General features: G+C 62.5%; 52 protein-coding genes and 2 tRNA genes. 38 read left to right on the top strand and 16 right to left on the bottom strand.

The window, feature by feature from the left end; all coding sequences use genetic code 11:
• Positions 1-206: 206 nt before the first annotated feature.
• Positions 207-1,574: an NAD-dependent succinate-semialdehyde dehydrogenase gene (locus ACVOMH_RS14970; RefSeq protein WP_481552466.1), complete on the top strand. Its 1,368-nt coding sequence runs from the start codon at positions 207-209 to the stop codon at positions 1,572-1,574.
• Between the two features lie 57 nt (positions 1,575-1,631).
• Here the strand turns inward: ACVOMH_RS14970 and ACVOMH_RS14965 are convergent, their stop codons facing one another.
• The 6 genes from ACVOMH_RS14965 to ACVOMH_RS14940 all read right to left on the bottom strand — a co-directional run bounded on the left by ACVOMH_RS14965 (position 1,632) and on the right by ACVOMH_RS14940 (position 6,862).
• Positions 1,632-2,648, bottom strand: a complete 1,017-nt coding sequence (locus ACVOMH_RS14965; RefSeq protein WP_054657129.1) for a magnesium and cobalt transport protein CorA — start codon at positions 2,646-2,648, stop codon at positions 1,632-1,634.
• Positions 2,649-2,653: 5 nt separating this feature from the next.
• Positions 2,654-3,847 (bottom strand): lipoprotein N-acyltransferase Lnb domain-containing protein, encoded by a 1,194-nt coding sequence (locus tag ACVOMH_RS14960; protein WP_481552469.1) that lies wholly within the window; start codon positions 3,845-3,847, stop codon positions 2,654-2,656.
• Between the two features lie 35 nt (positions 3,848-3,882).
• Positions 3,883-4,761 (bottom strand): HlyC/CorC family transporter, encoded by an 879-nt coding sequence (locus ACVOMH_RS14955; RefSeq protein WP_054657131.1) that lies wholly within the window; start codon positions 4,759-4,761, stop codon positions 3,883-3,885.
• A 71-nt stretch (positions 4,762-4,832) separates the two neighbouring features.
• On the bottom strand, positions 4,833-5,387 hold the full coding sequence (locus tag ACVOMH_RS14950) for a hypothetical protein (RefSeq protein WP_481552465.1): 555 nt from the start codon (positions 5,385-5,387) through the stop codon (positions 4,833-4,835).
• 6 nt (positions 5,388-5,393) lie between these two features.
• Complete coding sequence (ybeY, locus tag ACVOMH_RS14945; protein ID WP_481524346.1) at positions 5,394-5,879, bottom strand: rRNA maturation RNase YbeY; 486 nt, start codon at positions 5,877-5,879, stop codon at positions 5,394-5,396.
• Positions 5,876-6,862 (bottom strand): PhoH family protein, encoded by a 987-nt coding sequence (locus ACVOMH_RS14940; protein ID WP_057506224.1) that lies wholly within the window; start codon positions 6,860-6,862, stop codon positions 5,876-5,878. The genes ybeY and ACVOMH_RS14940 overlap by 4 nt, the downstream gene beginning before the upstream one ends.
• A 557-nt stretch (positions 6,863-7,419) precedes the next feature.
• On the opposite strand from ACVOMH_RS14940, the gene ACVOMH_RS14935 reads away from it, so the two are divergent.
• The 3 genes from ACVOMH_RS14935 to ACVOMH_RS14925 are packed head-to-tail and all read left to right on the top strand — an operon-like array spanning position 7,420 to position 10,501.
• Positions 7,420-8,394 carry an HlyD family secretion protein gene (locus tag ACVOMH_RS14935; RefSeq protein WP_481552464.1) on the top strand — a complete coding sequence of 325 codons (975 nt, stop codon included), beginning with the start codon at positions 7,420-7,422 and terminating at the stop codon, positions 8,392-8,394.
• Positions 8,395-8,444: 50 nt separating this feature from the next.
• The gene (locus ACVOMH_RS14930) at positions 8,445-9,386 is read left to right on the top strand and encodes an ABC transporter ATP-binding protein (protein WP_481552468.1); all 942 of its coding nucleotides are present in this window, start codon (positions 8,445-8,447) and stop codon (positions 9,384-9,386) included.
• Positions 9,383-10,501 (top strand): ABC transporter permease, encoded by a 1,119-nt coding sequence (locus tag ACVOMH_RS14925; protein WP_481552463.1) that lies wholly within the window; start codon positions 9,383-9,385, stop codon positions 10,499-10,501. The genes ACVOMH_RS14930 and ACVOMH_RS14925 overlap by 4 nt, the downstream gene beginning before the upstream one ends.
• 150 nt (positions 10,502-10,651) lie before the next feature.
• Here ACVOMH_RS14925 and miaB read toward each other — a convergent pair whose 3' ends face one another.
• Positions 10,652-12,100, bottom strand: coding sequence for a tRNA (N6-isopentenyl adenosine(37)-C2)-methylthiotransferase MiaB (gene miaB / locus ACVOMH_RS14920; protein WP_481552462.1), 1,449 nt, complete (start codon positions 12,098-12,100; stop codon positions 10,652-10,654).
• Positions 12,101-12,244: 144 nt separating this feature from the next.
• On the opposite strand from miaB, the gene ACVOMH_RS14915 reads away from it, so the two are divergent.
• The 6 genes from ACVOMH_RS14915 (at position 12,245) to ACVOMH_RS14890 (ending at position 17,258) form a co-directional block, all read left to right on the top strand.
• Positions 12,245-13,165, top strand: coding sequence for a lytic transglycosylase domain-containing protein (locus tag ACVOMH_RS14915; protein WP_481552461.1), 921 nt, complete (start codon positions 12,245-12,247; stop codon positions 13,163-13,165).
• A gap of 172 nt (positions 13,166-13,337) precedes the next feature.
• A complete protein-coding gene (gene petA, locus ACVOMH_RS14910) occupies positions 13,338-13,958 on the top strand; it encodes a ubiquinol-cytochrome c reductase iron-sulfur subunit (RefSeq protein WP_054656760.1) in 621 nt (206 codons plus the stop codon).
• 2 nt (positions 13,959-13,960) lie between these two features.
• Positions 13,961-15,223 carry a cytochrome b gene (locus ACVOMH_RS14905; protein WP_481524341.1) on the top strand — a complete coding sequence of 421 codons (1,263 nt, stop codon included), beginning with the start codon at positions 13,961-13,963 and terminating at the stop codon, positions 15,221-15,223.
• Positions 15,216-15,959, top strand: a complete 744-nt coding sequence (locus ACVOMH_RS14900) for a cytochrome c1 (RefSeq protein WP_057506227.1) — start codon at positions 15,216-15,218, stop codon at positions 15,957-15,959. Before ACVOMH_RS14905 ends, ACVOMH_RS14900 begins: the two co-directional genes overlap by 8 nt.
• Positions 15,960-16,113: 154 nt before the next feature.
• Positions 16,114-16,749 carry a glutathione S-transferase N-terminal domain-containing protein gene (locus tag ACVOMH_RS14895; RefSeq protein WP_054656762.1) on the top strand — a complete coding sequence of 212 codons (636 nt, stop codon included), beginning with the start codon at positions 16,114-16,116 and terminating at the stop codon, positions 16,747-16,749.
• Between the two features lie 80 nt (positions 16,750-16,829).
• Positions 16,830-17,258, top strand: a complete 429-nt coding sequence (locus tag ACVOMH_RS14890) for a ClpXP protease specificity-enhancing factor (RefSeq protein ID WP_481524339.1) — start codon at positions 16,830-16,832, stop codon at positions 17,256-17,258.
• A 188-nt stretch (positions 17,259-17,446) separates the two neighbouring features.
• Here the strand turns inward: ACVOMH_RS14890 and ACVOMH_RS14885 are convergent, their stop codons facing one another.
• The 4 genes from ACVOMH_RS14885 to ACVOMH_RS14870 all read right to left on the bottom strand — a co-directional run bounded on the left by ACVOMH_RS14885 (position 17,447) and on the right by ACVOMH_RS14870 (position 20,008).
• On the bottom strand, positions 17,447-17,797 hold the full coding sequence (locus tag ACVOMH_RS14885) for a DUF3301 domain-containing protein (RefSeq protein WP_481524338.1): 351 nt from the start codon (positions 17,795-17,797) through the stop codon (positions 17,447-17,449).
• Between the two features lie 52 nt (positions 17,798-17,849).
• The gene (locus ACVOMH_RS14880; RefSeq protein ID WP_481552467.1) at positions 17,850-18,764 is read right to left on the bottom strand and encodes a DUF2272 domain-containing protein; all 915 of its coding nucleotides are present in this window, start codon (positions 18,762-18,764) and stop codon (positions 17,850-17,852) included.
• 117 nt (positions 18,765-18,881) lie between these two features.
• Positions 18,882-19,739 (bottom strand): carboxylating nicotinate-nucleotide diphosphorylase, encoded by an 858-nt coding sequence (gene nadC / locus ACVOMH_RS14875; protein WP_481552460.1) that lies wholly within the window; start codon positions 19,737-19,739, stop codon positions 18,882-18,884.
• On the bottom strand, positions 19,739-20,008 hold the full coding sequence (locus tag ACVOMH_RS14870) for a Trm112 family protein (protein ID WP_481552459.1): 270 nt from the start codon (positions 20,006-20,008) through the stop codon (positions 19,739-19,741). The genes nadC and ACVOMH_RS14870 overlap by 1 nt, the downstream gene beginning before the upstream one ends.
• A 59-nt stretch (positions 20,009-20,067) precedes the next feature.
• On the opposite strand from ACVOMH_RS14870, the gene purE reads away from it, so the two are divergent.
• Positions 20,068-20,571, top strand: a complete 504-nt coding sequence (purE, locus tag ACVOMH_RS14865; RefSeq protein WP_481552458.1) for a 5-(carboxyamino)imidazole ribonucleotide mutase — start codon at positions 20,068-20,070, stop codon at positions 20,569-20,571.
• Complete coding sequence (locus tag ACVOMH_RS14860; protein WP_481552457.1) at positions 20,568-21,710, top strand: 5-(carboxyamino)imidazole ribonucleotide synthase; 1,143 nt, start codon at positions 20,568-20,570, stop codon at positions 21,708-21,710. Before purE ends, ACVOMH_RS14860 begins: the two co-directional genes overlap by 4 nt.
• Positions 21,711-21,987: 277 nt before the next feature.
• On the opposite strand, the gene ACVOMH_RS14855 is transcribed toward ACVOMH_RS14860, so the two are convergent.
• Entirely contained in the window at positions 21,988-22,566 is a 579-nt protein-coding gene (locus ACVOMH_RS14855) for a superoxide dismutase (protein ID WP_481552456.1), read from the bottom strand.
• 122 nt (positions 22,567-22,688) lie between these two features.
• Between ACVOMH_RS14855 and grxD the strand changes: the two genes are divergently transcribed.
• The 5 genes from grxD (at position 22,689) to ppnN (ending at position 29,316) form a co-directional block, all read left to right on the top strand.
• Positions 22,689-23,009, top strand: a complete 321-nt coding sequence (grxD, locus tag ACVOMH_RS14850; RefSeq protein WP_481524332.1) for a Grx4 family monothiol glutaredoxin — start codon at positions 22,689-22,691, stop codon at positions 23,007-23,009.
• Positions 23,010-23,020: 11 nt separating this feature from the next.
• Positions 23,021-23,749, top strand: coding sequence for an SDR family NAD(P)-dependent oxidoreductase (locus tag ACVOMH_RS14845; RefSeq protein ID WP_481552455.1), 729 nt, complete (start codon positions 23,021-23,023; stop codon positions 23,747-23,749).
• Positions 23,746-24,339, top strand: a complete 594-nt coding sequence (locus tag ACVOMH_RS14840; protein WP_481552454.1) for a YhgN family NAAT transporter — start codon at positions 23,746-23,748, stop codon at positions 24,337-24,339. Before ACVOMH_RS14845 ends, ACVOMH_RS14840 begins: the two co-directional genes overlap by 4 nt.
• Before the next feature lie 222 nt (positions 24,340-24,561).
• On the top strand, positions 24,562-27,816 hold the full coding sequence (locus tag ACVOMH_RS14835) for a TonB-dependent receptor (protein ID WP_083468343.1): 3,255 nt from the start codon (positions 24,562-24,564) through the stop codon (positions 27,814-27,816).
• A gap of 111 nt (positions 27,817-27,927) precedes the next feature.
• The gene (gene ppnN, locus ACVOMH_RS14830; protein ID WP_481524330.1) at positions 27,928-29,316 is read left to right on the top strand and encodes a nucleotide 5'-monophosphate nucleosidase PpnN; all 1,389 of its coding nucleotides are present in this window, start codon (positions 27,928-27,930) and stop codon (positions 29,314-29,316) included.
• Between the two features lie 3 nt (positions 29,317-29,319).
• Here ppnN and ACVOMH_RS14825 read toward each other — a convergent pair whose 3' ends face one another.
• Entirely contained in the window at positions 29,320-30,345 is a 1,026-nt protein-coding gene (locus ACVOMH_RS14825) for a sensor histidine kinase (RefSeq protein WP_481524329.1), read from the bottom strand.
• Between the two features lie 109 nt (positions 30,346-30,454).
• Here ACVOMH_RS14825 and ACVOMH_RS14820 point away from each other — a divergent pair, with 109 nt between their 5' ends.
• The 6 genes from ACVOMH_RS14820 to ACVOMH_RS14795 are packed head-to-tail and all read left to right on the top strand — an operon-like array spanning position 30,455 to position 37,057.
• On the top strand, positions 30,455-31,045 hold the full coding sequence (locus tag ACVOMH_RS14820; protein ID WP_083468344.1) for a GspH/FimT family pseudopilin: 591 nt from the start codon (positions 30,455-30,457) through the stop codon (positions 31,043-31,045).
• A gap of 3 nt (positions 31,046-31,048) precedes the next feature.
• The gene (pilV, locus tag ACVOMH_RS14815) at positions 31,049-31,501 is read left to right on the top strand and encodes a type IV pilus modification protein PilV (RefSeq protein ID WP_083468345.1); all 453 of its coding nucleotides are present in this window, start codon (positions 31,049-31,051) and stop codon (positions 31,499-31,501) included.
• Entirely contained in the window at positions 31,498-32,517 is a 1,020-nt protein-coding gene (locus tag ACVOMH_RS14810) for a PilW family protein (protein ID WP_481552453.1), read from the top strand. Before pilV ends, ACVOMH_RS14810 begins: the two co-directional genes overlap by 4 nt.
• A gap of 20 nt (positions 32,518-32,537) precedes the next feature.
• Complete coding sequence (locus tag ACVOMH_RS14805) at positions 32,538-33,065, top strand: pilus assembly PilX family protein (RefSeq protein WP_481552452.1); 528 nt, start codon at positions 32,538-32,540, stop codon at positions 33,063-33,065.
• A gap of 12 nt (positions 33,066-33,077) precedes the next feature.
• A complete protein-coding gene (locus ACVOMH_RS14800) occupies positions 33,078-36,635 on the top strand; it encodes a pilus assembly protein (protein WP_481552451.1) in 3,558 nt (1,185 codons plus the stop codon).
• A gap of 8 nt (positions 36,636-36,643) precedes the next feature.
• Positions 36,644-37,057 carry a type IV pilin protein gene (locus ACVOMH_RS14795; RefSeq protein WP_481552450.1) on the top strand — a complete coding sequence of 138 codons (414 nt, stop codon included), beginning with the start codon at positions 36,644-36,646 and terminating at the stop codon, positions 37,055-37,057.
• A 95-nt stretch (positions 37,058-37,152) separates the two neighbouring features.
• Here the strand turns inward: ACVOMH_RS14795 and ACVOMH_RS14790 are convergent.
• Positions 37,153-37,229: transfer RNA gene (locus ACVOMH_RS14790), tRNA-Asn, on the bottom strand.
• Between the two features lie 66 nt (positions 37,230-37,295).
• Positions 37,296-37,853 carry a GspH/FimT family pseudopilin gene (locus ACVOMH_RS14785; protein ID WP_481552449.1) on the bottom strand — a complete coding sequence of 186 codons (558 nt, stop codon included), beginning with the start codon at positions 37,851-37,853 and terminating at the stop codon, positions 37,296-37,298.
• A gap of 162 nt (positions 37,854-38,015) precedes the next feature.
• Here ACVOMH_RS14785 and uvrB point away from each other — a divergent pair, with 162 nt between their 5' ends.
• Positions 38,016-40,031, top strand: coding sequence for an excinuclease ABC subunit UvrB (gene uvrB / locus ACVOMH_RS14780; protein WP_481524323.1), 2,016 nt, complete (start codon positions 38,016-38,018; stop codon positions 40,029-40,031).
• Between the two features lie 97 nt (positions 40,032-40,128).
• Positions 40,129-40,203: transfer RNA gene (locus ACVOMH_RS14775), tRNA-Val, on the top strand.
• Here ACVOMH_RS14775 and ACVOMH_RS14770 read toward each other — a convergent pair.
• A complete protein-coding gene (locus tag ACVOMH_RS14770) occupies positions 40,204-40,566 on the bottom strand; it encodes a hypothetical protein (protein ID WP_481524322.1) in 363 nt (120 codons plus the stop codon).
• 301 nt (positions 40,567-40,867) lie between these two features.
• Here ACVOMH_RS14770 and ACVOMH_RS14765 point away from each other — a divergent pair, with 301 nt between their 5' ends.
• The 13 genes from ACVOMH_RS14765 to ACVOMH_RS14705 all read left to right on the top strand — a co-directional run bounded on the left by ACVOMH_RS14765 (position 40,868) and on the right by ACVOMH_RS14705 (position 54,530).
• A complete protein-coding gene (locus ACVOMH_RS14765) occupies positions 40,868-42,541 on the top strand; it encodes a type IV secretory system conjugative DNA transfer family protein (protein ID WP_481552448.1) in 1,674 nt (557 codons plus the stop codon).
• A gap of 454 nt (positions 42,542-42,995) precedes the next feature.
• A complete protein-coding gene (locus ACVOMH_RS14760; RefSeq protein ID WP_054656793.1) occupies positions 42,996-43,397 on the top strand; it encodes a TcpQ domain-containing protein in 402 nt (133 codons plus the stop codon).
• Between the two features lie 86 nt (positions 43,398-43,483).
• Entirely contained in the window at positions 43,484-44,503 is a 1,020-nt protein-coding gene (locus ACVOMH_RS14755; RefSeq protein WP_054656782.1) for a VirB8 family type IV secretion system protein, read from the top strand.
• Positions 44,500-45,276 carry a TrbG/VirB9 family P-type conjugative transfer protein gene (locus ACVOMH_RS14750; RefSeq protein WP_481552447.1) on the top strand — a complete coding sequence of 259 codons (777 nt, stop codon included), beginning with the start codon at positions 44,500-44,502 and terminating at the stop codon, positions 45,274-45,276. The genes ACVOMH_RS14755 and ACVOMH_RS14750 overlap by 4 nt, the downstream gene beginning before the upstream one ends.
• Positions 45,273-46,523, top strand: a complete 1,251-nt coding sequence (locus tag ACVOMH_RS14745) for a TrbI/VirB10 family protein (protein WP_054656784.1) — start codon at positions 45,273-45,275, stop codon at positions 46,521-46,523. Before ACVOMH_RS14750 ends, ACVOMH_RS14745 begins: the two co-directional genes overlap by 4 nt.
• A gap of 15 nt (positions 46,524-46,538) precedes the next feature.
• Positions 46,539-47,597 carry a P-type DNA transfer ATPase VirB11 gene (gene virB11, locus ACVOMH_RS14740; RefSeq protein WP_054656785.1) on the top strand — a complete coding sequence of 353 codons (1,059 nt, stop codon included), beginning with the start codon at positions 46,539-46,541 and terminating at the stop codon, positions 47,595-47,597.
• 88 nt (positions 47,598-47,685) lie between these two features.
• Positions 47,686-48,618: a lytic transglycosylase domain-containing protein gene (locus ACVOMH_RS14735; RefSeq protein ID WP_481552446.1), complete on the top strand. Its 933-nt coding sequence runs from the start codon at positions 47,686-47,688 to the stop codon at positions 48,616-48,618.
• 73 nt (positions 48,619-48,691) lie between these two features.
• Complete coding sequence (locus ACVOMH_RS14730) at positions 48,692-49,084, top strand: TrbC/VirB2 family protein (RefSeq protein WP_054656787.1); 393 nt, start codon at positions 48,692-48,694, stop codon at positions 49,082-49,084.
• Positions 49,077-49,397 (top strand): VirB3 family type IV secretion system protein, encoded by a 321-nt coding sequence (locus tag ACVOMH_RS14725; RefSeq protein WP_083468347.1) that lies wholly within the window; start codon positions 49,077-49,079, stop codon positions 49,395-49,397. The genes ACVOMH_RS14730 and ACVOMH_RS14725 overlap by 8 nt, the downstream gene beginning before the upstream one ends.
• 81 nt (positions 49,398-49,478) lie before the next feature.
• Complete coding sequence (locus ACVOMH_RS14720) at positions 49,479-51,926, top strand: VirB4 family type IV secretion/conjugal transfer ATPase (RefSeq protein ID WP_481552445.1); 2,448 nt, start codon at positions 49,479-49,481, stop codon at positions 51,924-51,926.
• Positions 51,927-51,982: 56 nt separating this feature from the next.
• Positions 51,983-52,777 (top strand): hypothetical protein, encoded by a 795-nt coding sequence (locus ACVOMH_RS14715; RefSeq protein WP_481552444.1) that lies wholly within the window; start codon positions 51,983-51,985, stop codon positions 52,775-52,777.
• 79 nt (positions 52,778-52,856) lie between these two features.
• Entirely contained in the window at positions 52,857-54,014 is a 1,158-nt protein-coding gene (locus tag ACVOMH_RS14710; protein WP_481552443.1) for a TrbL/VirB6 family protein, read from the top strand.
• A gap of 12 nt (positions 54,015-54,026) precedes the next feature.
• Positions 54,027-54,530, top strand: a complete 504-nt coding sequence (locus ACVOMH_RS14705; RefSeq protein WP_089153116.1) for a DUF4189 domain-containing protein — start codon at positions 54,027-54,029, stop codon at positions 54,528-54,530.
• Positions 54,531-55,185 lie beyond the last annotated feature (655 nt).

The raw sequence follows: 55,185 nt of genomic DNA, 5'->3' as shown, positions 1-55,185 counted from the left end.
GGGCCGCCCCCCCCCTCCCGCGCCGCGCCCCTCTCCCGCCGGCGCCCGCCGCCGCCTGGGGGGGGGCGGGGGGGGGGGGGGGGGGGGGGGGGGGGCGGGGGGGCGGGCCCCCCCCCCCCCCGCGGCGGCCTGCCACGCGATGTACTGACGCCGGCGTTCCAGTGCCGGCGTTACCATGACCGCCTCGTTGAATGCAGGTGTGTGCCATGGCGTCGTATCAGACAGTGAATCCTTTCAGCGGGCGGGTCGTAGGCACGATCGCGCTCATGGGCGCGGCCGAGATCGAGCAGCGGCTTGCCGCCGCCGAGTCGGCGTTTCCGGCATGGTCGTCACTGGCGTTGGCGCAGCGGGGGCAGTTCCTGCACAAGATCGCTGCCGGCTTGCGCGCGCGACGCGATGAGCTCCAGCGCACGATGACCGCCGAGATGGGCAAGTTGCGTCGCGAGGCGCTGGCCGAGATCGAGAAAAGCGCCGCCGCCTGCGAGTATTACGCCGATCACGCCGGCGACTATCTCGCGCCGCAGCCGATTCCTACCGAAGCGCAGCGCAGCTACGTGGTCTATCAGCCCATCGGCTGTGTGATGGCGGTGATGCCGTGGAATTTTCCGGTCTGGCAGGTGATCCGCTTCCTTGCACCGGGCTTGATGGCCGGCAACGTGGCGCTGCTCAAGCACGCCAGCAATGTGCCCGGATGCGCCGATCTGTTGCGCGAGGTGGTGGCTGCCGCCGGTGTGCCGCAGGGCGTGTTCGACGTGCTGCATATCGACAATGAGCAGGCCGCCGCGGTGTTGCGCGACCGCCGTATCAAAGCGGTTACGTTGACGGGCAGTGAGCGGGCAGGGCGTTCGATCGCGGCCAACGCCGGTGAGCAGCTGAAAAAGTGCGTGATGGAGCTGGGCGGAAGTGACGCGTTCGTGGTGCTGGCGGATGCCGATATCGATACGGCGGTCGCGGCTGCGGTGAAGTCGCGCTTCGACAATGCAGGCCAGACCTGCATCGCGGCAAAACGCTTCATCGTGGTGGAGCCCATTGCCGACACCTTCGTGCAGCGCTTTGTCGAAGCCGCCAAGGCGCGCATCCACGGTGATCCGCAGGACGAGGCGACCACGTTGGCGCCGCTGGCGCGTGGGGACCTGCGCGACGAGTTGCACCGCCAGGTGCGTGAGAGCATCGACAAAGGGGCAACGCTGCTGCTGGGCGGTGAGCCGGTGGCCGGCAGCCATGCCGGCTATCAAGCTTCCATCCTCGACCATGTCGGTCCCGGCATGCCGGCCTACGAGCAGGAGCTGTTCGGGCCGGTGGCGGCGATCCTGCGGGTGAAGGACGACGCAGAGGCGGTGCGTGTGGCAAACGATACGACGTTCGGTCTGGGCGGCAGCGTGTGGACTGCCGATGTCGCACGGGGCGAAACGCTTGCGCTGCAGCTGCAGTGCGGCGCTGCGTTCGTGAACTCGGTGGTCAAAAGCGATGCGCGTCTGCCATTTGGCGGGACCAAGCGTTCCGGCTTCGGTCGCGAACTGGCCGGGCATGGCATCCACGAGTTCATGAATATCAAGACCGTCTATGTGGCTTGAGCGGGAGTCGGTATCCCCAATTGGTGCGCGTCGGCGGTGGAAGCCGCGCCGCGGCGGTTACAGCCAGCGTGCCCGTTTGAACAGGCGGTACAGCACGACGCAGGTGACCGCCACACTGGTGATCAACAGCGGATAAGCGAAGCGTCCCTCCAGCTCCGGCATGAACTTGAAGTTCATGCCGTACCAGCTGGTGATCAGGGTGGGCGCGGCCAGCAGCGCGGCCCAGGCGCCGAGGCGCTTGACCGTCTCGCCCTGGGTCAGCGTCACCAGTGACAGGTTCACGCTCAACGCGGTGCCCAGCATTTCGCGCAGGGTATCGATGGCATCGTTGACCCGCGCGGCATGGTCCTGCACATCGCGCAGGTATAGGCGGACTTCTTCGTTGATCAGCTGCGCCTGGTTGCGTTGCAGCTGCGCCAGCGCATCCTGCAGCGGGGCGACGGCCAGGCGCATCTTGTTGAGCTCGCGCCGCAGTTCGTACAGGCGGATCACCGTGCGGCGTTTGTAGCTCTCGGCGAAGATGTCTTTTTCCAGCAGATCCAGCGTTTCGCTGAAGCTGTCGGTGATCGGTAGGTAGTTGTCGACCACCGCATCGAGTACCGAGTACAGGCAGAACGAGGGACCCATCGCCAGCTGCTCGGCCTCGCGCTCCAGTCGCGCCCGCACCGGCGCATAGGACAGCGAAGCGCCATGGCGCACCGTCACCAGATAGCGCGGGCCCAGGAAGGCATGGGTTTCGCCGTAACGGATACGCTCGTCAACCACCTGCGCGGTATGCACCACCACGAACAGCGAGTTGCCATAGGTCTCGATCTTGGGCCGCTGGTGCGCCTTGCGGGTGTCTTCGACGGCCAGGTCATGCAGATCGAACTCCTCCTGGACCTTGTCCAGCACCGCGTCGTCGGGCTCATACAGGCCGACCCAGACAAAACCCTTGGCATCGTCGGCCAGTACGTCGCTGATGCTGTCCAGGTCCAGTGCGCGCAGCGTGCCGTCCTCGCCGTACCAGGTGCAGTTGATCACGCACGCCGGGTTCACTGGCGGCGAAACGGATGCGGGCAGGGTCGGTTCCATGTGGCCTATTCTGCCTTGGAAACGGTCGCTGCCGGGTTGCCGAGCAGGGTCGCCAGAGTCAGGTGGATCGGCAGCAGCAGCACGATCCACTGCACATTGAACTGCGGCTGCAGCGACAGCCAGTGCAGCGGCAGCGCGACCAGTGCGATCACGGCCAGCAGCCCCACTGCGATACGGAAACCGCGGCTGGGGCGACGGCCACGCAGCAGGCTGACCGCGCCGGGAATCAGCAGCAGGGCCATTGGATTGAGCAGCAACAGATTGCGATTGGCCCAGGCGGCTTGATGCTCGCTGAAGCCCCACAGATAGGTCAGCAGCGCACCGGCGATACCGCAGAACAGCCAGAACGGCAGTGCGAACGCGGCCATCGCCCGGGATTTGCGACGTGCCGCAAACAGGGACGCGGACACTGCCAGCCCCACCAGCAGCCATGGCCACCAGTGACGGCGCTGCTCCTGGGGTTCGGCGGCCAGGCGCTGCGGCAACAGCTGCTGCTCGGCCTGCACCAAGGGGCGCCCCTCACTATTGCGGGCTTCGCGCAGGCTGTCGGCCAGGCGCATCGGCACGAAGGCTTCCTGCCAGCGCGACAGTGGCCGGTCGGCGAACGGCCCCAGTCCCAGGTCGAATCCCAGCCACATCCACAGTGAGGGCGAGGCAAGGCGAACCGATTCGCTGCGATAGGTATTGCCGCGCGAGCGCCCGGCCAGCTGCGATTGCAGGCCTCCGCCCATGGCCTGATCCAGGCTGTCACGCACCATCGTGGCGCAGTTGGCGGTGAAGTAGTCGTAGCGGTAGCGTGCATTTTCCGGTTTGGCACGCTCGGCCAGGGCGTCGGCCAGATTCCGCGCCTGCTGCGGCGGAAGATCCAGCCACTGCAGGCTGGCCCCGCGGCCGGCGTCGCGGTACTGGGCCAGGTCTTCTTCCAGGGGCAGCGCCACCAGGTAATACATCATCCGGCCGCGCACGAAATTGCCGATGAAATCCGGTTCGGACGGATCGAAGAAGCCGAAGTTGTAGGACGTGGCCTGGCCGCTGGCCGGGTCGAGCACCACCAGCGCATCGTGGCCGAAGCGCTCGAAGAAGACCTCGCCCGGTAGCATGGTCACCACGCCGATGCGTGGCGTGGTGGCGTCAGTGGATGGGACCGCGGCCGGCTGGGCGCTGCCGGTCGTGCAGACCAGCAGCAGGCACAGCAGCATGAACGCGGACAACAGCCGCGGCAGATGCCGGCGGATCAATCGTCGTCCCGGGTTTCGGGGGGCAGCACCGTGACGTGGAATGCCTGCACGCGACGGGCATCGGCACGGGCCACGCGGAACACGAAACGGTCCAGGGTCAGCTCGTCCCCGGTCTCCGGCAGGTGGCCGATGGCCTCGGTGACCAGACCGCCAATGGTGTCGTAGTCATCGTCGGGGAAATCGGCGCCGAAACGCTCGTTGAAATCCTCGATGGCGGTCAGTGCGTCCACCACATAGCGGCCGTCGGCCTGGATGGCGATCTGCGCGGTGTGGTCCTCGGTCTCGTCATGCTCGTCGTCGATCTGGCCGACGATCTGCTCCAGCACGTCCTCGATGGTGACCAGCCCGGCGACACCGCCGTATTCGTCCACCACGATCGCCATGTGGTTGCGCGAGAGCCGGAACTCCTTGAGCAGCACATTGAGCTTTTTCGATTCGGGGATCAGCACCGCCGGACGCAGCAACTCGCGCACGCTGGCGTGGGTGTTGTCGGCGACCACGCCGCGCAGCAGGTCCTTGGCCAGCAGGATGCCGAGAATGTCATCCTTGTTCTCGCCGTGGACCGGGAAGCGCGAGTGGCCCGATTCCACCACCTGCTTCATCAGTTCCAGGAACGGCGAGTCGACCGGCAGCGACACCATGTGCGAGCGCGAGATCATCACGTCGCCGACAGTCAGTTCGGCCACCGAGATGGCGCCTTCCATCATGCGCAGGGTGTCCGCGGCGATCAGCCCGTCCTGTTGTGCCGTGTGCAGCACGGCAAGCAGTTCGTCGCGGGTGTGGGGTTCGCCGGAGAAGGCCGCAGTCAGGCGCTCAAGCCAGCTGCGCTTCTTCTCGCCTTGCTCCGGGGAGGTACTACTGTCGTCTTCAGACATCTCTTCAATTGACTGCACCCGCTAAACCGGGCGTTGGGCGCAAGTCTAACAGGATGTCCGCTCCGGTCCGCTCATGCCGGTGACGGTGCCGCCGGGGCCTCCGGCGCTTCATCCTCGGCGGGGATGTCCAGGCTGTAGGTGCAGCCGGCCAGGGTCTTGCCGGGGTGGGATTTGACGTTGGACACGCTCAGGATCACCGATTCGATCAGGGCTTCGCCACTCTTGGCATCGATCACGTCGCGGCTGACCAGTTCGCGGCCGAACATGGCTTTGTCCGGGGTATCCACTGCCGATTCCAGGTCCAGTTCGCGGGCCAGTTCACGGGGATCGGGCAGGTCGAGGATCGCCACGATGGTGGCGCCGGCCATGGCGATATGGTCGGCACGGCGGCCGAACACGGTGATCGGGGTGTTGAGCCGGTATTCGGCCATGAACAGGTTGCCCTGCGGCAGCGGCCGCCAGCCCAGCGCCACGGCCTTGAGCGGGTCGTTGGCGATCGGCGCCAGCGCGGTGAAATCACTCACGCTCTGGCGACATTCGATCAACGCCGGCAGGTCGATGGCGGTGGCGGCGGCGCTGTTGCCGCTGACCAGGCACAGCAGAATGCACAGGGAAAGACGCTTCATCGGAATTCAGCGTTCGCCGGCGTAGGGATCGGTGATGCCGAGGTCGGCCAGGATTTCGCGCTCCAGCTGCTCCATCGCCTCGGCTTCCTTGTCGTCCTCGTGGTCCCAGCCCAGCAGGTGCAGCACGCCGTGCACGGTCAGGTGGGCGTAGTGGGCATTGAGGGCCTTGCCCTGTTCGGCGGCCTCGCGGGCCACCACCGGCGCGCAGATCACCAGGTCGCCCAGCAGCGGGAACTTCACGCCCTTGGGCAGGCCCTCGGGCAGCTCGGCCGGGAAGCTGAGCACATTGGTGGCGTAATCCTTGCCACGGTAGTGGTGGTTCAGCGACTGGCCTTCCTTGGTATCGACCAAACGGATGGCCAGGTCGGCTTCGCGGATACGCCCCTTCAACGCGGCAGCGGCCCATTTGCGGAAGCTCACCGCCGCCGGCAGGCCGGCACGGGGCAGGGCGTAGCTGACGGCTACATCAAGGCGGGTGGGGCCCCTGGTCATAGGTCTGCTCCGGGTTTGACCTGCTGCAGGTCGCGGCGGTCATAGGCGTTGACGATGCGCGCCACCAGCGGGTGACGCACCACGTCGCGCGATTCGAAGAACGTGAAGCTCACGCCTTCCACGCCACGCAACACCTCGATGGCGTCGCGCAGGCCGGATTTGACGTGTTTGGGCAGGTCGTTCTGTGTCAGGTCGCCGGTGACCACCGCGGTGGAGCCGAAGCCCAGCCGGGTCAGGAACATCTTCATCTGTTCGATGGTGGTGTTCTGCGCCTCGTCCAGGATCACGAACGCGTCGTTGAGGGTGCGTCCGCGCATGTAGGCCAGCGGCGCGATCTCGATGACGTTCTTCTCCAGCAGCTTGGCCACTTTCTCCACGCCCAGCATCTCGTACAGCGCGTCGTACAGCGGACGCAGGTACGGGTCGACCTTCTGCGACAGGTCGCCGGGCAGGAAGCCCAGTTTTTCGCCGGCCTCCACCGCCGGACGCACCAGGATCAGGCGCTGCACGCGCGCTTCGTTCAGTGCATCCACCGCCATCGCCACGGCCAGGAAGGTCTTGCCGGTACCGGCCGGGCCGATGCCGAAGTTGATGTCGTGGGTGGCGATCTGGTGCAGGTATTTGGACTGGTTGGCGCCGCGGCCACGCACGGTGCCGCGCTTGACCTTGATCGCCACTTCCTGCGCCTCGTAGGCCTGCCCGGCGACGTGCTCGACGTTGGCCCGGTTCAGTCGCAGGTGGATGGCGTGGCTGTCGAACACCGTCTCGGCGGCCTCGGCATATAGCGCCTTGATCAGTTTTTCGGCCTCGGCCGGGGTTTTGCCCGGGCCGCTGATGCGGAAGATCGGGCCGCGGTTGGCGATTTCCACGCCGAGTTTGAGCTCGATCTGGCGCAGATGTTCGTCGAATGGGCCGGCGAGGTTGGCCAGCCGTTCGTTGTCTGCCGGTTCCAGGGTGAAATCGCGTTGGGAATGGGTCGTCATTTCAGAAAAACGCTCGCGCCGGGGCGGCGCGGAGGAAAGAGGGACAAGGAAGGGTAGCGCGCGCGGCAGGGGACCACCAGCAACCCGGACCCAGGAGCGTGGGCCGGCTGCGGCTCACACGCGGTCGTGGAGCGGGATACCGTTTGTCGGCGCCGTTGACCTGCGTGCCGGAGGCGTATGGGGCTGGCCGTCGCGTGCCTGCTGGAGCGACCGGTGCCGGGGCAGGTCCCGCCTGCCGCGAGAGCCGCCGGGTTCTCCACAGGCGCTGTGCAGTGCTGTTGCAGCAACCTGTGGACAAGGCCTGCCAGCCATTGCGGCACAAGGCTTTACGCGGGGTGGTGAAAATTCCGCCAGTCCAGCTGGCGTCATCCACAGCGATTGTGGGCGGTTGTCGGAGAAAGGTGTGGATAAGCCTGCAAGACGCCACGCTGGCAAGGGTTTCCGGGTGCTGGTCAAATAATCGCCAATGGCTGCTGATGCGGATTTAACGCCGGCGTGGCCAAGGTGAGGGTGTTGTCCGCTGCCGCCTGCTGCACGCCACTGCGAGGGTTCTGCCGATGCCAGCGTTTTTGCCTGCACCGCGATTGCCGCTGCTGCCGGTGGTACTGGCATTGCTGCTGGCGGCCTGTGGCAAGACGCCACCGCAGGTGCTGGGCACGCTGGAATGGGACCGGATCGTGGTGCCGGCGCCGGCGGCCGAGACCATCGTCGGCATTGAAGTCACGGAGGGGCAGCGGGTCGAGGCCGGTGCGGCGCTGCTGCAGCTGGAAACCACCCGTGCCGCGGCGCAGCTGGCCGCCCTGCAGGCGCAATCCCTGCGCGCGCAGGCCGCCTGGGCCGAGTTGCGCAATGGCCCCCAGCAGGAGGAAATCGCCCAGGCGCGGGCAAACCTGGAGGCGGCGCGGGCACGCGCGGCCGACGCATCGGCCTATCTGGCGCGCTTGCAGCCGTTGGGACGGCAGCAGCTGGTGGCCGCCGCAGAGGTTGACCGTGCGCGTGCGGCAGCCGGCAATGCCCGCGGCGCGGTGGAGGCCGCCGAGCAGGCACTGCTGGCCCTGGCCGGTGGCACCCGTCCGGAGCAAGTCGCCCAGGGCAGGGCGCAGCTGCAGGCCGCGCAGGCGCACCTGGCCGAGCAGGCGGTCACGCTCGAGAAGCTGGCACTGGTCGCGCCGCGTGCCGGGGTGGTCGATGCCCTGCCGTATCGCCAGGGGGACGTCGCGCCGGTAGGGGCACCGCTGGTGGTGCTGCTGGTGGGCGCACGCCCCTACGCGCGGATCTATCTGCCGGCGCCGTTGCGGACCTCGGTGGTGGTCGGACAGCGCGCGCAGGTCGAGCTGCAGGGACGGGCGGGGCGCTTGGCCGGGCGGGTGCGGGCGATCCGCAGTGAGCCGGTATTCACTCCTTATTACGCGCTCAGTGGTGATGACGCCGGACGCTTGAGTTATCTGGCCGAAGTGGAGCTGACGGCCGACAACGATGCCGGGGAGCTGGCGCGGTTACCGGCCGGCGTGCCGGTGCAGGTGACCTTCTGAGCGGCCCGGCGGAGCACGCTGCAGGGGCTGCCAGGGACGCGGGTCCGGCGATCCGGGCGCGCGGGCTGACCCGGCGTTTTGGGCAGCTTGTTGCGGTCGACCAGGTCGACCTGTGCGTGCCGCGGGCCAGTGTGTACGGGTTCCTGGGCCCGAACGGTTCGGGCAAGTCGACCACCATCCGCATGCTGTGCGGCCTGCTCACGCCCAGCGCGGGCGAGATCGAGGTGCTGGGGCTCACGATTCCGGCACAGGCCGAGCAGCTGCGCCGGCGCATCGGCTACATGACCCAGCGCTTTTCGCTGTTCGAGGACCTGAGCGTGCGCGAGAACCTGGAATTCCTCGCCGCGGTGCAGGGCATTGCCCGCGCCGTGGCGGCGCGCCGGATTGCCGAGCTGATCGAGCAATACGATTTCCAGGACCGGCAGAAGCAGCTGGCAGGCAACCTCAGTGGCGGGCAGAAGCAGCGGTTGGCCCTGGCCGGCGCGGTGATCCAGCAGCCGGAGCTGCTGTTCCTGGACGAGCCGACCAGCGCGGTGGATCCGGAGTCGCGGCGCGACTTCTGGGAAAAACTGTTCGATCTAGCCGATGCCGGCACCACGCTGCTGGTATCCACGCATTACATGGACGAAGCCGAGCGCTGCCATCGTCTGGCGATCCTGGACCGCGCCCGGCTGGTGGCCGATGGCTCTCCGGCCGAACTGGCCGGCGCGCTGCATGGCTGCACGCTGGGGGTGTCGGTGGCGCAGCCGCGGCAGGCGCAGCGCGTGCTGTCGCAGCTGCCGGGAGTGCTCAGTGTGGCGCAGATCGGCAATCTGCTGCGGGTGCTGGTCCAGCCCGGCGATGACCTCCCGGCGCGCCTGCAGCGGCAGTTGCAGGCCGCAGGGCTGCGGGCACAGGTCACACCGGTGCCGCCCAATCTGGAGGATGTGTTCGTCTCGGCCACCCGCGGCCGTGGCGGTGCCGATGCCGAGAAGGGCGGGAGGGACGCATGAGCCTGCGCCGGCTCTGGGCCATCGTGCTGAAGGAGCTGCGCCAGCTGCGCCGCGATCGCATCACCCTGGCCATGATCGTCGGCATCCCGGTGATGCAGCTGGTGCTGTTCGGCTATGCGATCAATCTCAACCTGCGCCACCTGCAGGCCGGCGTCGCCGACCAGGCCGGTACCAGCGCCTCGCGGGCGCTGGTGATGGACATGGTCGCCACCGGGGTGATCGCCCCGGCGCTGTGGGTGCAGACGCCGGAGGAGCTGATGCACGCGCTGCGGCGCGGCCAGATCAGTGTCGGGGTGGTGATTCCTGCGGATTTCGAGCGTCGCCGCTTCGAGGGGCGCGAGGCGGTGCAGGTGCTGGTCGACGGCAGCGACACGGTGGTGCAGAGCACGGCGCTGCAGCTGGCGCAGGTGCCGCTGGAGACACGGCCGTTGCGCAATGATCGGCCGCTGCGCACCGGCGCGAACGGCGGCGGCAGCGGCCAGGTCAGCGTGGTTGCCTTCTACAACCCGCAGCGGCGTTCTGCGGTCAATATCGTGCCGGGTCTGATTGGCATCATCCTGACCATGACCATGGTGATGTTCACCGCGGTGGCGATCGTGCGCGAACGCGAGCGCGGCAACATGGAACTGCTGATCGCCACCCCGCTCAGTCGCAGCGAGCTGATGATCGGCAAGGTGCTGCCGTATGTGGCGATCGGCCTGGTCCAGACCTCGCTGGTCCTGCTGCTGGGAGTCTGGCTGTTCCAGGTGCCGGTCCGTGGCAGCGTGCTGGAGGTCTATCTGGCGACGATGCTGTTGATCGTGGCCAACCTGGCCCTGGGGCTGTTGATCTCGACCAAGGCACGCTCGCAGTTCCAGGCGATGCAGATGACGATGTTCGTGTTCCTGCCTTCGATCCTGCTGTCGGGTTTCATGTTTCCGTTCGCGGGGATGCCACGGCCGGTGCAATGGCTGGCCGAGCTGCTGCCATTGACCCACTTCCTGCGCCTGATCCGCGGCATCATGCTGCGCGGGGCGCGGCTGTGGGAGCTGTGGCCGGAAGTGCTGGCGCTGCTGGCTCTCATCGTGGTGATGATGGCGCTGGCGATACTGCGCTTCCGCAAGCGGCTGGATTGAACGCTGCAGTATCCACAGCGGTTGTGGACCGGGGCTTGGCAAAGATGTGGATAAGCCCCGGCCGTGCAGGCAGGCCAGGGCTTTTGCGCGGGTGGTCAAAAAATCGCCAAGGCCTGCCGCCCGGCCGGAACGGGTCCGGCCGGAGCGGAATCAGGCCGCGACGATGCGCCCGCGCAGCGAGTTGCTCAGCGCCTCGGTGATGACCACATCGACGAACTGGCCGACCAGGCGCGGGTGGCCGGGGAAGTTCACCGAACGCATGTTCTCGGTCTTGCCGGTCAGCTCGTTGGGGTCCTTGCGCGAGGGGCCTTCGACCAGCACCGACTGCACGCTGCCCACCATCGACCGCGAAATGCCGGCGGCATGGTCGTTGATGTGCGCCTGCAGGCGCGACAGGCGCGCATGCTTCTCGGCGTCGCTGATGGTGTCCTCCAGGTCGGCGGCCGGGGTGCCCGGGCGGCGCGAGTAGATGAAGGAGAAGCTCTGGTCGAAGCCGACGTCCTCGATCAGCTTCATGGTCTTTTCGAAATCGGCCTCGGTTTCGCCGGGGAAGCCGACGATGAAGTCCGAGGAAATCGAGATGTCCGGGCGAACCGCGCGCAGCTTGCGGATCTTGGCCTTGAATTCCAGCGCGGTGTAGCCGCGCTTCATCGCGCTGAGGATGCGGTCACTGCCGGCCTGCACCGGCAGGTGCAGATAGTTGGCCAGCTGCGGTACGTCGCGATAGGCGTCGATCAGCGAGTCGCTGAACTCCAGCGGATGCGAGGTGGTGAAACGGATGCGGCCGATGCCGTCGATTTCGGCCAGGGTGCGGATCAGCAGACCCAGGTCGGCGATCTCGCCGTCCCCATAGGGACCCCGGTAGGCGTTGACATTCTGGCCGAGCAGGTTGATCTCGCGCACCCCCTGCGCCGCCAGCTGCGCGCACTCCACCAGCACATCCTCGAACGGCCGGCTGACCTCGGTGCCGCGGGTGTAGGGCACCACGCAGAACGAGCAGTACTTGGAGCAGCCTTCCATGATCGACACGAACGCCGACGGGCCTTCGGCGCGGGGCTCGGGCAGGCGGTCGAACTTCTCGATCTCCGGGAAGCTGATGTCCACCTGCGGCTTGTTCTGCTCGCGGCGGGCGCGGATCAGCTCCGGCAGGCGGTGCAGGGTCTGCGGGCCGAAGACCAGGTCCACGTAGGGCGCGCGTTTGACGATGGCTTCGCCTTCCTGCGACGCCACGCAGCCGCCGACACCGATGATGACATCGCGGCCACCGGCCTTGAGCGCCTTCCAGCGGCCGAGCTGGCTGAACACCTTCTCCTGCGCCTTCTCGCGGATGGAGCAGGTGTTGACCAGCACCACATCGGCTTCTTCGGGGTTGTCGGTCAGCTCCAGGCCTTCGGATTCGGCCAGCACGTCGGCCATCTTGGCCGAGTCGTACTCGTTCATCTGGCAACCGTGGGTCTTGATATAGAGCTTGCCGCGCGCGCCGCCGGCAGGCTTCGGCTTGGCGCCGGGCAGGGGAATGAGTTCAGGAGTGGTCATTTCAACAGACGGCACGGCGGAGCCGGCCGGATTCGGCGAGGGAGAAGCGGGCGTCCCGGGCATGGTGCGTATTCCAGACGGGTGGGCGGGCAACGACCCGAAGGCCGCATTCGAAGCCGGCTATTGTATCGGGCCATGCCCGGGCGCAGGGCCGGCGGGCCGTCAAATACTTGGCAAGCCCCGGTGAAGCTGGGAGACTCCCCGCCCATGAAGGGGATTTTGGGGATCGCCGCAGTTCTTGTCGCGACACTGACCGCCGCGCCGGCCAGTGCGGGCACGCTGTACAAGTGTGTCGGTGGCGATGGCGTGGCGAACTATGTCAGCAAGCGCATCGGCGGGGCCCAGTGCAGCGTGGTCAGCAGCTACCGGCCCGCGCGCGAGGCGCCCCGGCGAATGCCGGTGGTGGCCCCTCCGGCTTCTTCGCCGGCGACGCTTGCGGACACCGCTTCCGGATCCAGCCCCACCCCAGTGGCCGCCCAGGTCGCACCGGCTGCGGTGGCGCCCCTTCCGGCACCCGCGCCTGCGACCGCTGGGAAAGCCCAGCGCGTGGTCAGCGGGCAGGTCTATTCCTATATGAAAGATGGCGTCCGCCATTACACCAGCGCCCGGCCCGCACAGCTGGCCAGCGTCGGCCAGGTGCGCACCATCCAGTACAGCTATATCGAGCGCTGCTTTGCCTGTGGGGTGCAATCGCGGGTCAACTTCGGCTCGGTGCGTCTGAACACCCACGCCTACAGTGCCGAAATTGCGTCGGCTGCCCGCGAGTTTGGAGTCGAGGAAGCGGTGGTGCGCGCCATCATCCATGCCGAGTCGGCGTTCAATCCGACCGCGCTCAGCCGTGCCGGAGCCCAGGGTCTGATGCAGTTGATGCCGCCGACCGCACGTCGCTTCGGGGTTTCCGATTCCTACGACGCCGGGCAGAACATCCGTGGCGGCGTGCAGTACCTGGCCTGGCTGCTACGCCGCTTCAACGGCAACCTGACGCTGGCGGCGGCCGGTTACAACGCTGGCGAAGGCGCCGTCGACCGTCATGGCGGCGTACCGCCGTATCGGGAAACCCAGTACTACGTGCAGCGCGTGGCGCAATTGGCTGACCGCTATCGGGGCGAATTGGCGACGCGGCAGTAAGTGCTGACGTTTCTGTTGCAACAGGCCGTGACAAATTTTACGGACTGGTGTTTGATCGCGTTGTGTCACCGTTAAGCGTTCCGCTACACTCGGGCGCGATTTGTTCAGAGCGGGCTGGCCCCCACCAGACCGCTGGCAGCCTCAAGCTACCTAATCAATATCGGAGTGCCGGATGGCCAACGATGGGGTAAACGATCCAGTCAACACCGGACGTCGGCGGTTTTTGACAGCGACCACAGCGGTGGTCGGAGCAGTCGGCGTCGGCTTCGCAGCGGTACCGTTCATCAAGTCGTGGAATCCCAGCGCCCGCGCCAAACTGGCCGGGGCCCCGGTGACGGCCGATATCAGCGCCTTGCAGGAAGGCCAGCGCCTGATCCTGGAATGGCGTGGCCAGCCGATCTGGATCGTCAAGCGCTCCAAGGCCATCCTCCAGGCGTTACCGGGACTGGATGGCAGGCTCAAGGATCCGGAGTCCGACAACAAGGACCAGCAGCCGGACTATGTGCTCAAGGGCAATCCCGAATTCCGCTCGATCAAGCCGGACATCTCCGTGCTGGTCGGGCTGTGCACCCATCTGGGGTGTGCCCCGGAGATGGTCGCCGAGATCCGTCCCGAACCGTATGACGCGCAGTGGAAGGGCGGCTACTTCTGTCCCTGCCACAAGTCGCGTTTCGACATGTCCGGGCGCGTGTTCCAGGACGTGCCGGCACCGATCAACCTGCTGGTGCCGCCACACCATTATGTGGATGACAACACCATCGTCATCGGCGTCGATCCGCAGGGGGCTGCCTGATCATGGCCGACAACATTCTCACCCGCACCGCCACCGGCGTGGCCAACTGGGTCAATGAGCGTGCTCCCGGCCTGATGCCGGTTTATCGCAAGCATGTCAGCGAGTACTACGCGCCGAAGAATTTCAACTTCTGGTACTACTTCGGCTCGCTGGCGATGGTGTTGCTGGTCAACCAGATCCTGACCGGCATCTTCCTGACGATGCACTACAAGACCAGTGCAGCCGAGGCGTTCGCATCGATCGAATACATCATGCGCGACGTGGAGTGGGGCTGGCTGATCCGCTACATGCACTCCACCGGTGCCTCGTTGTTCTTCATCGTGGTCTATCTGCACATGTTCCGCGGTCTGATGTACGGCAGCTACAAGAAGCCGCGTGAGCTGGTGTGGATCCTGGGCATGCTGATCTACCTGGTGCTGATGGCCGAAGCCTTCATGGGCTATGTACTGCCGTGGGGACAGATGTCGTTCTGGGGCGCGAAGGTGATCATCTCGCTGTTCGGTGCCATTCCGGTGATCGGCAACGGCCTGACCGAGTGGATCATGGGCGACTACCTGCCCGGTGATGCCACCCTCAACCGCTTCTTCGCCCTGCACGTGATCGCGTTGCCGCTGGTGCTGCTGCTGCTGGTGGTGCTGCATCTGGGGGCGCTGCACGAAGTGGGCTCCAACAATCCCGATGGCGTGGAGATCAAGAAAGGGCCCAAGGGCAACCGCTGGTCGGCGGGCGCGCCGGCCGATGGCATCCCGTTCCACCCGTACTACACGGTCAAGGACATGGTGGGCGTCGGCTTCCTGCTGGTGATTGCGGCCTTCATCATTTTCTTCGCCCCGGGTTTTGGCGGGCTGTTCCTGGAGCATGACAACTTCACCGAGGCCAACCGGCTGGTGACGCCGGCGCACATCAAGCCGGTCTGGTACTACACCCCTTACTACGCCATGTTGCGTGTGGTGCCGGACAAGCTTGGTGGTGTGATGGTGATGTTCTCGGCCATCGCCATCCTGTTCCTGGTGCCCTGGCTGGACCGGGCCAAGGTGAAGTCGATCCGTTACCGCGGCCCGCTTTCCCGGTTGATGCTGGGCCTGCTGGTGGTGTGCTTCGTGTGGCTGGGGGTAATCGGCTCCGGCCCGGGAACGGCGATCTGGGAAACCTGGGTCGGGCGTGTACTGACTTTCCTGTACTTCGCCTTCTTCATCACCATGCCGCTGTGGACCAAGCTCGACAGCACCAAGCAGGTACCGGACCGGGTGACGACGCATGACTGACAAATGGATGGTGCGGCTGCTCTTTGCAGCAGCGATGCTGTTCTGTACCTCGGCGTCCGCAGCCGATGGCGGGGCCTTGCAGCAAGCGGGAAATGACCTGGGGGATCGCGCTTCGCTGCAACGCGGCGCCCAGGCCTACATGAGTTATTGCTCGGGCTGCCACTCGCTGAAATATCTGCGTTATTCGCGTATGGCCGAGGACCTGGGGCTGACCGAAGAACAGGTGATGGACAACCTCAACTTCACCGGTGCCGCGTTCGGCGAGCAGATCCAGGTGGCGCTGCCGCATGAGGCGGCCACCCAGTGGTTCGGCAAGATGCCACCGGATCTGAGCCTGATTGCCCGGGTTCGAGGAAGCGACTGGATCTACAGCTATCTCAAGTCGTTCTACGTGGACGAGTCGCGGCCGCTGGGCTGGAACAACGCCGTATTCCCCAATGCCTCCATGCCCAATCCGCTCTGGGAGCTGCAGGGCATGCAGCATGCGGTGTATGGCAAGGCCGAGCAGCCCGGGCTGGATCCACCGGTCACCGGGCTGAAGATTGACACGCCTGGCAAGGTGGATGCCCGCGCATACGACCAGACGGTACGGGACATCACCAATTTCCTGGAATATGCCGGTGAGCCGGCAGCCCTGAAACGGCAGAGTATCGGGGTGTGGGTGGTGTTGTTCCTGGCGCTGCTGACGTTCCTGGCGTATCTGCTCAAGACCGAGTACTGGAAAGACGTGCATTGATTTCACGTGGCCCGGTGCGGGTGCAGGCACGGGGTGATGGCAGGGCCTTGGAAATTGTCTCGCCCGATTGCACACTCGGGAGACCGTGGCGACCGTCGGCAATGGGTTGGCGGAGCTGTAAGGCTGGCGGATTCCGGCCGTTGGAGAGCCTTTGATGGCGGCGAGTGTGCGTATGCGTAATACCCTGACTTTGTTCTCTGCCAATGACGATGTGCTGTGCCATCGGGTGCGGTTGGTATTGGCGGCCAAGGGCGTGACCTACGATCTGGTCCCGGTCGACGCGCAGAATCCGCCGGAAGATCTGATCGACCTCAACCCCTACCATTCCGTGCCGACCCTGGTCGAGCGGGAGCTGGTGCTCTATGCCGCCTCGGTAGTGAGCGAGTATCTGGATGAGCGCTATCCGCATCCGCCGCTGATGCCGGTCGATCCCCTGTCGCGGGCGCGGCTTCGCCTGGCGATGCTGCGCATCGAGCACGACTGGGTACCGCAGGTGCAGGCCATCCAGCTGGGCAACAAGACCCAGGCCGAAGCCGGACGCAAGCGCCTGAAGGAGCTTGTGGCGCAGTCGGTGCCGCTGTTCAAGGCGAGCAAGTTTTTCCTGAATCCGGAAATGAGCCTGGCCGACTGTGCGATTGCGCCGATCGTGTGGCGGCTGGAGTCGCTGGGCATTCCGCTGCCCAAGGATGGCAAGGCGATCGAGGATTACGGCAACCGCATCTTCCGTAACCCGGGGTTTATCCGCAGCCTGACCGACCAGGAAAAGAAGCTGCGCGACCTGCCGGCCTGAGCGGGGAACAGCTGTACTTGCTCCCATCGAACACCGCCTCCGGGCGGTGTTCGCGCTTCAATGCGGCGTACACTTGGCATATGAGTGAAGAATCTTTTCGCATGAGCAGCCACCGTCCGTACCTGTTGCGGGCGCTGGTGGAATGGATCAACGACAACGGTATGACGCCGCACATCATGGTGGATGCGGGAGTCCCGGGCGTGCAGGTGCCGGCCAGCGCGATCAAGGAGGAGCGGGTCGTGCTCAATGTCGCCGAACGCGCGGTAATGCGTCTGCATATCGACAATGAGACGGTCAGCTTCACGGCACGCTTCTCCGGTGTCAGTTTCCCGGTGAGCGTGCCGATCTCGGCGGTACTTGCGGTGTACGCGCGGGAGACCGGGCAGGGCATGGCGCTGCCGGACGATATTCCCGGTGCTGATCTGCCCCCGGACGATGACGATACGCCGCCTTCGGCACCCGAGCCGCCACCGGCGGGCAAGCGCCCTTTCCTTCGGGTGGTCAAGTAACCCGACACATCGCCGCCGCAAGGTGGCGATTCTTTTTTGGGCGATGGCACCGGTCCGGGTTGCCCGGACTCGCCGGCTGCAATCTCCCCCGCCGTCGGGCAGGGGCGCGATCAGCTCACTGGTTGCAGTGGGACTATGCCTGGGTGTTGCCGCTGCCTGGGAGGCTGAGGGGGCGCTTGCCTGCTGATTCAGATGTCTTCGGCCTCTTCGCTGGATTGGCGGATCTTGCCGATCTGCGCTGCGGCCGGGCCGGAGAAGGACACCAGCTCACGACCGAGCAGCACCAGGCGACCGGTGTGGCGTTCTATGCCGTCGTAGGAGTAGTCGAAGCGGAAGCTGCGCTCGAAGCCCAGCCAGCCGCTGGGCAGGCGGCGCAGGCGCATGCCGGTGGCATGCACGCTGTGGTCCAGCCATTGCACATCGGCAGCACGACAGGCGTTGCGGCCCAGTTCGCTGGCACGCTCGGCTGCGGCGCGGCCGGTGTCCCACAGCGCGAAGCCGATGGCGCCGATGATCATCAGGATGAGAAGAGTAGGCATGGCCACACTCTAGGGGCTGTCAGTGGAAAGCGGAACCGGGTGGGCGCTGCTGTCAGCGGGATGTGGCCTTGCCGGTTTCTGTGGTCGCCGGCTGTGCTGGTATGGCTGGCGCAACCGCAGGCCCCGGTGACGCGGTCGTGGGCAGCAGTTTCAGCAACGCGGCCCAGTCCTGCCGGTTGAGGTTGCAGTCTTCCTCATTGCCGGGGGTGCAGCCTTGCGCGCCGATCTGCCCGGTGTTACCGCCATCCGGGCGCGGCAACTCGACCAGACCGGTGCGGCCCAATGCCAGTTTGCGCATCACCACCGAGTTGGCGACATTGCCGCCGATTAGGTGCAGCGTGCGATCACCGCCGGCGTTGGCGGTCACCACGATCTCGCAATGGGATTGCCAATTGCCGGCGCTGCCGTTGCCCAATGCCTGGATCAACCCGCTGTAATTGAGCGTCGTGCTGCGGTTGCGAAGAAAGCACAGCATGTCGCCGGGGGCCGGTTTTTCGATGGCGGGGTCCGCGAGCCGGTAGGGGCCATTGCCGCCGCTCTGGTAGGCGGCGCGGATGTAGTCGATGTGGCGCGGTGAGCGGTTGAAGCCGGTCACGCCGGCGCGGGTCATGACCCAGGAAATGAACGCCGCCGACCACGGGTTGTCGATCAGGAAGGCGCGGCAGTCGCTGTCGGTGTAGCGGTTGCCGGGAGCGGCGTAGCAGCTTTGCGCACCGGGGGCGAGGCCCATCGCGCCCAGCGTTCCACTTTCGCGCCAATAGCCGGCCACGCGCTGCCAGGCGATGACGCCATCGTCGGCCAGGCTGTCGCTCGCCGCTTCGGTGACGCCGAGGCTGGCAATGCGTCCCTCGCGGTCGATGAACGGGTGGTACCAGAGCCGGTGTTCGTTGCAGGTGGCGCGGACGATGGCCAGTGCGGTCGCGCTCAAGCCATAACGCGGGGGAATGTCGCAGACTTCCAGCGCCATCGCGCTGACCGGGCAAAACACAAGCGCAAACGCGCATGACAGGCGCCGATAGACCACGTTGAACTCCTCCATCCTTGAAGGCAGCGTCGCAGAACCAGCAGTGCGCGTGCCGTGAAATCAGCCCGGTGGCGGACCCAGCTTGAGTGACAGGTCGATCGCCTGGACGTGCTTGGTCAGGCCGCCGATGGAGATACAGTCCACGCCGTCTTCGGCGATAGCGCGCACCACGGTGAGGTCCACGCTTCCGGAGACTTCCAGTGGAATGCGTCCGGCGGCGATGCGCACGGCCTCGCGCCGCATCGCTGCAGTGAAGTCGTCGATCAGGATGCGCTCGCAGCCGGCGGCCAGCGCTTCCTCCAGTTGTTGCAGGTCTTCCACCTCCACCACCAGCGGCAGAGTGGGCTGCTGTGCACGGGCGGCCTGCACGGCGGCAGTAAGCGAGCCGGCGGCACGGATGTGGTTTTCTTTCAGCATCACCGTGTCGAACAGACCGATGCGGTGGTTGTCGCCGCCTCCGCAGCGCACCGCGTACTTCTGGGCCTGGCGCAGGCCGGGCAGGGTCTTGCGGGTGTCCAGGATGCGCGCGCCGGTGCCGGCCACCGCGGCCACGTAACGGGCGGTAGTGGTGGCAGTGGCGGAAAGCGTCTGCAGGAAATTGAGCGAGGTGCGTTCGGCGCTGACCAGGCTGCGGCTGCGGCCGTGCAGTGTGGCCAGCACGGTGCCGGCGGCAACGTGATCCCCTTCCAGCACCCGCCAGTGGAGCTGCACGTCCGGGTCGAGCGCGCGGTGGGTCGCATCGAACCAGGGCCGGCCGGCAATCACCGCGTCCTGCTTGCACAGCAGGTAGGCGATATCCGCCGTGTCCGGCAGCAGGGCGGCGGTGACATCACCGCTGCCGATGTCCTCGGCCAGGGCGCGGGCGACGTCGGCCTCGATCTGCGCCTGCGGCGGCGCGGCTGGCGGGTGCGGCAGCATCAGGCGCCCGGGAAATCGGCGATCTGCGCGCTGGCGATGGCCTCTTCGGCCAGCAGCACCGGGATGCCGTCCTCGACCCGGAACAGCTGCTTGCGGTCACGGGTGACCAGTACTTCGCGCAGCGGCTGGGTCTGGACACTGCCATCGGCACGGTTGACCGTGCCGGCGGCGATGGCGCGGTTCAGTGCGTCCAGGCCGGCGCTTTCCAGCAGGAGCAGTGGCTGGCGGGTGTCGGGGGAGACAAGCAGGTCGAGCAGTTTGCGGTCCATCAGGTCTTGGTCTTGCGTGGAAGATGGCTAGAATACGTCTTTGCAGCAGGTGACGGCCAATGATCCCCAATCCCTCCGTGCCGCTTGTCGGCATCGTCATGGGTTCCCGTTCCGATTGGGAAACCATGCAGCACGCCGCCCAGAAGCTCGATGCGCTGGGTGTTCCCTACGAAGTGAAGGTGGTCTCGGCACATCGCACGCCGGACGTGCTGTTCACCTATGCCGAAGAGGCGGGCGCTCGCGGTTTGCGCGCCATCATCGCCGGTGCCGGCGGTGCGGCGCATCTGCCGGGCATGATCGCGGCCAAGACCGCGGTGCCGGTGCTGGGTGTGCCGGTGAAGTCCAAGGCCCTGAACGGCATGGATTCGCTGCTGTCGATCGTGCAGATGCCGGCCGGTATCCCGGTGGCGACGTTCGCCATCGGTGACGCAGGCGCGTCCAATGCCGCGCTGTTTGCCGCGGCGATGCTGGCGCCCGAGCAGGTGGCGATCGGCCAGGCGCTGGATGCATTCCGCGCGCGGCAGACCGCCGATGTGATGGCCAACGACGATCCGCGTCAATGATCACCGTCGGCATCCTGGGGGGCGGGCAGCTGGCCCGCATGATGGTGTTGGCAGGGGCCCCGCTGGGGGTGCGCTTTGTGGTGCTGGATCCGGCCGCCGATGCATGCGCCGGACAGGTGGCGCCGCTGCAGGTCGGGGCGTTCGATGATCCGGCCGCGCTGGCCGAGTTCGCCGCCAAGGTGGATGTGGTCACCTTCGATTTCGAGAACGTGCCGGCCGCCAGTGCGCGCTGGCTGGCCGAGCGCAGGCCGGTGTTCCCGAACCCGGCCGCGCTGGCTGTTGCGCAGGACCGTCTGAGCGAGAAGACCTTGTTCCAGGAACTGGGAATTCCGCTGCCACCGTTTGCCGATATCCGCAGCCGCGACGAGCTGGCTGCCAAGGTCGGCGAGTTCGGGCTGCCGTGCATCCTCAAGACCCGCCGTCTCGGTTATGACGGCAAGGGCCAGTTCCGGATCCGCGGCGAAGCCGACATCGATGCCGCCTGGCAGGCGTTGGGTGCGCAGGTGGGGAACACCGGGCTGATCCTGGAAGGCTTCGTCGCGTTTGACCGGGAGGTCAGCGTGGTGGCGGTGCGGGGGCGTGATGGCGAATTCCGCGCGTGGCCGCTGACCGGCAACTGGCACGTCGATGGCGTGCTGTCGGCCAGTCTGGCGCCCGCACAGGCCAGCGCCGCGCAGCATGAAATGGCCATGAGCTACGCCCGGCGTGTGGCCGAGCGGCTGGATTACGTGGGCGTGTTCGCGCTGGAGCTGTTCTGCCGGGGCGAGGAGCTGCTGGTCAACGAGATGGCCCCGCGCGTGCACAACTCCGGCCACTGGACCAGTGATGGTGCCGAGACGTCGCAATTCGAAAACCACATCCGCGCGGTGCTCGGTCTGCCGCTGGGCGATACCCGCGTGCTGGGCCATGTATGCATGTTGAACTGGCTGGGCCGGATGCCGGATGCGGCGGCGGTACTGGTTGAGCCATCGGGCCACTGGCACGACTACGGCAAGTCGCCGCGCGAAGGGCGCAAGGTCGGTCATGCCAACCTGCGCGAGGACTCGGCCGAGGCATTGGCCGCGGCGCTGGAGCGGGTGGGTGCCGCGTTGGGCCGTCCGGCACAGGTGGCACCGGTGGTGGAGACGCTGCGTCGCTGAGGCGCAGCCGTTGCATCGTTCGGGACCTGTGGGCCTGGTGTCTCCGGCACCTCCAGTTGAAGACACTCGATGCCGGGCTGGAGTCGGTATTGCGGTGAGCTCAACGGTCGGATCGGCGAGTGGGTCGCGCCGGCTGCGGTAGTGGTATCACCGTTGGCTCCGGTCTCGGCTGGCGCGCAAACAAGCGTGCTGCAATCGCCACAGGCCATGGGCGCCCATCCTCACTGCCGGCACGGCATCACAACCTTTCGCTGAACCAGTACGGCCGCGGTGCGGCTCAGCGCAACTGGCTGGCGACGAAGTCCCAATTGACCAGTCGCCAGAATGCCCGCAGGTAAGCCGCGCGGTCACTCTGGTGGTCGGTGTAATAAGCGTGCTCCCACACATCGCAGGCCAGCAGCGGGGTGCTGGTGCCGGTCAGCGGCGTGTTGGCATTGCGCGTGGAGACGATGGCCAGGCTGCCATCGGCGTGCTGCACCAGCCAGACCCAGCCCGAGCCGAACACGGCCAGCGCGGCCCGATTGAATTCCTCGCGAAGCTTCTGCACGTCACCGAAATGCCGGGCAATACGGTCGGCCAGCGGGCCATGTGGCTCGTCGCCGGCCCGTGGGTGCAGGCATTGCCAGAAGAACGCGTGGTTCCACGCCTGCGCGGCGGCCTCGAACAGACTGCCCTGGCTGCCCAGCACGATATCTTCCAGCGAGGCCTCGGCCAGCTCGGTGCCGGCGATGCCCGCATTGACCCTGTCGACGTAGGCGCGGTGATGGTGGCCGTGATGCAGGTCCAGGGTCTGGGCGGAAATGTGCGGTTGCAGCGCGGTGCGGGAGTAGGGCAGTTCGGGCAGTTCGACGGGCATGGTCCGTATCTTTTTGAGGGCAAAGGCGCCGGGAGTTGGCCGGCTCGGCTTACAATTGGCCACCACGTGAAAGTCTATCCGACAGGACAGGCCGTTCTTTCGCAGCAGCAGGGAGAATTCGAATGCCGGTGATGGAGCAAATCCAGGCCGAAGTGGAACAGCACCCACTGGTCTTGTTCATGAAGGGCACACCGCAGTACCCGATGTGCGGTTTTTCCAGTCGCGCGGTGCAGGCGCTGATGGCGGCCGGGGCGGCAGGATTACGCACCGTCAACGTGCTCGAGCTTCCCGAGGTGCGCGCCAATCTGCCACGTTATTCCAACTGGCCGACCTTTCCGCAGTTTTTCATGCATGGCGAGCTGATCGGTGGCTGCGACATCATCCTTGAACTGCTCGAGTCGGGCGAGCTGAAGCGCATGGTCGCCGAGGCGGGCCAGGCGTGAGTGCGCAGCCGATGGCGGAGAGCCGGAGCGATCTGGCCGGACGTGTCGTGCTTGTCTCCGGCGCGGCCGGCGGGCTCGGAGCAGCCGCAGTGCGGGCCTGTACCAGTGCCGGGGCCACGGTGGTGCTGCTCGGGCGAAAAGTCGCCAAGCTCAATCGCGTCTATGACAGCGCCGCATCGCTTGGGCCCGAGCCGCTGCTGTATCCGCTGGATCTGGAGGGCGCCACGCCCGATGACTACGCCGCGCTGGCCGAGCGCTTGGCTTCCGAAGTGGGGCGGCTGGATGGACTGTTGCATTGCGCGGCCGACTTCGCAGGGCTGACGCCCTTTGCACTGGGAGACCCGGCGGCGTTCGCACGCGCCATCCATGTGAACCTGACCGCGCGCGCCTGGCTGACCCAGGCCTGCCTGCCGCTGCTGCAGAAACGGGAGGATGCCGCGGTGGTAATGGCGCTGGATGACCCGCAGCGGGTGGGGCAGGCCTATTGGGGCGGTTACGGGGTAGCCCAGTTCGGGCTGCGCGGGCTGCTGGAAAGTCTGCATCACGAGTTGCGCAACGGGCCGGTACGGGTCAGCGGCCTGCAGCCGGGGCCGATGCGCACCGCGCTGCGCGCGCGTGCATTCACCCATGAGCAAGACCTGGTCCCAGTCGATCCGGCTGCCTATGCCGCCGCCTGTGTGCAGTTGCTGGCGGCCGACGGTAGCCGGTGGCGCGGCAAGGTGATGGATCTGTCCGTGTGACGATCCTGTCGGCGGCATTGCTGCTGTTCCTGATTCTCGATCCACTGGGCAACATCCCGGTGTTTCTGAGTCTGCTCAAGCCGTTGGCGCCTCGCCGCCAGCGCCTCGTGCTGGTGCGCGAGCTGTTGATCGCGCTGGCGGTACTGATGGCGTTTTTGTGGGGCGGCAAGTACGCGCTGGAGCTGATGCACCTGCGACAGGAGTCTGTCGCCATCGCTGGCGGCATCGTCCTGTTCCTGATCGGTATCCGCATGATTTTCCCGCGGCCGGAGGGGCTGATGGGCGCGGTGCCTGATGGCGAGCCGTTCATTGTGCCGATGGCCATCCCGCTGGTAGCCGGTCCTTCCGGAATGGCCGCGGTGATGTTGATGGGCAGCAACGAGCCCGATCGCCTGCTGGACTGGAGTCTTGCATTGCTCCTGGCGTGGGGAGGGACCGCCGCGATTCTGTTGTCCGCCACCTTGCTCTACAAGCTGCTGGGGACCCGCGCGCTGACCGCGCTGGAGCGCCTGATGGGCATGCTGCTTGTCGCGATTTCCGTGCAGATGCTGCTGGACGGGATCGCCACGTATCTGGCCTCGCTTCCGTAACTTGTTGATTCGCTTGAGCCGGGATTGTTGCGTCGCATCACGACTGTCTTATGCCGGTCATATTCACAATCTAACGTGTTAACCTGATGTTAACCGTTGCGGCTGCAACCGCTCCGGAAGGTATCCCAGATTCAAGCCGATCAGGCGCCCGGTTGATCCCGGGGCTGATGGATCGCGTTTTTTCTTTCTCAATCGCTAACTCGTGTCGAGGCTACCCCAAAAATGAACCACCCACGCATCCGGATGTCCAAGCTTGCTCTTGGCCTCGTCGCCGCTCTTGCGGCCGCGCCCGCGTTCGCACAAAGCACGTCCGCCGGTGTCGGCGGCCAGGTCACCTCCGCTGCTGGCCAGCCGGTGACCGGTGCTGAAGTCACCATCACGCACGTCGAGTCGGGCACGGTCAGCCGTGCGACCACCGACGCTGCTGGTCGTTACAACGCCCGCGGTCTGCGTGTGGGTGGTCCGTACACCATCACCATCACCAAGCCGGGTGAAGGCACCAAGACCGAAGATGGCGTGTATCTGAACCTGAACCAGGTCAACACCGTCAATGCGGCCCTCACCGGCGATCTGGCTGCCACCACGCTGGAAGCGGTGCAGGTCATGGCTGTCGGTGCTGGTTCGGAAGTGTTCAGTGCCAACAAGATGGGCACCGGCACCAACGTGACCCGTGAAACCCTCGAGGCGCTGCCGTCGGCCAACCGCAACATCCAGGACTACATCCGTCTGGATCCGCGCATCTCGCAGGTCAGCAAGGCTGACGGCGCGATCTCGGCCGGTGGCCAGAACACCCGTTTCAACGCCATCCGCATCGACGGCATCGGCGCCGGTGACCCGTTCGGTCTGGAATCCAACAACCTGCCGACCGAGCGTCAGCCGGTGTCGATGGATGCCATCCAGGAAATCAACATCGATCTGGCCAACTACGACACCACCATCTACGGTGGTACCGGTGCGGTGATCAACGCCGTGACCAAGTCGGGTACGAACGAATTCCACGGCACCGTGTACGGCGCATACCGTGACAAGGACATGGTGCGTGAAACGCTCGATGGCGTGAAGGGCAAGTTCAACGGCTTCGACGACGAAACCACCTACGGCATGACCTTCGGTGGCCCGATCGTCAAGGACAAGCTGTTCTTCTTCGCCAACTACGAGAAGTATGAGCGCTCCGCGCCGGGCGTCAGCCTGAGCGAAGGTCCGTATGGCAAGGGCAGCGTTACCGATGCCGATATCACCAAGGTGCAGGACTACATGTCGGGCCTGGGTTACGACATCGGCAGCCTGAATGCGCCGGCCAACAAGACCGAGATCGAAGAGTACGCGGTCAAGCTGGACTGGAACATCAACGAGAATCATCGTGCGGCCCTGCGCTACAACAAGATGCAGCAGGACGTGATGCGCTTCCCGGGCCTGACCAACAGCACCGTTTCGCTGAGCAGCCACTGGTATTCGCAGCCGAAGATCTATGAAACCTGGATGGGCGAACTGTTCTCCGACTGGTCGGAAAACTTCTCCACCGAATTCAAGGTCTCGCACAAGGACTACTCGGCCAACCGCGTGCCGACCAGCAACCTGCCGCAGATCCGCATCAACGGCTTCGCTGCCAATGGCCGCGATGCTCTGCTGTTCGGTACCGAGCAGAACACCCACGTCAATATCGTGGAGTCCAAGGAACTGAGCGCCTTCGGTGCTGGTACCTGGTACGTCGGTGACCACACCGTCAAGTTCGGCTTCGACTACTCCGACAACGACCTGATGAACTTCTACGGCCGTAATCTCAACGGCGTTTACGAGTTCAACAGCCTTCAGGATTTCCTGGCGGGCAAGGTGAACCGTTACCAGCTGCGCGCGCCGCGTGCCGATGGCAGCATCGACGACATCCCGGCCTCGTTCACCCTGAAGAACACCGGTGTGTTCGTGCAGGACACCTGGGCGATCAACTACAACCTGAACCTGATGTTCGGCGTGCGCGTCGACATGCCGGATTTCAGCGACCAGCGCCTGTACAACCCGGAGATCGAGAAGGTCTACGGCTACAACAACACCAACCTGGTTGACAGCAAGCTGGTGCAGCCGCGCTTCGGCTTCAACTACACCTTCGACAGCGAGCGTCCGACCCAGCTGCGTGGCGGCGTCGGCCTGTTCGGTGGTGCGGCTCCGAACGTGTGGCTGGCAGGTGCCTACCAGAACACCGGTCTGAACTATGTCGAGTACGATCTGCGCGGCGCCAACGCTCCGGCGTTCGATCCGACCGTACCGCCGTCCACCGCGGGCATGACCCCGGGCAACGCCCGCCAGAACGTGGACCTGATCGAGCCGGGCACCAAGCTGCCGTCGGTGTGGAAGGCGAACCTGGCGTTCGATCACGAACTGCCGTGGTACGGCATGGTCGCCTCGGCCGAGCTGCTGGTCACCAAGGTCAAGGACGCGCTGTATTTCGAGCGTCTGGACCTGTACAACGCCGCGGGCGCAGGCCCGACCGCGATTGGCCAGGATGGTCGTGAGATCTTCTGGAATGCTGCCGGTCTGAATCCGAACAATGCTGGCAACTTCGGCATGGAAAACGGCACCAACGGTGCCGGTAACAAGGCCAACCGTCCCGGCAACATCGGTGACGTGATGTTGCTGCGCAACACCGACAAGGGCCGCAGCTCGCAGGCGACGTTCTCGGTGAGCAAGCCGATGACCGAGAACTGGGGCTGGTCGCTGGGTTACACCTACACCCAGGCCAAGGAAGTCAGCCCGTTGACCAGCTCGCAGAACACGTCGAACTGGAACAACACCATGATCTTCAACGCCAACGAGAACGTGGCCTACAACTCGCGTTATGCGATGAAGGACCGTGTGACCGGCACCCTGGAGTGGAAGCACAACTTCTTCGGCGACAACGCCACCCGCGTTGGCCTGTTCTATGAAGGCCGTAGCGGTCGTCCGTACAGCTACATCTTCTACAACGACGTGAATGGCGACGGTGCCGGCACCAACGACCTGTTCTACGTGCCGTCGGGCTACGGTGATGTGCTGTTCGGCAAGGTTGTCGGCGGAAAGTTCCAGCAGGATGCCGGCATGGAGAAGGCCTTCTTCGATTGGCTGGAGAAGACCCCGGAACTGGCGGGCTACAAGGGCCAGGTTGTTCCGGCCAATTCGCATCGCGCGAAGTGGGTCAACAGCTTCGACATGCGTATCAGCCAGGAGCTGCCGGGCTTCTTCAAGGGCCACAAGACCGAAGTTGCGCTGGACATCATGAATGTCGGCAACCTGCTCAATAAGAAGTGGGGCCTGATCGACGACTACGGCTTCTTCTCGACCCGTCGCATCGCCAACTATGGCGGTATCGATCCGGCAACCGGCAAGTACATCTACCAGTTCACCGGCTCGACCGATAACCCGACGATCCAGGAAAACAACAACGACAAGGGCAACACCGGTGTGTCGCGCTGGTCGATGATGTTGAGCCTGAAGTACAAGTTCTGATCGTTTGATTGATCGGATGTGAATGAAAACGGCCGGGGCGACCCGGCCGTTTTCTTTTTTGTGGGGGCGGGGCTAAAGTCGATCGCCAATAAGGATGGAATGACGATGGAAATGAAGAACAGTGACGGTATGGCGCGTGCATTGCCGGTGCAGGATGCGCGCATCTACCCACGTGGCGGGCTGGACGTGCTGTCGCGGGCGGAAGTGGCCCGCCTGCGCGACGCCTCCGGCGGTGGCATGCACGAACTGCTGCGCCGCTGTGCGCTGGCGGTGCTGACCAGTGGCAGCGCCTCGGATGATCCGCGCGCCGCGCGCGATCTCTATCCGGATTTCGACATCCAAGTGGCGCAACAGGACCGCGGTGTCCGCATCGATCTGAGCAATGCGCCGGCAATGGCGTTCGTGGATGGTGAGATCATCCGCGGTATCGCCGAGCTGCTGTTCTCGGTGGTGCGCGATCTGGCCTACATGGCAATCGAGCTGGGGCCGGAATACGCCTCGGACCTGGAGACTTCCGAAGGCATCACCAACGCCGTGTTTGGCCTGCTGCGCAACGCGCGCATCCTGCAGCCGAGCGAGCCGAATCTTGTGGTGTGCTGGGGCGGGCACTCGATCTCGCGCGACGAGTATCTGTACACCAAGCAGGTCGGCTACGAGCTCGGGCTGCGCAACCTGGATATCTGCACCGGCTGCGGCCCCGGAGCGATGAAGGGGCCGATGAAGGGGGCCACCATCGCCCATGCCAAACAGCGCAAGACCAACACCCGTTACATCGGCATCACCGAGCCGGGCATCATCGCGGCCGAGTCGCCGAACCCGATCGTCAACCACCTGGTGATCATGCCCGACATCGAGAAGCGCCTTGAGGCGTTTGTGCGTTTGGGTCACGGCATCATCGTGTTCCCGGGCGGCGTGGGCACGGCCGAGGAGATCCTCTATCTGCTGGGGATCCTGTTGCGCGAAGAGAATAGGGAACTGCCGTTCCCGTTGATTCTCAGTGGTCCGGCGATCGCCGCGCCTTACTTCGAGCAGATCGACCGCTTCATCCGTATGACGCTCGGCGACCAGGCCGCCAGCCGCTACGAGATCATCATCGGTGATCCGGTGGCGGTGGCGCGCAAGATGTCACAGGGCATCAAGCGCGTGCGCGAGTACCGCCTGGCGCACAAGGACTCGTTCTTCTTCAACTGGTCGGTGGAAATTCCTGCCGAGTACCAGAGCCCGTTTGTCCCCACGCACGAGGCAATGGCGGGATTGGACCTGCACCATGGCCGACCGGCACCCGAGCTGGCGGCGGACCTGCGTCGCGCGTTCTCCGGCATCGTCGCAGGCAACGTGAAGGAAGATGGTATGCGCCGGATCGAGGAGTTCGGTCCGTTCAAGATCCACGGCGACCCGGAGATGATGCAGGCGCTGGACGCGCTGCTGCGCGCCTTTGTCGAACAGCGTCGCATGAAGATCGCCGGGGATTACAAGCCCTGCTACCAGGTGGTGACCTGAGTCTCAGGGCGGTATCGGGAGTGTGACGATGGTGATGTAGCGACCGTTCTCCGAGCGTGTCGCTACACCGCCTGCGCCGCCGGTCATTGCATGTATCCGGGCACGTGCCGACTCCAGGCCCACGTTGTGTCCATTCCTTAAAGGGCGTGTGCCGCTAGGGGCCAGATCGTTTTCGATTGTGATACTGATGCCGCGCTCGCTTTGTGTAAGCCGCAGGCAGATTTCGCCGCCCTCGGGCGAGGGTTCGATGCCGTGATGGATTGCGTTTTCCACCAGCGGCTGGATCGAGAGTGAGGGGACGCGTAGCGGAGGGATTGCTGCCGGTAACTGCCATGAGATGCGCATGCGATCCCCGAATCTGAGTGCCTCGATTTCAAGGTAACGCCGCGACAACGCCAGTTCCTCCTCCAGGGGGATTTCCTGGGGGCCGGCCAGTGCGGCGCGGAAGAGATCGGCAAGGTCCAGCAGCAGGTGTTCCGCGCCACTTGGATTGTTGTGCACCATCGCAGCGCCGGTGTTGAGCGTGTTGAACAGGAAGTGGGGACGTATGCGGGCCTGGAGGGCCTCCAGTTCGGCCTGTTTTACGCGCAGGGCGAGCTGGCGTAAGCGCCAGTGGTTCTGGAAAGCAACAACCGCTAGCAGTCCGAAAGTGAGGATGATCCCGGTAAAGCGAAGCAGTGCGGGCTGCCAAGGACTGGCCGACTCTGGCCAGAGATCACGGAGCAGCCACCAGCTCGCAGTGCATACCAATAAGGTGGATAGCACCAGCAGGAGCAGGGTGACGTTTGCGATCCATGAGGGGGAGAGTCGGGACAGCGGGCGCCGCAGGAGGTACAGGGCGCCAAGTGCCGACAGCGATATCCACTGGATCATGAAGGACAACGCGCCGAACAATACCCAGCGGCTGCCGCTGTGTTCCGGTGCCAATGCCAGGATGATCGCCAGCCCCTCGCCGGCCAGGACCGTCCAGGTCACGGCGGGAGCTTTCCAGAGAGTGTCCAGCGGGGTGATGGGCAATTTTTCGGGCATCGGGAGGGGCCGGGGGGAGTTGGGGGCCTTTGGTCGTTCCGGAAGACCGCTCATCCCCCGAAGCGCTGATTTCTGTTGTTGTTTGGCCTAGTGTCCGAGCTTAGTGAATATGGGGAGCGTATGCATGGCCGATTCCAGGCTGCGGAAGTGTGGCGGCGCGATCGGGAGGTGCCGGGTCGAGGGGTTCACCCTGGTCGAATTGATGGTAACGGTTGCTGTCTTGGCCATCGTGGCCGCGATCGCCACGCCCAGTTTCGGGCGGATGATCAGCCACAATCGTCTGGTGGCGGGCGGCAATGAAATGGTGGCCGCGATACAGGCGGCACGTTCAGAGGCGATTGCCCGCCGGGCGACGACGACGTTCTGTGCCACTTCTGATGGGCAGACCTGCTCCGGTGCCAGCGGGAACCGCTGGCTGGTGCTGGCGACAAAAAATGGCGTGTCCACGGTTGTGCGATCTGCCGAAGTCAACCCGGCATTGACGGTGACAGTGAGCCCGAATGTGGCTGCGGGAAATGCGCGAATCTCCTTCACGCCGGCCGGGTTCGTGCAGGTGGGGGGGCGGACCAGTGGGACGGTCGCTGTATGTGCACCGAGCCTTCCAAATGAGAATTCATTTGATGTGTCTGCCAGCATGGTGCGTGTTGCTTCCGCTAAGCGCGCCGCGGGGGCTGGGTGCCGGGCACCAGGAGATATATGAGTCATGACTAGCAGAAGGAAAATTTCATCGTCGCTCAATGCGCAACTGGGCATTGGCATGATTGAGGTGATGGTGGCGGTACTGGTGCTGGCGATCGGCGTGCTGGGAGTGGCCGCGCTGCAGGCGATCACGCTCAAGAACACCGGCAGTTCGGCAAGCAGGACCCAGGCGGCAGTCCAGATCTACTCGATGATGGACATCATTCGCGCGGATCGTACGAACCTGTCCATCTACAACACGAATATCTACGTCGCTGGCGAAGGCAGCGGGCAGGCTGGCACGCTGGATGGCTGGCTGGATGGCCTGCAGTCAACTGTCGCTCCTGATGCACAGGGGCGGGTGATCTGCGACGCGGGACGCATGGTCTGCTCGGTAGGCATCCAGTGGAACGACGAGCGCGGTACCGGTGGTAGTACAGACGATCCTGAGCGAATCGAGGTCACCAGCCAGCTATGAAACGGATCAATTATTCGAGAGCCCGCGGCTTCACACTGATTGAGCTGATGGTGGCCTTGCTGCTGGGTTTGCTGGTGGTTGCGGCAGCGGGAAGTATTTTCCTGTCAAACCGGCGGGTGTATGGCTCGACCGAGGCGGTAAATCGCATCCAGGAAAACCAGCGAGCCGCTTTTGAAATGATCGCGCGCGATTTGCGCGAGGCGGGAATGAATCCATGTGCGCGCTTCAATGCGACAAAGCCGTTGACGATGCAGATTGCCGCGCCTGATCTGAATTTCTGGAACGGCGTGGTCAACGGAATCTCCGGGGGAACCGCAGGTGGCCAGGATTTCGTTGCCGTGTATCTTGCAAATGGGCAGCAGTACCGTGTGCAGGAGCACGCCCGGCCGGTCAATGCGCTGTCTGTCCATTCCGTTGCGGGGCTGTCCGCTGGGCAGGCATTGATGGTGTGTAACGCGGATGAGGCGATCGCCTTCTCTGCAACAGCAATCTCCGGATCCAATATCGAGCACGCCGCGGGTGCCAATTGCGGTGCAGGCCTGACACCAGCGCCGGATGCAAGCCGCTGCACCTTGGCTGAGTCCGGCCCGGGTTATTGCTTCCGCATCGCGAGTACGCCGACCGCTGCGGATGTGACCAATTGTCCTCGTGGTATCGGACGTTCGCCTGCATTCGTGGTCGCGCCTTATGAGGCGCGATGGACGGTCGATAACAACGGAAGAGGGGGCCGTTCACTCTATCGCACGGCCCAAGGGGCGAGGAGTGAAATCGCCGAAGGAGTCACTAATATGACGCTCGGATACAAAATTGGTGCGGCAGCGGGATATTCGGACGCCGCCGCAGTCACGGCGGCAAATGCTTGGGCACGAGTGACGTCTGTACATCTAACGCTCGCCTTCCAGGCAGAGCAGGGAGCGATGGCTGCGCGGGACGTTCAAGGTGTGGATGGCAATGTTATCACCCGCACAATGGAGGATTTCATCGTCCTGCGTAATCACCAGGAGGATATCCAGTGAGTCCGAGCCGGAATATGGGTGTGACCGCGTCTGCCCAGTCGGGCGCCGCCCTGATGGTGGTGTTGATGCTGCTGGTGATTATCACCCTGCTAGGGCTGGCTTCGATGCGCGGTGCGATCATGCAGGAACGTATGGCTGCCAATACTGTCGCCCGGAGTCGAGCCTTCCAGGTGGCGGAAGCCGGGCTGAGGCAGGCGGAGATCGTTGTGCGTGATGGCAATGTCACTTTCCCGTCTTCCGGTTGCGCGGCCGGGCGTTGTGCCATGCCCATGCCTGATGCGGAACCGGCTTGGGCAGAAGCGGGTTTTTGGGAAGACGGCGGCCAGTTCCAGGAGGGAACGCCAGTGGGCAGTGGAAGTGCCGTACTCACTCCACGCTTTGTGATCGAAGATTTCGGAACGTCGGTGAACGGGGGCGGTGCGTCAGACTGCATTGATGTTTCCAAGCCCTGTATCACCACTGCGGAACAGAGCGTCTACCGCATTACCGCTTACGCAGCCACGCCCAATGGCGGCGAGGTCGTTGTCCAATCGATGTATCGTCGCTGATCGGGGCGTGCTATGAAATCCAATAATTGCCAAGAAAATATTCTCGCCGCCCGCGTCCGCACGGCTATCGCCGCAATGGCTATGTCGATGGTTGCCGCAGCATCCGCGCAGGCGGCGCCGACGTCCTTTCCCCAGTATCCGCTGCTGACCGGCGGTGAAGCCATACCGCCGAATATCATGCTGATCCTTGACGATTCTGGGTCGATGGACGCGGTTCATATGCCCACCGATCGCTACTCTTTGAGTGATCTCGTGCGAGACAGGTCGTATATAAACAACACGCTTTACTACAATCCTGATCGGGATTACAAGCCGTGGCGGAAGGCGAGTGTTCATTTGGATGATCGGTTTGGCAATGCAAATTTCCGTTCCGTTTCAAGTTCAACAACGTCCGTAAGCAACGGCGGTTTTGATCTTCGCGATCAGGCGGAATCGTATTTCTACATACCCAAGGCGGGGGTTTCCAATCCAGGGACTAATTCGTCGAATTACGATAAATATCGGATCGCGAGTTCTTCTTCTGCCAACAGCTACAACGGCGGTGTGGTTCAGAAGCAGGTCTCACGGACGGACGTGATCTTGAGTGGTACGGTTTCCCTCGCAAATAGAGGGAATTCCGCCTGTTTCGCGATTCCTGTCGATGGTATGGATACTGTGACTCTTCAGGTGTCAGGAAGTAGGAATGCGGATCTTTATGTTTTTTCAAATAGTAGTTGCGCTAACAACTCGCAGCTGAATAGCGATACTAGCAACAACAATACTAAGAGCTTGTCTGTCAACGTCTCTTCGAGATCGTGGATTTATCTGCAGATCCGAAACGCTTCGAATAGTAATATTTCAAACATAAGCTACTCGGCCTCTGTCTATAGGGAGTGGGAGGACGCCACCCCCGCACGTACCGTGAAAGATAAAGATGGCAATGTGCTTCCGCCTCGTGCACAGGCTGATGAGCTGCAGAATTTTGCCAACTGGTACCACTATCATCGGTCGCGGAACAAGATGGCCAAGGCGGGGGCCTCTGAGGCATTCGGGCGTCTTGGGAAAAATTATCGTGTCGGGTTCGACACCATCTGGAACAGGCGTAATGGGAATACTGTTTCTGTAAGGGGCAGTGTGCCCGCGTTTCCAATTCCCACAGCCACCAACGATGGGCTGTTCGAGAGCGCTAATCGCAGTAATTTCTACGACAGCCTGCAAGCTGCTACCGCGAGTGGCAATACGCCACTTCATGGTGCTTTGCAGCGTGCCGGACGCTACTTCCAGACAGATGCGCCGTGGAAGGACAGTAGTGGAAACATGTTGAGTTGCCGCCAGAATTACGCCCTGCTGACCACCGATGGCTATTGGAACCAGGCGGATTCTGCCGGCGGTTATAGTCCCGCGGTTGGGAATTCGGATCTGGGAAGCAAGCATGGCGATGCGGTCGCCGATACATTGGCCGACGTCGCCTATGAATTCTGGAAAAAGGATCTGCGGGCGGATCTTGGAGATAATGTAAGGCCGACGGGTGCTGATCCGGCGACTTGGCAGCATATGGTCACCTTTGGCATTTCGATCGGCTTGCAGGGTACGTTGGATCCCAATCAGGAACCGCCGGCGGCGGGTAGGTGGCCAAATCCGATTACCAATTCCGGTGCAGCCCGTATCGACGATCTTTGGCATGCCAGTCTGAACGGTCACGGCAGTTTTGTTGTTGCTACAGATACAGATAAGTTCGCGGCAGCGTTGACTGCCGCGCTCAGTGCGATCGACTCGCGTAGTGCATCTGGATCGAACATCGCATCTAGCTCGACCAAAACGGAGTCATCCACCTTGACGTTCGTCGCGGGATTTACTTCGGTAAGCTGGATTGGTGACTTGATTGCAAGCCCATTCAATGCCGCTCTCACCGGGGTGTCAGATACGCCGCTTTGGGCGTTGTCCAAGACGTTCGGCGCAGGGGGGGTGAATAGCGGCTTCGCAGACCGGACGGTCTTGACCAGCTTTGGCGGTACTGCCCAGCAGTTCACGAGCAGTATGCCCTCTGCTGGTGTTTTCGCGCGCAGCGGCACTGCGGATGCGGTTTCCGCAGCTGACAATATCGATTATCTGCGCGGTGACCAGAGCAGGGAGGAGGGGCGCGTGGGTGGAGTATTGCGCAAGCGCGCATATCCGCTTGGCGATATCGTCGACTCCTCGCCCAGCTATGTTGAGGATACCAATACCGTTTACGTAGGGGCCAATGACGGCATGCTGCACGGTATCCGGGCCACGGATGGGAAGGTACTTTTCTCCTATGTTCCGAAAGGATTGGATTTTGGGGCCATGGCCGGCCTGAGTGCTCCTTCCTACGAACACCGCTATTTCGTTGACGGCCAGATGGATGTGATCAGTCGCGTCAACCAGGGAAGTGGGCGGAACATCCTCGTTGGTGCTTTGGGGCGTGGTGGGCGAGGTGTATTCGCGCTGAATGTCACCAATCCCGCCTCCATGGGTGCCTCGAATGTTCTGTGGGATGACACGTTCCAGACTCCCGCGTCCGGAGCCGATCCGGACAGGGATATGGGCTATGTGTTTGGTGCGGTGCGCATCCGTAAAGGAAATGGGGGCAAGACATACGCGCTGGTGCCGAATGGTATCGATAGCCCGAATGGTTCCGCTACGTTGTATGCCTACGAGCTGGCTGCCAACGGCGCGGTTACCCGGAAGCACACACTTATTGCCGACGCTGGCACCGGAAACGGGCTGATGTCCACGGGCATGGCGGATTTCAACGGCGACGGCTTGATCGATGTCGTATACGGCGGGGATCTGAAGGGCAATGTCTGGCGCTGGGATTTCGAGGGCACCAACCCGGGTGCGGCTGTGAAGCTGTTCCAAGCCAAGGACGCAGGGGGCAACCCGCAGCCGATCACCGGAGGTCTCGCCGTTGGTCGCGATACGTCCGGGCAGGTGTTCGTGGGATTTGGCACCGGCAAGTTCATTTCCAACGGCGATGTACCCGCTCCCGGTATTACTTCCCAGACCCAGAGCATTTACGGGATCATCGACACCGGCGCGACTATTGCTGCGCGCAGCCAGCTTGAGGCACGCACGATTCCGTTTTCTGGAAAGACAGCCAAGGGCGAGGATGCCCGCGGGTTCGAGAACTACTCTGTGCTTCCGTCCAGCAAGCAGGGCTGGTATATCGACCTGCCAGTACCTGAGCGCGTGACCTCAGCGCCCACGGTATACGGATCGGCGATGTATCTGGCGTCTGTGATTCCGGCGACGGGAGCTGATTGCTCGGGCGCAGCGGGTAGTGGGTTTGTAAATGCGCTGAATCTTTTCACCGGCACCAGTCCCAAGTCGGGAGGCTATTTCACCGATCAGACGGGTCTGAAGGACAAGGATGGCAACCCTGGCGTGATTGGTTCGGTAGGTATCAGTGGCGGCATGCCGACCGAGGTCAATGTGACCAGCTCGTTGGCAACGGTGGGTACCGGCCAGGGACCCAGTGACCTGAGCAGCGGTACGTCGAGCTCGGGCATCAATCCGCCGACCGGTGGGCGGCCGAGCCGTATCAGCTGGCGTGAGATTGTGGCGCAATGAAGGAGGGCATGAAGATGCGCAGGGAAAAAGGTTTTACGCTGATCGAGCTGATGATCGTGGTGGCGGTGCTCGGGATTCTTGCCGCCATCGCCCTTCCCAGCTACACCCAACATATGGTGAAAGCCCGGCGTGTAGCGGGGGCGACCTGCCTGATGGAAATGGCGCAGTTCATGGAGCGCTACTACACGACCCACATGTCTTACGAGGTGCCGGGGTTGCCGGACACCGCTTGTATACAGGAAGTGTCGGACCATTATGTGATCCAGGCGCCGGCTATCGCGGCTACCAGCTATACGCTTACCGCTACGCCAACGGGTACGCAGGCTTCAAAAGACACTTTGTGCGAAACGCTCAGCATCAATCAGGCGGGGGTGCGAAGCGTCACTGGAAGTGCTGGCAGCAACGTGAGCAAGTGTTTCTGATCAAGAAGGCCGGCCCGCAGATGTGGGCCGGCCTTCTTGATTTCTCTGGGAACGGGCATAAAAAAACCTGCCGTGAGGCAGGTATTTTTTTAATCTGGCGCCCGAAGTTGGACTCGAACCAACGACCCCCTGATTAACAGTCAAGTGCTCTAACCGGCTGAGCTATTCGGGCGAGGCGCACATTGTATTGATGTGCGCACCTGGGTGCAAGAGTGAATTTCACGCGCGATGATCGTGGTCAGGTGCAAGGTGCAGGCGAACTGGATCTGGCGAGCCGTATGCGGCCCGTATTGTTGATGATGATCTGGATCGACTGGCGGTTGTCGATGCAGGTTGTGATGGTGAGATTGCTGCCGGCGCTCCTCCCGTCGGGAAGATAGCGGGCCTGGTTGCGGCCGGCCGACGAGGTGATACGGATGTCGTTGTCCGGGCTTCTTGTCTCGGTAGCAACTATGTGACTTGGGTGGTCCGGTCTTCTGTTGCCATCGGAGTCCATGAACACCAGCCAGCCCGCTGTCCAGTCAGGCGTGGTGTGGCAGGTGCTTCCATTGGTGGAAGGGCAGGTCGCAACGATCGAGCGATGGGTGACTGCCCGACTCCTTGCCAGGTTCAGGTGCGCAACCAACATGTTGTTGGCGGCGATGCCGCGCTGTCGTTTCAGCAGCTCGCTGAACGAAGGTGCAGCCAGCGCCAGGGTGATGGCGATGATGGAGGTGGTGACCAGCAGTTCGATCAGGGTGACGCCGGTGGAGCGGGTGTACTGTGGCTGATGTCTGGGGCGCGGTGCTCTGGCCATGCTTCCTCCTTTGCCCGGTCCGGATGAAGAGAAGTGGCTATCGTTGTTCGAGACAAGGGCGCGCGTTATCAGACAGTTGCAGTACGAGTGGTAGGGAAGCTGCCCGGCCAGTTGTCATCCGGCGGCTCGCTATAATCGGCAAGTCCCGTTGTTGAAGCTGCCATGACCGACCGTTTCCAGCTCGTCTCCCCTTACTCGCCCGCAGGTGATCAGCCGGCCGCGATTGAAAAGCTCGTCGCCAACTTCGAGGCGGGGATCGCCAAGCAGACGCTGCTGGGGGTCACCGGTTCGGGCAAGACCTACACCATCGCCAATGTGGTGCAGCAGGTGCAGCGGCCGACCCTGGTAATGGCACCCAACAAGACCCTGGCAGCGCAGCTGTACGGCGAGTTCAAGGCGTTCTTCCCGCATAACGCGGTGGAGTACTTCGTCAGCTACTACGACTACTATCAGCCCGAAGCCTATGTGCCGTCGTCGGACACCTTCATCGAGAAGGACAGCTCGATCAACGAGCACATCGAGCAGATGCGTCTGGCCGCGACCAAGACGCTGTTGTCGCGCCCCGATGCGATCGTGGTCGCCACCGTGTCGGCGATCTATGGCCTCGGCGCGCCGGAAGACTATCTGTCGTTGCGGCTGATCCTGTCCACGGGCGAGCGTATCGATCAGCGTGATCTGATCAAGCACCTCACCCAGCTGCAGTACACCCGCAACGAATACGAGCTGCAGCGCGGCACCTTCCGTGTGCGCGGTGAGGTGATCGATGTGTTTCCCGCGGAGCTGGACAGCGAGGCATTGCGCATCGAGCTGTTCGATGGCGAGATCGAGCGGCTGGGCATGTTCGATCCACTCACCGGCGAAAGTCTGCGCAAGCTGCAGCGCTACACGATCTATCCGAAGACGCATTACGCGACCACGCGTGAGCGGGTGCTGGCGGCGGTCGAGACCATCAAGGTCGAGTTGAAGGAGCGTCTGGAGCAGCTGTATGCGCAGAACAAGCTGGTGGAGGCGCAGCGGTTGGCGCAGCGCACCCAGTTTGATCTGGAAATGATGGCCGAGGTCGGCTACTGCAACGGCATCGAGAACTACTCGCGGCACCTCACCGGCAAGGCGCCGGGCGAGCCGCCGCCGACTTTGTTCGACTACCTGCCGGCCGATGCGCTACTGGTGATCGACGAATCGCATGTGACCATTCCGCAGATCGGAGCGATGTACAAGGGTGATCGCTCGCGCAAGGAGACGCTGGTGGAGTTCGGCTTCCGTCTGCCATCTGCGCTGGACAACCGCCCCCTGCGTTTCGAGGAATGGGAGGCGCGCTCGCCACGCAGCATCTATGTGTCGGCCACGCCCGGGCCGTACGAGCTGCGCGAATCCGGCGAGGAAATCACCGAGCTGGTGGTGCGGCCGACGGGGCTGGTGGATCCACCGGTCGAGATCCGGCCGGTGGGCACGCAAGTTGATGATCTGATGTCCGAGTGCAATGCGCGGATCAAGATGGGCGATCGCGTGCTGGTCACCACGCTGACCAAGCGCATGGCGGAGAACCTGACCGAGTACCTGGGCGAGCACGGCATCCGCGTGCGCTACCTGCACTCGGATGTGGACACGGTGGAGCGTGTGGAGATCATCCGTGACCTGCGCCTGGGCAAGTTCGACGTGCTGGTCGGCATCAACCTGTTGCGCGAGGGCCTGGATATGCCAGAGGTATCGCTGGTGGCGATTCTGGATGCGGACAAGGAGGGCTTCCTGCGTTCAACCGGCTCGTTGATCCAGACCATTGGCCGCGCGGCGCGCAACGTACGTGGCAAGGCCATCCTGTATGCGGACAAGATCACCCGTTCGATGCAGGCGGCCATTGATGAGACCGACCGGCGTCGGCAGAAACAGGTCGAGTACAACGAGGCCCATGGCATCGTGCCCAAATCGGTGGCGCGTGCCATCGTGGATATCCTCGAGGGGGCGCATGAGGAGTCCTCGCCCAAGTCCAGTGCCAAGGGCAAGGGACGGCGTGTGGCCGAGCCGGAGGCCGACTATCTGCCGATGGAGCCGGCCACGCTGGCCGCGCGGATCAAGGAGCTGGAGCAGCAGATGTACCAGCATGCGCGTGACCTGGAGTTCGAGGATGCGGCCCGTGTGCGCGACAAGATCCATCGTCTGAAAGAAGCCAATCTGGGCTGATCGCAGGCAATGTGAAAATTTTTTGGAAAAACTATTGTCCTTCCCGGATTGCAGGGTTAAGATACGCGCCCTCGCAACGACAAATTGTTGCTGAGAAGGGCGGTTAGCTCAGCGGTAGAGCACTACCTTGACATGGTAGGGGTCACAGGTTCGAACCCTGTACCGCCCACCACTAAGTACCTTGGATTGCAGGGAACAGTGGATAAGAAAAAAGCCGGCCCAGTGCCGGTTTTTTTGTTGTCGCGGGCCGGGCTGCAGATTGCTCCTCGGCATCGCCAGCATACGGCTCTTTGCCGCGGTGCCCATGTTCCTTCGTCGAGCGGCTGTCAGGATCGGGGGTGGGGGGGCTCTGACCTTGGGGGTCAGGATGCTCGGTACCCGTGCGGATGGGGTGTTCTACTTTCGTATCGTCCCCATGCGGTTCCCGGACGTCTGTTTTCTTCTTTTGGGCAGCCATCATGTATGCCGGCGTTTCCTGCCAAGCATCCATTACCTGTTGCGCTTGAAAGCCGGTTCGTCGGCCTTTCACCTTCATTGCGTCGCCCCGTCCCGGCACGCGGGTAGGTGCTTTACGTCTTCTGCTTGACCTGCATATCCGGGTTCCGGAGTTGTGGACTGCATCTCGTCTGCCGGGCGGTCAGGCCTTCCATACTGGAGCACGCCTTGACCGGCGTGCGAGGCGTCCTGCGGTCTAGGCGGTGGTATTGGTGAACGTGATGGCCTCCGTGTCACCGCACGGTATCCCCGAACATACGGTAACCGTGTGTTGCGCATGACCTGTGCGTTGCCGGGATCGTAAAAAATCTAGACAGGTCTTATGGAATGGAGATCGGGATTTGACCAGGAACAAATGGATTGCTCTGGCCTTCACTATCGTCCTGTTCGGCGTAGCCGGCTACATGGTGTCCGGGTATGTCGTGCTGTTGTTGCTCAAGGCCGATACCGCGAATTTCGGTGTGCTGACCTACAAGCAATATCTCAACGCCTTGAGCGTGCCGCAATGGGCGCCGTACGCCGCCAGGATAAGGCTTGCCGGCTACATCGGATTTGGTGTCTGTGGTGCCTTGTGGGTCGCAACGGTCCTGATGCTGCTCCGTCCGCGCAAGCGCTCCCTGCATGGAGATGCACGGTTTGCCAGTGCATCGGACCTGGCCGCGCAGGGCATGTTCAAATCCGGCGGCACCGGACTGATCGTCGGTAAATTCGGGGGCAGGATTGTGCGTCTGCCGGGGCAGCAGTTTGCGATCCTGGCGGCGCCAACGCGTTCGGGAAAAGGCGTTGGCATCGTGGTTCCCAATCTGCTGGACTACGAGCAGTCCGTGGTGGTGCTGGACATCAAGCAGGAGAATTTCGATCTGACCAGTGGCTGGCGGGCAAGCCAAGGGCAGGAGGTATATCTGTTCAATCCGTTTGCCGAGGATCGCCGCACCCATCGCTGGAACCCGCTGACCTATGTTTCAGCCGATCCTGTGTTCCGGGTATCGGATCTGATGAGCATCGCGGCGATGTTGTATCCAGATGGCTCCGATGATCAGAAATTCTGGATCAGCCAGGCCCGCAATGCGTTCATGGCGTTCGCCTTGTACCTGTTCGAGAACCGCGATGACGAGCGGCGTTCCGGCTTTCCAGGCGCCAGCGGGGTTCCGACACTCGGCGCTATCTATCGGCTGTCTTCCGGTGACGGTACCGATCTCAAGCCCTACTTGAAAGGACTGGCGGCACGGCCGTTCCTCAGTGCTAATACGCGCTCGGCGTTCTCGAACCTGCTGTCCCAGGCGGACGAGACATTCGCCTCGATCATGGGAACGTTCAAGGAGCCGCTCAATGTCTGGATCAATCCGGTTCTTGATGCGGCCACCAGTGCGGATGACTTCCTGCTGACGGATCTGCGCAAGAAGAAGATGACGATCTACATAGGCATCCAGCCCAACAAGCTGGCTGAGAGCCGATTGATCGTGAATCTGCTTTTCAGCCAGATCATCAACCTCAACACCAAGGAACTGCCCCGGAGCAATCCGGAGCTCAAGTATCAGTGCCTGCTGTTGATGGATGAGTTCACTGCGATCGGACGTGTGGACATCATTGCCACCGCGGTGGCGTACATGGCGGGCTACAACCTCCGTCTGCTGCCGATCATCCAGTCCATGGCACAGCTCGATGCAACGTATGGCAAGGACGTATCGCGCACCATCATCACCAACCACGCGCTGCAGATTCTGTACGCCCCGCGTGAACAGCAGGATGCCAATGACTACTCCGAGATGCTTGGCTACACCACGGTGCGCCGTAAAAACGTCACCAAAGGCCGCGAGACCAGTCATAGCATCAGTGAAGAACGCCGGGCGCTGATGCTGCCACAGGAGCTGAAAGCCATGGGGGCGGAGGCGCAGGTATTTCTGTATGAGGGCATTGCCAACCCGGTGAAATGCGAAAAAATCCGCTATTACCAGGATCGCTACTTCACATCCCGTCTATTACCCCGGGTGATTGCGCCGGTACTGACGCTCTGAAGCGGAGTTTTCCTACGCGCGCGTACAGCGTCGGCGGCTTGTCTTGGGTGATTATCTTGAAACTGTGCGCCAGTCGATTGACGTTCATCTTCCCGGAAGGCAGATTCTGTTCAACCGCAAGACGGCGGGTGACATAAAACCGTCGCGCGGTTCTGCTGGATGCTCTGGGGGAGTGATGAGGCAGGGAAGTCCGGGGCCATGCCGCCTGTTGAATATTTTTCCCGTGATACGGAGATCACCTTTTCGTATGCACACCCGCCTTGGCCTGCCGGAATCATCCCTGGTCCGCTGTCCGTAGATGACTTGAAGTTGATTGCCCTGCGATTCCCTGGGAAGGATCCGTCGCGCCTTTTCCCTTGTAGTTCGATCTTTCCATCCGCGCTGGCGAATGGGTAACGAGGTGAATGTGAAGCGTCTTCTTCAGAATATTTTTGTGCTGACAGCGACAGGTCTGATGCTGGCCGGCTGTGGCACGACGCCTGCCCGGGATTTTGGCGGGCGCTGGCAACCGGTAAACCGTTTCGCCAGTACGACGCAGGAGATCCCGCTTTACAGCAGCTATGTGTACCAGGCGACGCCAATGGACGGCACGCTCAAGGCCATGCTTGAGCGTTGGGCCAAGGATGCGGGAATGACCTTGGATTATCGGCTCAGCTCCGATTACACCTTGCATGGTGCGGTCTCGAGGATCGGTACTACCAATCCACACGAGGCCATGACTGACGTCACTGCCGCCTATGCGATGCAGGGGGTGTCTGTTTCGATCGTGGGTAACAGCATCGTGGTGCAAACCGTGACCCAAGGGGCTGCACCGGTCGCGTCGACGGCCAGTGGGCCGCTTCATAACGGAAGCTGACGCGGCACTGCAAGCAGCGAACCCGGTGTGCCCACGCTTCGCGTACAGCGCATCCCTCTTGATGGCCATGCAGCACGGATGAATCCATGTTCGGTAGAAAGGATGCAGGCAGCAGTCAGAAGGTCGATCACGCAGTGGCCAAGGCCGTCAGCTACGAGTTGACTGTTGCCGATATGGCACGACGCAGCGAGCGTCGCGCCTGGCGGGTGGCGAGCGTCTCGTTGCTGATGTCATTGGCACTGGTCGGCGGCTATTACTACATGCTGCCGTTGAAGGAAAAAGTGCCCTTCCTGGTGATGGCCGATGCCTACACCGGCACTGCCACCGTAGCCCGGCTGAGCGGCACCTTCCAGGGTGAAACCATTACCGCCCATGAAGCGATCAATCGCAGCAATGTGGCCCAGTATGTATTGGCGCGCGAGTCGTTCGATTCGGCGGTCATGGGACTGCGGGACTGGGACCTAGTGTTCACCATGTCGTCCGAACCGGTGGCTGCCACGCAGCGGCAACGCTATGCGAACAATAATCCGCAGAACCCGGTTTACGTATACGGCGTCAACAAGGCGATACGGATCAAGATCCTGAGCATCACCCCGTTGGGTGCCGAACCCGATGGTGGCTTCCGAGGCGCTTCGGTACGCATCCAGCGTAGCCTGCTGGACAAGAACACGGGTGTTGCGCAATTTCTCGACAACCAGCTGGTCACGATGCGGTTTGAGTATCGCACTGATCTGGCGCTGTCCGAACACGACCGCGTACTGAATCCGCTCGCTTTTCAGGTGACCGAATACCGGGTTGACAACGACTACGCGCGCGGTGTGCCGGTACCGGATGACGCGGCGATGGCTCCTTCATCCCTGCAGGCGTCGATGCACGCCAATTACGATCCGACCTCTTCCGAGGCAGCCACCCTGATCGATCCGGCTGCGGGTCAGCCGGGTTCCCTGCCGGCTCAACCCGCGCCGGGCCACTCCATGCCCCAGGGAGCCGCCGGGCAAGTCATGCCAGGGATGGTGCTGCCAGGCCACGTCGCACCACCGCAATCGGAGCGGCCGCGTGGCCAAGGAATTTCCACCGGAACTGCTGAGGGAGTTGGCAACCGATGAGTAGTGCAAGAGTTTGGTGGACCATCCTGGTCCTGTTGCCGATGTTGGCCGGGTTCAGTGCTCCGGTTGCAGCGCAGGCGGTGCACCAGTACGAATACGAGAAGGACCGCATCTATCCGGTCCGTACCGGATTGGGGCTGACGACACAGATCGAACTCAGTCCCCACGAGAAGATCCTCGACTACAGCACCGGTTTCAGCAATGGCTGGGAGCTGACGCGTCGTGAGAACGTGTTCTATCTGAAGCCTAAAAATATCGATGTCGACACCAACATGATGGTGCGCACCGAAACCCATTCCTACATCTTCGAATTGAAGGTGGTCGCGACCGACTGGCGCCAGCTTGAACAGGCGCGGCGGGCCGGCGTGCAGTACAAGATCACCTTCAACTATCCCGGCGGCACCGAGTTCAGTGCGGCCCGGCAAGCTGTTGAGGAAGAGCTCCAGCCGCTGGTGAGTGCGGAGCTGGCCAAGGACCGTCACTACAATTTCGATTACGCGTATTCCACACGTGGCGCGAAGAAAATGGGTTGGCTGATTCCAGTCAATGCCTATGACGATGGACGCTTCACCTACCTGAGGCTGCCTGTGTCGCCGCAGTATAAAACCGGTATTTTCCCCGCGGTGTTTGGTCGCGAGACCGAACATGGCGAGGATTTTGTCGTCAACACCACGGTCGAGGGCAATGCGCTGATCGTGCACGGAACCTATCCCTACCTGGTGATCCGTCATGGTGACAGCGTGGTGGGCTTGCGAAGGAACGTGAAGAAATGAGCCAGCACACTATCCCCGGCAATGCGGCGGACAATGCGCGCGATCAGGGCGGCGAGAGCGCACCGGAAGTCATCGATTCAACCTCGAGCAATCCCTATTACGGTAGGGCATACGCCGAGTCAGCCCCGGATCTTGACGCCGCCGCACCGAAGTTGCGCTCGGCCGAAGAGCAGCGCTTGAATCGCAAGGCGCTGTTTTTTCTGGGCAGCATTGTGGTGCTGCTCATTTCCATGGGCTTCCTGCTGCTGCGCAAATCCAGGGATGATCAGCAGTTGCCGGCCAAGGTCAATGAGACGGCGCGCGTATCCACGCCGGAACTGCCGACCGCGCCGCCGTTGGAACAGCAGGTGCAGGCCGCTCCCATTCCAATGTTGCCGCCGTTGCCACCGCAGGAGTTGCCGCGCGCGCCGGCAATGTTCGCTGCCCCGTCTGCGATACACGACTCCAGCAGTGGCCCGAGCCTGATGGACCGGCGTATGGGATCGGTCGGGGGCATGGGCAGTGGCGATGGGCAGGGTGCTAACGGCGGTGCGTCCGCGGGGATGGACGACTACACGCGCGCGATGCTGGCGCAACTACCCGGCAACCAGCCGCCACAAGAGGCCAAAGTGCGTCGCGGCCCGGACGTGGAAGATGTTTCCAGTGCCAGTTTCCTCCGTAGTCCGGATGCGCTGCTCGTACGTGGTACGTACCTGCGCTGCGTACTTGAAACCCGCATCATCACCGATGTGCCAGGTTTCACCTCCTGCCTCCTGACCGAGCCAGTGTATTCCATCAATGGCCGCAGCCTGCTGTTGCCAAAGGGCTCGAAAATCTACGGCGCCTATGGCGGTGGTCCCAGCGGAGAGCGTGTCGCGGTGGTATGGGACCGCATCACCACTCCCAATGGTATCGACGTGGCCATGTCCAGTCCGGGGGTTGACCAGCTCGGTGGAGCCGGTCACCCGGGCCAGTACAGCGCACACTGGGGCAGCCGCATCACCTCCGCGCTGATGATCAGTCTGCTTGCCGATGCCTTCAAATATGCCGCTGCCGAACATGGCCCGGAATCGACAACGATCACCAACAGCGGCCTGGCCATCCAGTCACCTTATGAAAGTGCCACGGCACGCACCATGGAGCGACTGGCCAATGAGGCGCTGAGTCAGCGTCGGCCACCCACTGTCACCATCAACCAGGGTGTTGTGGTCAGTGTCTACGTGGCCAAGGACGTCGATTTCAGCGACGTGCTGCCCATGCGCCGCTGACGTCAGGGATCGATCATGGATGTCGAAGTGACGCCGATTGCTGATGTTTCCAGTGAATTCCTCAGATACCAGTACGAGGTCTTGGGCATCGACCAGTACATGGCTTCGTCCGAGGTGACGGAAATCTGCATAAACCGTCCGGGCGAGGTGTATCTGGAGACGCGTGAGGGATGGCAACGTGTGGAGGTTCCCACGCTGAGCTTTGAGCGTGCGCGCCAGTTCTGCACCGCCGTGGTCAACGAAAGCAATACCGGACAGCGCATCACCGACACCGATCCGGTGGTGTCATTGACGTTCCCCACCGGCCAGCGCGCCCAGTTCGTGATCCCGCCGGCCTGCGACGCCGGCAAGGTTTCCATCACCATCCGGTTGCCGTCCCGGCACACCAAGACGTTGCAGCAATACCAGCAGGAAGGATTTTTCGACCAGATCCTGGACCAGGGTTCGACATTGAACGAGCAGGATCGTGAGTTGCTCGAACTGCGCCACGCGCGCAATTACGCCGAGTTCTTCCGGCGTGCCGTGCTGTATCGCAAGAACATCGTGGTCTCAGGGGCGACCGGCAGCGGCAAGACCACGTTCATGAAATCGCTGGTCAACCATATTCCCGCCACTGAGCGCCTGGTGACGATCGAGGATGCGCGCGAACTGTTCATCAGCCAGCCCAATGTCGTCCATCTGCTGTACTCCAAGGGCGGGCAGAGTGCCAGCAATGTCACTGCCAAGAGCTGTATGGAGGCCTGCCTGCGCATGAAGCCCGAACGCATCATCCTGGCCGAATTGCGCGGCGATGAAGCGTTCTACTTCATCCGCAACTGTGCATCGGGCCATCCCGGCTCGATCACCAGCTGCCACGCGGGCAGTCCGGAGCAGACCTGGGACCAGCTCGCATTGATGGTCAAGGCGTCGGTGGAAGGCTCTGGACTGGAGTTTTCGGTGATCAAGCGCTTGTTGATGATGACCATCGACGTCGTCGTGCATATCAAAGCCCACGCCGGCAGCCGCTACATCACCGGCATCGACTTCAACCCTGAACGTGCATTTTCCCAGGCCGAAGTGAGCGCTCCGATATGACTTGCCAGAAGATGTGCTGCGTTGTCGCAACGGGTCGTGCCGCACGCTACTGCCAGGCGCAGTTCGTAGTCAGCGGGAGGGGGCGCTGATGCTGCCGGGTATGGAAATGCTGGCGTGTCCGGAAATGGCCGTGCCGATGGATGTGATGAGGCACGTGGTCGAGGTTGAATCCTCGCGTAACCCGTATGCCATCGGCGTGGTTGGCGGGGTGTTGGCGCGCCAGCCGCGGCAGTTGGACGAGGCCCTCGCGACCGTAAGGATGCTCGAACAACAGGGCTACAACTTCTCGGTCGGCCTGGCCCAGGTGAATCGCTACAACCTGGCCAAATACGGGCTGGATTCCTATGAAAAGGCCTTCCAGCGCTGTCCCAATCTGCAGGCCGGCTCACGCATCCTGGCCGAGTGCCACAGGCGCTCAGGCAACGACTGGGGCAAGTCCTTCAGCTGCTACTACTCGGGAAATTTCACCACCGGCTTTCGGCACGGCTATGTGCAGAAGGTGTTTGCGTCCATTGCCGGTGAGCGCGTAGGTGGCGGAGCCACGGCAGTGGGAGTCACCCCGATCAATGTGGTCAGTCGGCAGTCGCAGCGGCGGCGGGGCGATATTTCCCGTCATCCGCGAGGTACCGGAGAAGCGAGCGACGTGGTCAGTGCACGGGTTGCGTCTCCATCAGCGGCAGCGGCGCTGGCAGATGGTCAGGCCGCCGGCACAGATCCTGACCGCGCCTACGAGAGGTATCCGTCTACCGGCGCAATGGTGCGTGGCGGGCTGGCTCGCGCCGGCGATGTCGCGTTGTCGCGGGGAGTGCTGGAGGCGATGGACCCTGTGGTGCAGCAGCCGGTATCTATCGCACAGCCTTCTTCCGCTCCGCCGGCAGCAGCGCAGCTGCCGGGTGCTCCGGTGCTGTTGCGACCGTGGAGCGCGCGGAATCCATCGCAGGCGGAACCGGCGCAGACCGATCCGGCCACGGCGATGCCTGCCGCCAATATTCCCGTGGGGGATTCAGCCTTCGTGTTCTGACGAAGTTGTGGCACGGCCAGCCACACGGTATGGCCGATTCAGTTGTTTTGGACCATCGACAAGGAAATCATCAATGAAGCGTACTTCTCTCGATTCCGCCAACGTCCAGCGCACGCTGAAGACCCTGCTGATGGCAATGGTCTTCGCTGGTGTGGTCTTTGTGCCGGACGTATTTGCCCAGGCAACCAATTTTGGAGGCGCTGACAAGAAGGTCTGCGGCTTCTTCAACAACATCAACGGCCTGCTCAACCTGGCCTCCATCGCCGTGGTGACTATCGCGGTGATCTTCGCCGGCTATCAGATTGCCTTCGCCCATAAGCGCATTGCCGATGTGGCGCCGATCCTGATCGGGGGCCTACTGATCGGCGCGGCCGGCCAGATCGCCAAGATGCTGCTGGGCGACAGCAGTGGCACCTGTGCCGCCACCACCATGCTGATCGACGTGGTCCAGCATTACCGTGCATAAGAATGTGCTGTTCCGGGGGTGTACGCGCCCGCCCATGTTTCTGGGCGTGCCGTACGTCCCCTTCTTTCTGGTGGCCGGTGGCCTGCTGCTGTTGGGCATGTATTTCAACATGTGGCTGCTGCTGTTGATTCCGCTCGCCATTTTTGTGATGCGGCATATGGCCAAGCGTGACGAAATGATTTTCCGGCTGATTGGTCTACGCCTGCATTTCAAATTCAAGGCGCGCAATCTGCAGCAGCACGATGGCATGTGGGTGTTTTCGCCCAACCACTATCGCAACAGACCACCGCCGTCATCCTCCGGTGACAGGTAACAAACCGTGCAGGCGACCCCTTCGTCGCCTGCACGGTGCGGCAGGTAGACCCCTTTCGCGGTACCTCAACGGAAGCCGTTCATGTTCAGCCCCGACACCTCCATCAGTGAATTCATCCCCCTCTCGTCGCACGTGGCGCCGACGGTCGTAAAGACCACAGGCGGGGATTTTCTGCTGACGTGGCATCTGCAGGGGCTGCCCTTCGTAGGCCGCGAGGATTGGGAACTGGAGCACCGCCACAACACCTTCAACCGGTTGTTGCAGACCCTGCGTGCCCCCGATTTCGTCAACGTGGCGTTCTGGGTGCACGACATCCGCCGTCGGCGCCAGCTCACCTCGCGAAGCCGGTTCGGCCAGCGTTTCAACCAGGAGGTGTGCGACCAGTACATGGACATGCTCTCGGCGCAGCGGATCATGCAGAACGAGTTGTACCTGACGATGCTGTACCGCCCGGTGGTGGCGGGCAAGCGGCTGATGGACAAGTCCTCGGACGTCGCCAAGCTGCAGGCCGAACAGGATCAGGCGGTTGCCACACTGCTGGAAATGGCGGGCAACGTCGAGGCGGTCATCCGCGATTACGCGCCGTACCGCATGGGCATGTATGAAGCGAAAAACGGCCAGGTATTCTCCGAAACCCTGGAGTTCTTCGGCTACCTGCTCAATCGCATCGACGAGCCGGTGCCGGTGCTGTCGGCCCCGGTCAAAGACTACCTGCCGGTCAGCCGCCACATGTTCTCGGCCAAGACAGGTGATTTTGTGGTCAGTACGCCCCACGGCATCAACCACTTCGGCGCCATTCTCAACATCAAGGAATATGCCGATGGGACGTATCCCGGAGTACTCAATGGACTGAAGTATCTCGATTTCGAGTATGTCATCACCCATTCGTTCAGTCCGATGGGGCGGCAGGATGCGCTCAAGGTGCTGGACCGCACCAAGGGCATGATGATTTCCTCCGGTGACAAGGCGGTAAGTCAGATCATCGAGTTGGACCAGGCGATGGATCAGCTGTCATCGGGCAACTTCGTGCTGGGCGAATACCATTTCATCATCGCGGTCTATGCCGACAGCCAGGAAAAGCTTTCCCACAACATTGCCGCGACCCGCGCCGAACTGTCCAATGCCGGTTTCGTGTCAACCAAAGAGGACCTCGCGGTCACCTCGGCGTTCTATTCACAGTTACCCGCCAACTGGCGCTATCGCACCCGCTTGGCCAACGTCAGCTCGCTGAATTTCCTCGGGCTGTCGCCGCTGCACAACTTCGCCACCGGCAAGCCGCACAACAATCCCTGGGGCGATTGCGTGACCACGCTGCAGACCGCCAACGGGCAGCCGTACTACTTCAATTTCCATGCCACGCATCCTTCGGAGAATTCGCTCGGCGAGAAGGCCATTGCCAACACAATGGTCATTGGCAAGTCCGGCACCGGCAAGACGGCGCTGATCAACTTCCTGCTCAGCCAGGTGCAGAAGTACGAACCGTCGCCGACCATCTTCTTCTTCGACAAGGACCGCGGCGCCGAGATCTTTGTGCGCGCCTGTGGCGGCAACTATCTGGCGCTTGAGAACGGGGCATCGACCGGATTCAACCCTTTCCAGTGCGAGAACACCGAAAGCAACGTGCAGTTCCTGGCCGAACTGATCAAGGTGCTGGCCGGCAAGCGCGAATACAGCGCACGCGAGGAAGCGGACATCTACCGCGCGGTGGCGAGCATGCTCGACACGCCGATGCACCTGCGCAGCATGACCAACTTCCAGAAAAGCCTGCCCAACATGGGCGATGACGGCCTGTACGCACGCCTGCGCCGCTGGACATCGGGCAACTCACTGGGCTGGGTGTTCGACAACCCGGTCGATACCGTGGACCTGGGCAAGGCCAGCATCATCGGTTTCGACTACACCGACATCATCGACAATCCTGAAGTGCGTGTACCGGTCATCAATTACCTGTTGCATCGCTTGGAATCGCTGATCGATGGGCGCCCGCTGATCTACGTTATGGACGAGTTCTGGAAGATCCTCGATGGCGAGGGAGGGCTGAAGGAATTCGCCAAGAACAAGCAGAAGACCATCCGTAAACAGAATGGGCTGGGCATCTTCGCCACCCAGAGTCCGGAAGATGCGCTCAAAAGCGACATCGCCGCCGCGCTGATCGAGCAGACCGCTACGCTGATCCTGCTGCCCAATCCCAATGCCAGTCGCTCGGACTATATCGACGGACTGAAACTGACCGAAGCCGAATTCAAAGTGGTCACCGCTTTGGATGAGCGCTCACGCTGCTTTCTGGTCAAACAGGGCCATGCCGCTAGTGTGTGTCAGCTCAATCTGCGCGGTATGGATGACATCCTCTCGGTCATTTCCGCCTCCACCGACAACATCGAGGTGATGCATCGCGTCCTGCTGGATGTCGCGGAACGGGAGAGTGTGGCAAAAGCTGACCTCAGTCCCGAGCAGTGGCTGGACGAGTTCTACAAGAGGCGAAAAGGCTCAGGGAAAGTACCGTCGCCCCGGAGCGAGGTCGCAATTTGATTCATTGCGGAATTTCAGAAACCCACGATCAGAAGATTCCTATCTTGGAGAGCGCCATGAAACGATCGGGAAGGAGTAATTCGAATTTTCAATCGCATCGCAGCGGAGCGGCAATGTTTTTTGGGGTCGCGCTGGCACTTGGAGCTGTCACCGCCTATTCGCAAGAGGCCGTCGTGGAAGTGGGTCCTAGTTTTGGGCAGCAAATTTTAAATCAGATCAATACCTACCGTGCCCAGATCCAGCAAGCGGCCCAGTACATCAAGGACAACACTCAATGGGCTACCGACTGGGCACAGACATTACGGGAATACCAGGAGGCGCTGGTGACGGTACAGGGGATCATCAATTCGTTCGGATTGCCTGATGCTGCGCCGCTGACGCCGGTGGCTCCCAACTACCTGGTCGCTGAGACCTGTGGCAAGGATGCGGATCTGAAGGGCTGGTTGAGCTCAGTCGTGTTCGGCTCCGGCGGTGATTGGAAAAGCCAGCAGACCCAGATTTGCGTGAACATTCGCATGATGCAGAACCGAAAATACAATGAATCTGTGGATTTCATGCTTACTACCGCCCCGTCGTTCCTCAACAGTCTTGACCGGATTGCCAGCCTGCGCCTTCTGAGCAACAGGCGTGGCGACATGGACGCGGTCGTAAACGATTCGCTGCGTACCGCCAACGAAATCAATGCGGCGGCCAAAAATTTCGAGGCGCGCATGAAGTCCTATGACGCCTACATCGAGGTCATGGAGGCCAACCAGAAGCTGATTGCGCGTAGGGCGATGAAAGGCCCGTCGTCGTTGGCCGGTGATCTGGTCAAGACGGCCGCACTGAAGACGGCGCTGAGCATCGACTGAGAGCTCAGCGTATGAGCCGGGACATCGTCAGCAGTGGCGACGAAAAGCGGTCTGATGGAACTAATCAGGAATGGCAGGAATGAATGTCCGATCGATTGAGAGCTTTGATTTAACCGGCGGGTTGCAGGACCTGCTGGGCCATGCCATACGCGTGCAGTCGATCGGGGATTTTGCGTTTTTCCGATTCATCCTGACTTACCTGCGTAAGCGCATCGATGCGTTCAGCATCGAGCTGCTCGGCAATATGATGGCCTGGGTAGGCGGCATCGCACTGACCTTGATGACGCTCTGGGTGTTGCTTCAAGGCTTCCGGATCGTCACCGGGCAAAGCCGCGACTCGATGATGGTTCTTGTCACCAATATGGCGCGGGCTGCATTTATCGTGAGTGTGGCCACCAGCATGGCCATGTTCGGCGGCAGTGTGAAGCAGTTTCTGACCAAGGACGTAAGAGACGAGATCACCTGGGTTGTAACCGGCAAGAACGAGTCGCCGGAAGAACAGATCGACAAGAGCCTGGCTTGGATGCAGGTGGCGCTCTCAAGCGTCGATGCGATCAAGGTGCTGGACGATGACAATCTGCGCGACGACAAGAACCGGGCATTGTTGGCCATCGGTCTGGGCACCGGTGGGCCTGCGGTGACTGCCGGGTCGATGTTGTTGCTATATGAGGTGGCGATCGCGCTCTTCATCGGCCTCGGGCCGCTTTTCATCCTGTGTTTGCTGTTCGACCAGACCAAGCAGCTGTTCCAGCGCTGGCTCTTCTATGGACTGGGGACGATGTTCTCGATGGCGGTCTTGGCCGCGATGGTGTCGATCGCACTCGACATGGTCATTCGCGTGTCCGCCGCGTTCTGGACCAGTGCACTGGTCGACAAGTACCTGTTGGATGTGGCGACTGGTGGTGGTTTGAGCAGCCAAGCGATGCAGCAGGGCGGCATGGGGCTGATCCTCACCACATTGATCCTGACCGCCCCCCCGATGGCCGCCATGTTTTTCCAAGGAACGTTGGGAAGTTTCATGGCGTATTCGCAGATAGGTGGTGGTGCGGCTGGTACGCCTAGTGCCGATGGTCGTCCGCCGGGTAGCTATACGCCATCTTCGCCGAATAAGGCACACGCAGATGATGGAGGGCGCCGTGAAGCTGACGGCGGAAGCAGGATGATTCTACCCCAGAATAATGCAGCGGTAGCTCCGGAAACGGGGCTCCGGGCCGCACCTCGCAATACTGGAAACTGAAGGAGATTTAGCATGTTTTCTATATCGCGTGCGTTTTTCTTTATCCTTCTGCTGTTGGTATCAGTCGCGACATATGCGGAAGGACCATGTCCGCCTGGGCAGTATCCGGTCGGAGGGCAGGGGGTGCTTGGTTGTGCTCCAATTCCGAGTGGAGCATCAGGCGCAGTCGGGCCAAGGGCCACAGGGCGCTGGATCAAAACGTGGGGAGTGATTTCAGTCTCCCGTAGCGGCGATATGGGGGCTTCAGTGGGTCAAAGGTCTAAGAGAACAGCTATATCTGAAGCTCAGCAGCGTTGCGCGACCTATGGTGCGAAGGATTGCAGTGTGTTCGCTAGTTATAAGAACCAGTGCATTGCGTACGGAATAGCCCAAGGAGGGCGAAAAATTAGATCGAATACGGCGGCTACAAAAGAGGTGGCCGTCCAGCGTGTGCAGGAAATGTGCGCGAAGGATGGATTGGTGGAATGCGAAATAAAGTACACAGATTGCTCTGAACCTATTTTCGAAAAATTTTAAACAGTTGGCAGCGTGATTTTTTATTATTGCTGAGTAGTGGGCTGTATTTTATTTGGTCTTATTTTAGTGAGTTTGTTTTCTATCGTTAGCTGTCTATTGGTGTTCCTTTCTCCGATCTGCTGAGGTTATTGCTCAAATTGTAGCAGTTCCACGGTGCCAGTGGCGATACCTTTGATATTTCAGTGGTGTGGTGGTTGTTGTCCGTTGCATTCTGGATCGGCGAAATTTTCGGAGATTTCCGATTGGATGTGGCGACTGGTGGTGGTTTGAGCAGCCAAGCGATGCAGCAGGGCGGTATGGGGCTGATCCTCATCACATTGATCCTGACCGCACCCCCGATGGCCGCCATGTTTTTCCAAGGAACTTTGGGAGGTTTCATGGCGTATTCGCAGATTGGCGGTGCGGCAGGAGCGCAGCCCGGCCCGCAGGGGCAGCCACCGGGCTCTTACTTGCATCAAGCTCCTGAAAATAACCGTGGCAGTAGTGGAGGAGGCGGCAGTGGTGCCGCTGACATTTCGCGGGCATCAATGCCCATTTCCTCTCCCGCCTCTACTGGGGGGGGGGGGGGGGGGGGGGGGGCGGGGGGATTGGGCGATAAACTTTTAGTGGGGGGGGATGGGCGGGGGCGATTTTGACATTTTTGTTTTTTAAAATT

The sequence above is a fragment of the Stenotrophomonas sp. STEN013 genome, from assembly GCF_056760355.1.
The sequence above is the reverse complement of the archived record's forward strand: the minus strand, read 5'-3'. Positions and strand labels throughout refer to the sequence as shown.

Coding starts and splice junctions, on each gene's coding strand:
- ACVOMH_RS14970 (WP_481552466.1), top strand. CDS start 207: ATGGCGTCGTATCAGACAGTGAATCCTTTCAGCGGGCGGGTCGTAGGC.
- ACVOMH_RS14965 (WP_054657129.1), bottom strand. CDS start 2,648: ATGGAACCGACCCTGCCCGCATCCGTTTCGCCGCCAGTGAACCCGGCG.
- ACVOMH_RS14960 (WP_481552469.1), bottom strand. CDS start 3,847: ATGCTGCTGTGCCTGCTGCTGGTCTGCACGACCGGCAGCGCCCAGCCG.
- ACVOMH_RS14955 (WP_054657131.1), bottom strand. CDS start 4,761: ATGTCTGAAGACGACAGTAGTACCTCCCCGGAGCAAGGCGAGAAGAAG.
- ACVOMH_RS14950 (WP_481552465.1), bottom strand. CDS start 5,387: ATGAAGCGTCTTTCCCTGTGCATTCTGCTGTGCCTGGTCAGCGGCAAC.
- ybeY (WP_481524346.1), bottom strand. CDS start 5,879: ATGACCAGGGGCCCCACCCGCCTTGATGTAGCCGTCAGCTACGCCCTG.
- ACVOMH_RS14940 (WP_057506224.1), bottom strand. CDS start 6,862: ATGACGACCCATTCCCAACGCGATTTCACCCTGGAACCGGCAGACAAC.
- ACVOMH_RS14935 (WP_481552464.1), top strand. CDS start 7,420: ATGCCAGCGTTTTTGCCTGCACCGCGATTGCCGCTGCTGCCGGTGGTA.
- ACVOMH_RS14925 (WP_481552463.1), top strand. CDS start 9,383: ATGAGCCTGCGCCGGCTCTGGGCCATCGTGCTGAAGGAGCTGCGCCAG.
- miaB (WP_481552462.1), bottom strand. CDS start 12,100: ATGCCCGGGACGCCCGCTTCTCCCTCGCCGAATCCGGCCGGCTCCGCC.
- ACVOMH_RS14915 (WP_481552461.1), top strand. CDS start 12,245: ATGAAGGGGATTTTGGGGATCGCCGCAGTTCTTGTCGCGACACTGACC.
- petA (WP_054656760.1), top strand. CDS start 13,338: ATGGCCAACGATGGGGTAAACGATCCAGTCAACACCGGACGTCGGCGG.
- ACVOMH_RS14905 (WP_481524341.1), top strand. CDS start 13,961: ATGGCCGACAACATTCTCACCCGCACCGCCACCGGCGTGGCCAACTGG.
- ACVOMH_RS14900 (WP_057506227.1), top strand. CDS start 15,216: ATGACTGACAAATGGATGGTGCGGCTGCTCTTTGCAGCAGCGATGCTG.
- ACVOMH_RS14895 (WP_054656762.1), top strand. CDS start 16,114: ATGGCGGCGAGTGTGCGTATGCGTAATACCCTGACTTTGTTCTCTGCC.
- ACVOMH_RS14890 (WP_481524339.1), top strand. CDS start 16,830: ATGAGTGAAGAATCTTTTCGCATGAGCAGCCACCGTCCGTACCTGTTG.
- ACVOMH_RS14885 (WP_481524338.1), bottom strand. CDS start 17,797: ATGCCTACTCTTCTCATCCTGATGATCATCGGCGCCATCGGCTTCGCG.
- ACVOMH_RS14880 (WP_481552467.1), bottom strand. CDS start 18,764: ATGGCGCTGGAAGTCTGCGACATTCCCCCGCGTTATGGCTTGAGCGCG.
- nadC (WP_481552460.1), bottom strand. CDS start 19,739: ATGCTGCCGCACCCGCCAGCCGCGCCGCCGCAGGCGCAGATCGAGGCC.
- ACVOMH_RS14870 (WP_481552459.1), bottom strand. CDS start 20,008: ATGGACCGCAAACTGCTCGACCTGCTTGTCTCCCCCGACACCCGCCAG.
- purE (WP_481552458.1), top strand. CDS start 20,068: ATGATCCCCAATCCCTCCGTGCCGCTTGTCGGCATCGTCATGGGTTCC.
- ACVOMH_RS14860 (WP_481552457.1), top strand. CDS start 20,568: ATGATCACCGTCGGCATCCTGGGGGGCGGGCAGCTGGCCCGCATGATG.
- ACVOMH_RS14855 (WP_481552456.1), bottom strand. CDS start 22,566: ATGCCCGTCGAACTGCCCGAACTGCCCTACTCCCGCACCGCGCTGCAA.
- grxD (WP_481524332.1), top strand. CDS start 22,689: ATGCCGGTGATGGAGCAAATCCAGGCCGAAGTGGAACAGCACCCACTG.
- ACVOMH_RS14845 (WP_481552455.1), top strand. CDS start 23,021: ATGGCGGAGAGCCGGAGCGATCTGGCCGGACGTGTCGTGCTTGTCTCC.
- ACVOMH_RS14835 (WP_083468343.1), top strand. CDS start 24,562: ATGAACCACCCACGCATCCGGATGTCCAAGCTTGCTCTTGGCCTCGTC.
- ppnN (WP_481524330.1), top strand. CDS start 27,928: ATGAAGAACAGTGACGGTATGGCGCGTGCATTGCCGGTGCAGGATGCG.
- ACVOMH_RS14825 (WP_481524329.1), bottom strand. CDS start 30,345: ATGCCCGAAAAATTGCCCATCACCCCGCTGGACACTCTCTGGAAAGCT.
- ACVOMH_RS14820 (WP_083468344.1), top strand. CDS start 30,455: ATGGGGAGCGTATGCATGGCCGATTCCAGGCTGCGGAAGTGTGGCGGC.
- pilV (WP_083468345.1), top strand. CDS start 31,049: ATGACTAGCAGAAGGAAAATTTCATCGTCGCTCAATGCGCAACTGGGC.
- ACVOMH_RS14810 (WP_481552453.1), top strand. CDS start 31,498: ATGAAACGGATCAATTATTCGAGAGCCCGCGGCTTCACACTGATTGAG.
- ACVOMH_RS14800 (WP_481552451.1), top strand. CDS start 33,078: ATGAAATCCAATAATTGCCAAGAAAATATTCTCGCCGCCCGCGTCCGC.
- ACVOMH_RS14795 (WP_481552450.1), top strand. CDS start 36,644: ATGAAGATGCGCAGGGAAAAAGGTTTTACGCTGATCGAGCTGATGATC.
- ACVOMH_RS14785 (WP_481552449.1), bottom strand. CDS start 37,853: ATGGCCAGAGCACCGCGCCCCAGACATCAGCCACAGTACACCCGCTCC.
- uvrB (WP_481524323.1), top strand. CDS start 38,016: ATGACCGACCGTTTCCAGCTCGTCTCCCCTTACTCGCCCGCAGGTGAT.
- ACVOMH_RS14770 (WP_481524322.1), bottom strand. CDS start 40,566: ATGAAGGTGAAAGGCCGACGAACCGGCTTTCAAGCGCAACAGGTAATG.
- ACVOMH_RS14760 (WP_054656793.1), top strand. CDS start 42,996: ATGCTGGCCGGCTGTGGCACGACGCCTGCCCGGGATTTTGGCGGGCGC.
- ACVOMH_RS14755 (WP_054656782.1), top strand. CDS start 43,484: ATGTTCGGTAGAAAGGATGCAGGCAGCAGTCAGAAGGTCGATCACGCA.
- ACVOMH_RS14750 (WP_481552447.1), top strand. CDS start 44,500: ATGAGTAGTGCAAGAGTTTGGTGGACCATCCTGGTCCTGTTGCCGATG.
- ACVOMH_RS14745 (WP_054656784.1), top strand. CDS start 45,273: ATGAGCCAGCACACTATCCCCGGCAATGCGGCGGACAATGCGCGCGAT.
- virB11 (WP_054656785.1), top strand. CDS start 46,539: ATGGATGTCGAAGTGACGCCGATTGCTGATGTTTCCAGTGAATTCCTC.
- ACVOMH_RS14735 (WP_481552446.1), top strand. CDS start 47,686: ATGCTGCCGGGTATGGAAATGCTGGCGTGTCCGGAAATGGCCGTGCCG.
- ACVOMH_RS14730 (WP_054656787.1), top strand. CDS start 48,692: ATGAAGCGTACTTCTCTCGATTCCGCCAACGTCCAGCGCACGCTGAAG.
- ACVOMH_RS14720 (WP_481552445.1), top strand. CDS start 49,479: ATGTTCAGCCCCGACACCTCCATCAGTGAATTCATCCCCCTCTCGTCG.
- ACVOMH_RS14715 (WP_481552444.1), top strand. CDS start 51,983: ATGAAACGATCGGGAAGGAGTAATTCGAATTTTCAATCGCATCGCAGC.
- ACVOMH_RS14710 (WP_481552443.1), top strand. CDS start 52,857: ATGAATGTCCGATCGATTGAGAGCTTTGATTTAACCGGCGGGTTGCAG.
- ACVOMH_RS14705 (WP_089153116.1), top strand. CDS start 54,027: ATGTTTTCTATATCGCGTGCGTTTTTCTTTATCCTTCTGCTGTTGGTA.